This is a genomic window from Amycolatopsis sp. NPDC104819 (genome assembly GCF_055583145.1).
Genome location: NZ_JBVJON010000002.1, coordinates 1 through 57,671 on the forward strand (window position 1 = coordinate 1; position 57,671 = coordinate 57,671).

Sequence of the window (57,671 nt, forward strand, 5' to 3'; positions counted from 1 at the left end):
TACGGGCAGCCGTCCGGCTGGCAGGCCGACGGCGAAATGGTCCGCACGGCGTACACGTTGCGCGAGGAGGACGACGACTTCGGGCAGGCCGGCACGATGGTCCGCGAGGTCCTGGACGACGACGCCCGCGGGCGGCTGGTCGACAACGTCGTGGGGCACCTGCTCAACGGCGTGAGCGAGCCCGTGCTGGCGCGGGCGTTCGACTACTGGCGCAACGTCGACAAGGACGTCGGCGACCGGATCGAGTCGGGTGTCCGGGCCAAGCAGGACGAGAAGGACCCGAAGGCCGCCGACCAGGGCAACCCGGCGCGGTCGAGCATGCAGCACAAGGCCTGAGCTCATACCGCGCTGCCGGCCCTCGTATGTCGCCTCCGAGGGCCGGCTTCTGCTGCGAAGCTATCCGGTATCACTCAAGCGGTTCGGCCATTTGATTCCACGCAGACTGCGGCACAGCCGGCCCTGCGATGATCGGCAGCCTCCGATCGACCGCTAATGATATGACAGTCCTCCCCCGCCGAAACGCTCTCGTGCGCCGGGCCCTGCTCCGATCTGGCTTTGCCCGTTGACCGTGATGGGAGCCGTCGGCACCCGGGACCGACGCGAGTGGTGAACGCCGAAGGGCCCTGCAAGTCCGGGCGAGTTGTCGGCAGTGCCTCGCGAGCCGGGGCAGTGCAGTCCGGACTGCACTGCCTCAGCCTGGGAGCTCGGTGAACCGGCGCACCGTCGAGACGACGGGATCAGTACTTGACGGCGCCGAAGGGGCCTCCCGGTGTCACGGCACCTCGCCACAACGACACGGCATCGTCGGCGTCTTGCCGGGTGTCGGTCGTGCCGATGAAGTTGCAGTAGAACTTCTGCAGGCGCACCGTGCACCGCAGGTAGCCCTTGTAGGGTTGGTACGGCTCGACATCCTCCGGTACGGGCGCTTTGATGGGCCGGCCAGGCGTAGCGACCCAGTCGAAGATCGAGGGGTTCTCGTCGGCTTTCGGTTTCCAGTTCACGGAGGCGTAACTGGACATCGGAGGCGCGCAGAGCTCGGTCGCGACCACTTCGGTGTTCGCCAGCGTGGTCGACCACCGTACCTTGGCGGCGAAGCCGCAGTGGACGTCGCCAGAGAGAACGAGTGGGTTGAACCCCGGGTCCTTTAAGCGCCTCCGCTTCAGCGCGTTGGTGATTTCGGACCGCTCCGATGGGTAGAGCTTCCACTCTCCCCCCTCGAGCTTTCCGTCTCCGGGTCCCTTCCACACGCTCATCGGGCTGGTGCTGGCGAGTACGGTCCAGGTCGCGGTCGAGCTGTCGATGCGGGCCAAGGTGCGGGCGAGCTGGTCGGGGCCGAGCATCGAGGCGCCGGACCCGGCCGCGGACTCGGCCGCGCTCCGGTCCTGGTGGGTGTCCCACAGCAGCAGGTCCAGGTTCGCCCCCCAGCTCACGGTCAACTGGTCGATTTTCAGCCGCTTCTTGTCTTTGCCGGTGGGTGCGGCGGGTGGCGCCGCGCGCATCGGCATGTTCTCCCAATAGGTTTGCAGAGCGTTGTTCAACCGGGTGATGTGAACGTCGCCGTCGGCGGAAACCCCGAAGTTGTCCGGGTACTGGCGCGCCGTCGTGTCACCTGCGGTGTAGTTGTTGTAGACCTCGTGGTCGTCAGGCACGGCGATCATGGGGTAAGATCTGCGGACTCGCTGAATCGCATTGGTTGCGTCGAGGATGCTGGCGCTCTGGTTGTCGACCGGGTTCTGCCGTCCGAGGTACCACGACCATCGGGCCCGGAAGTCTTCCAGCTGGACGATCGAGGTGTTCTTTTCTCCGGCCGGTCGGGTGTTCCTGTGGCTTCCGGTGTAGATGTAGTCGCCCAGGTGCACGACGAAGTGCACCGGGTTCGTCAGTTGCGATGGGGTGCCGGAAATGGCGGCGAGGTGTTGATAGCCCCGCCAGTGCGAGTCACCGAAGAAGTCAGTCGCCGCGCTTTGGCAGTTCACCACCGCAAACGTCACGTCTCCTGGGTCATCGACTGGGCGCGGTGTCGTGCGTGTGGTGCCAACGTAGGTGCGGAAATCGGTTCCGGCCCGCCAAAAATAGTAGTAATAGGTCGAGTCCGGCTGCAGCGGGCGCCCGGCTGCGGCCTTCACGTCGAGGTGGATCGACCAGTTGTGCTCCGCCAGCGCGTCAACGGTCCCCACGGCGAAAAGGTCACCGCCGTCGAGGATAGTGTCCTTGTTGGTGCCGACCGCCCAGTTCACGGAGATGCGATCGGGCTTTCCGGCCATACCTCCGCCGATCTCCGCCGGAGCGGTGACCAGGCGAGTCCACAGAATGACCGAGTCCTGCAGGGGATCCCCCGAGGCAGTGTCGAGCGTGAACGGGCTCGACGCGAACACCGGGTCCGAGCCGGCAGCCGAGGCCGGTTCCGGACGCAAGAGAGAGCCCGTCACGGCCGTCGCCAAGCCAGCGCCGACCAGCGCGCCGAATTGACGACGATTTGGCCGTTTTCCGGTTGGCTCGGACCGGCTCGTCGCGCTTGTCGAGGACGTCGATGACGACATATATCCCTCCCAGTGTCGTCGAACACGAGCTTCCACCAGCAATAATTTAACTGTTCACCTGTTGTTCCGGTAGTGGAAAATTGACGTTTTGCTTCTCGTGCCATCCCATTACGATGCCGTCGACGCGGTCCAGATCGATCTTCGGTGGAACCTCGGCGAGGACCGATGCCACCTCCGGCCGCCCACTCCGACCGCGCCCGCCACCGACCGCTGGGCCGCATAGCCCGGCCGTGGCGAATCCTGTCCCGGTCCACGTGTAACTCACCCTCCAGGTCCGGGTAGCCAGTGAGCGTTGCGGCTGGTCAAGCAGTCAGTCCGCCGCGCCATCGACACCTGCGCGGAGGTTCCGGACGTCGCCGAGCATGACGCCCGGCATCAGACAGGTCATGGCAAGCGCTGGGCAGAGGCCTTGACAGCCAAGAGACTCGCAGACTCGGCTGTGGTCATCAGCGGGAGCTCGTCAGCCGTGACGGGCGCATCTGCCCGCGGCCGAGCCGTCGCCCGTTCCTGTCCGAAACCGGGTTGACACCCATACCCGGACTATCGCTCGAAACTATCATTTGCTTACTATCCGTCACTGTCAGATGGTGGCGGACGGCTCATCGGACAAGGCGCTTGATCCTGCCCGGGCCAGGGCCACGCCTCCAGCACGGTGAGCTCGGCGTCGGCGTGACATAGGCCGTTCGGCAGAATTGTCAGATCGCCGGTGGTGAAGAGGTGGAGACCGCCCGTGTGCTGCTGACTACTGCGACCTGCCTGGTCGACACCACCCACAGCCTGCTCCGGGTCCTGATCGGCCCGCCTGCGGCCGGGAAAAACACCTGGCGCGCGGCCGAACTGGCCGCCGGACGTCCCGCCTGCATACGGCTGCTGGCAGACCGGCTATGGCTGTTGCGGCGCTCGCAGCGCGCCGGGGTGTGGGCGGTGATCCTGGCTGCGCTGCAAACCCGGGCGGATACTGCCGGGGGTGATCACCTGGGACGTCAGCGTGGATTCCACGATCAACCGGGCTCACCAGCACGCAGCCGGCGCTCGCACCGACAGAGAACTGGCGCGCCGATGCCCGAACCGCTGGTGGTCACCCTTGCCGTCGACCGGGATACCCAGGACGCGTGGGACGAGCTGCGCTGGCGATGGTTCCCGCCCGAACGGCGGAAAGTGGGCGCGCACGTCACGCTTTTCCACGCGCTGCCGGGCGAGCACACCGACGCCGTCGTGGCCGACTGTGTTGAGATCGCGGCGGGCAGTTCGGGCTTTTCCCTCTCGATGAACGGGGCCTACTCGCTCGGCCGTGGCGTCGCCATCGCCATTTCCGCCCCCGAACTGACGTCCTTACACACGAAGCTGAAAGTCCGGTGGCGATCGTGGTTGACCGCGCAGGACGCGCAGCCGCTGAAACCACACGTCACCGTCCAGAACAAAGTCACGCCCGAAACGGCGAAAGACACCCTCGATGCTCTCCATCGGAACTTCGGGCCCACATCGGGGTCGGCGACCGGGCTCGCGGTGTGGCGCTACCTGGGCGGGCCGTGGCAGCCGGTCACCTCGGTGCGGTTCACCGGTCCCGTAAGACCGGCCACCACCTGATCATAGACGTGGACGAACGAACGGTGTTCATCCACTGTTGTGCGGTGATGCGGCACCGACCGGTTGCGTGGTGGCGGTACAGGCGATGTCGGCCGGGTTCGGTTCGCCCTGCGGTTGCTCCCTCATCGAGGTGGTATGCACGACAGACGGAGCGGTCAAGACCAGGCGTGGCGAGACCCGAGCGGGTTCGCCCCCGTGGTCGTGATGTCTGAGTCCCGCACAGGACTGCCGGGCGCGTCCTGGACGACCACCGGATAACCGATCATCCCTTGGGTGTGGCCACGGCCGGCGGGCATTCCGCGTCGTCGGGGTGCAGGTCGTCGCAGTGACCGAATTTTCGCGGACCGCTGGTGCAGACGTATATCGTTGCGGACGCTGGTGGCACACGGCGTAGCGCGAACCCGGCAGCGGCGTCCAGGTCGTGCGATGCTGGCGAAATGAGCGATCCGCGGCGCGACCTCGAACGGGCCCGGGCCCGGGACGGCCCCGGCGCCGACCACGCCCGGATCACTTTGAGCGACGGTGCCCCGGAAGGCCGGCTGCGGACCGTCATGCTCGCCTTGGGCATCGAGCGGGTACGGGGCAGCAGCACCTGTCTGGCGCGCCGGTGGCTGAGCCGGAGCGCACGGCGGACGGGCGCTTCATCGTCGTTGATGGCCGACGGTGGCGGGCCACCGATCCGGAGATCCCGGAGGACGACGCGGCCCGGTTGCGCAGCCTGCTGATGCGGGCCCGCCGGGACGTCGGCACGGCCCGCCGCGGCCAGGACATCGACGCGGAACGGGCCGCCCGTGCGCGCGTGCACACCGCCAAGGTGGCCCTCGGCGAGCGGGGCACGCCGTGGTGGGAGCAGGATTCCGAACAGCGGCGCCGTCGCTGGCAGGACGGCCTGCACGCGCTGACCTGAGCTACGCGGGAGCGAGGGCGTGCCGTTACTCGGCCGCTCCCTGCTGCACCGCCCGAACCGCGAAACCCAACGCGCACCTCAGCCACGACACCGGGCTTCCGCCGCGGCGACCCGCTTCCCCGGCGCCGACCGGCCCACGGCACGATCGACGACCCTCCTCAAGCAACGGAAGGTCGCAGTAGGCAGTTCGACAACGGCACCGGGCCAGGCACGGGCTTCCCGGTGCCATCCTTGTAACAGCTACCGCAGACACGGTTCCGGTTCCGGTGCGGATCGCTATCCTGCGCGAGGTTGAGCCACCAGCCGATCATCAGCGCGCAGATCGGTCATCACGATCGAGCCGACCCTCCCCACGCACCGCTCGGTGCGAGACAGCGCGGTATCCCCATGACTTCTCCATCCGATCCCGCCGCCGAAGCCCACCACCCGCTCGTCGGGCAACCGCACAGCGACACCGACGAGGGCACGGTGGCCGAGGCCGAAGCCGAAGCCGCCGAAATCAGCACCCCAGAGCAACCGCTGGGCACGGTCGGCAAACGCCTCGACCGCCGGTCTCCCTTCTTCATCGGCATGACCGCCGCCGCCGGCGTCGCCGTCACCTACGGCCTCATCCAGCTCCTCGCCGGCGCCGAACAGATCCTCGTCCTGGTCGGGCTCGCCCTGTTCCTGGCCATCGGCCTGGAGCCAGTGGTGTCGTGGCTCGTCACCCACCGCTTTCCGCGCTGGCTCGCCGTCACCGCCGTGTTCGTCACCGCGATCGCGACGCTGGGCGGCTTCCTCGCCGCCGCCATCCCCATCATCGTCGAACAAGCGACCTCACTGGCCGGGCAGGCGCCTGGCTACCTCCGCCAGCTCCAGGACCACACCACGTTCCTCGGCCGGCTCAACGACCGGTTCCACCTCCAGCAAGCGGTCGAATCGGCCTTCAGCTCCGGTGGCGGTCTCACCAGCGGCGTCCTGGGCGCCGGCAAGGCGGTCTTCGGTGTCGTCACCGACGCACTGGTCGTCGCCGTCCTGACGATCTACTTCGTCGCCGACCTGCCCCGGATCCGCACCACCATGTACCGGCTGATCCCCCACTCCCGCCGACCACGCGCCATCCTGATCGGTGACGACATCTTCGCCAAGGTCGGCGGCTACGTCCTGGGCAACCTCGCCGTCTCCGCCATCGCCGGCGTGCTCACCCTCGTCTGGCTGCTGATCTTCGGAGTGCCCTACGCAGCACTGCTGGCCATCGCCGTCGCCGTCCTGGACCTCATCCCGGTGGTCGGATCCGTGATCGGCGGCGTGCTGATCAGCCTGGTCGCACTCACGGTGTCACTACCGGTGTGCCTGGCCACCGTCGGATTTGCGCTCTTCTACCGGCTGGCCGAGGACTACCTGTTGGTCCCGAAGATCATCGGCACGGCACTCAAGGTCCCGGCACTGATCACTGTCGTGGCCGTCCTGATCGGCGGCGCCTTGCTGGGCGTCATCGGAGCCCTGGTCGCCATTCCCATCGCCGCGGCGATCCTCCTGTTGGTCAAAGAGGTGCTCTACCCTCGCCTCGACCAGGCATGACCCCTCGACGCTCGCAACAGGACGACTGCGCTCGGCGGACGTCCTGACCGGCCCGGTGCTCGCCCACGCTGTCACTGAACAGCGCGGATACCGGACCTGCCGGCCTTCGCCCGCAAGAACATCCCCAGTCACCCTGTCCGGGGAGGAACCGCTCTACTCCCATGTACGCCGCCCCGGCGGTTCCTGCCCGACCTGATCCACCGCATCCAGTCCGGCGCCATCGACCCCGGCCAGGTCTTCGACCTGCACCTGCCCCTCGACCAAGTCGCCGAGGGCTACCAGGCGATGGACGAACGTCGCGCCATCAAAACCCTGTTCCGCCCCTGACACCACCCCGGAAGGAACCACGACGGAACTCACCCCCATCAACGACACCGCTCAAGCCCGGCCGAGCGGATCACCGGCGACGTCACCCCGATCAAGACGCCCACCCCGCCCTCGCGTCTGGTCGCATCGCTGGTCCGCTTTACCCCCGGCACTCTCACCAACTGGCACTCCCACGCAGTCGGGCAGACCCTGCACGTCACCGAAGACATCGGCCTGGTCGTCAACCGCAACGGCCAAGTAATCCGCATGCGCGCCGGTGACACCGTCTGGACCCGCCCGCAGAAGAGCACCGGCACGGCGGCACAAACACCACCTGCCTGAGCCACCTCGCCCTGCTCGAAGGCCCCGAAGAAGGCGGCGACGGCACTACCTGGCTCGAACCCGTCACCGACGAGTAATACCAGACCGCGCACCAGGAGTAACCCGGCGTCAGCGAGAGGAAGGCTACGTGCTCCCCTTCAGAGCTCGCCGGACGACCTTTCGGCGCCGAGGAGTTCCCTCGGCGCCGCTCGACCAATGCTTGGGCAACCTAGGCTGTGCGCGAAGGCTCACACCGCCGCGATTGCCTGGCCGATCGGGAAGCGCACGCCGGTGAGGTCTTCGGAGACGGCCCAAAGGCGTTGCTGCACCGTCAAATCGTAGGAGTCAGGGCTGGAGGTGACCACCTTCGGGTGACCCCGCCGCTCGGCCAGACCGTCGGGCCCGTAGTACTGCCCGCCGAGAACGGCCGGGTCGGTGGCAGCGCGCAGGGTGGGCAGCGCACCGTCCGTCGCGGGCTGCGTGAGCACCGGCGCCAGCCACGTGATCAGCCGGCGGGCGACCGCCGGGGTGTTGCGGGCCAGGTCGGTGTTGGAAACACCGGGATGTGCAGCCACGGCGGTGGTCGTGCCGTGCGCGGCGAGCCGGCGCTGCAGCTCGTAGGTGAACATCAGGTTGGCGAGCTTCGACTGACCGTAGGCGGCAGCCCGGCCGTAGGACCGTTCCCACTGCAGGTCGTCGAAGTGGATGGCAGCCCGGATGCGGTGACCGGTGCTGCTGACCGTGACGATCCGGGAGCCGGGCACCGGCAGCAGCAGGTCCAGCAGCAGCCCGGTGAGCGCGAAGTGACCGAGGTGGTTGGTACCGAACTGCAGCTCGAAGCCGTCGCGGGTGGTCATCTTCGGGGTGTACATGACGCCGGCGTTGTTGATCAGCAGGTCGATCCGAGGGTAGGCGGTGCGCAGGCCAGCCGCGGCGGCACGCACCGAGTCCAGTGAGCTGAGGTCCAGTTCTCGCACGGCGACGTCGCCGTCGATCCGGTCGGCGGCCTGCTCGCCCTTGTCGGTGTCGCGTACGGCCAGCACGACCGTCGCCCCGCGCTCGGCGAGCCGCCGGGCGGTTTCGAAGCCCAGTCCGGTGTTGGCCCCGGTGATCACGGCCACCCGGCCGTCTTGGCGCGGGATCTGCTTTTCGTTCCACTGCATCGAAATCTCCTAATGTACCGCTGGTTACTTATGTCGGCGACGATAATGTACTGCCGGTACCATGTCAAGGTACTGGCAGTACATAAGCTAGGATCGGAGCTATGACGTTCCAGCGGGCGCGCACCGAAGAGCAGCGTGAGGTCCGGCGGCGGGCAATCCTGGAGACGGCCTCGGCGATGCTCGACGAGATGCCGGTGGCCGAGGTGACCCTGAACGAGCTGAGCCGGCGGGTCGGCCTGGCCAAGACTGCGGTGCTGCGCTACTTCGAGTCGCGCGAGGCGGTGCTGCTCGATCTGATCGACGACCGGACGGCGAGCTGGCTGGTCGCACTGGAGCAAGAGCTGGCCGACGGGATCGACCAGGGCCGGCCCGCGGTCGAACGCGCCGAGCAGGCGGCTGAGGTACTCAGCCGGTCGCTGGCCGCTCAGGTCGTACTCTGCGACCTCTACGGCGCCCAGGGCGGCGTGCTCGAGCACAACGTCTCGGTCGAGGTGGTCCGCCGGCACAAGCGGGCCTCGCTGGCCAACCTGGCGGTGATGGCCGGCCTCGTCCGGCGGCACCTGTTCGAGGTCGGCGACCACGCCGAACAGTTCTGCCTGACCGTGTTACTGGTGGCCGGCGCGCTGTCCGCCTACACCTCGCCACCAGCAAGCCTACTCGCCGTCTACGAGTCCGAACCAGAACTGGCGGTCCACCGCATCGACCTGCCGGCAGCCCTGCGGCTGGCAATCATCACCTCGCTCGTCGGCTTGCTGCCTCGCTACTGAGCCCGAACAGCGGCAACCACTGCTCAGCCGGGACGGCCACCGCGGAAACGCCGGTCGACAAGCGCCTGCGCGGCGTCTCATCGGTTTCACCGTCGGTGAGCATGTCTTCACGACACTACGGGCGGGTAGGAACTGCTCAGGTCGGTAATGACTCGTGCGAGAACTGTCCGGCTCAGACCCCGGCGGCTCTAAAAGGGAGGGTCGCCGGGGTCGCCCCGGCAGAGCGTCACCAGTCTGGCGCTGAACCTCAAGGCGACGCTCCCCCGCGAGCACGAGTCCGATCGTCGCGACCAAGGTCGACCGCGTGCCGGAAGCCGGATCACCCGCCACCACGGCGTGCTGACCCCGAGCGCTATCGGCCCACGGGTCGGTTGAGATCGGCAGGTATACATCGCAGCCTCGGCGTCTTCACCCTGGCCCGTTCGCCCTGGCCGTCGTCGGTCTGCGTCAGTCCCTTCGACCACCCGATCCCGCGGACTCCGCAGGCGCCGCGATCATGGCTCCGGACGCCGCCGCTCTCGTTACGGCGTAGGCAAACGCTCGCGACACAACACCGCGCTGCTCGAGCAGCTCCCGACCGGCACGGTCCTCCCTCACGACCGTGACTCGACCATCGGCAACGGCGATGTGCGGTCCACTCGAACCATCTCGGATGCGGCCGCCATCGCCGGGCGGACCTGGCGCCGGCGAGTTAGAGTCGGCGCTGTGCGAGTCCCGGTCATCATCGGCGCCATACTGGTGACAGTCGTGTTTACAGGCACGGGTTGTACCAGTCGGTCTGACGGAACCGCCACGCCGGTCGAATCCGGTTCGAGTCCGACCAGTTCGCCCGGCCCAGCACCCACGCCGACACGGGATCCCGGCGGTGCGGGCGTACTCGTCGGCGACTGCGTCACGGTCAACGGCGACCCGAAAACGGGCCACACCCTGGCTCAGAAAGTTGATTGCGGCGCGCCGGATGCGACCTACGAGGTCGGCTCCCGCAGCGGTGGCGGCACCGGATCCTGCCCCACGGAGTCCTACGACCGATACACACAGACCGGCCCCGACGGCGAGTTCCTGCTCTGCCTGATGATGAACGGTCAGAAGGGCGACTGCTTCACCGGATACTCCGTCCGGGACCAGCCCAAGGCCAAAGTGGACTGCACGTCCGCCGACGTCATCGTGTCGGCACGCCTCGACGGCCAAGTCGACGCCTCACTCTGCCCGCCGGACGCCGGGTGGCGGCTGACCTACCCAGAACCACCTCGCACCCTCTGCCTCACCAAGCGCTGACGAGCAGCCGCCGGCCGTGCTTGTTCCGTAGTCGAGAGTCGACCAGGCCAGTTCATCAGCCTCGTCGATGAATGACCTCGAAGTGACAGTGACCCGGACCTCTGGCTGTGGCTGCGCGCCAGGGAGCGCTCGTGCGCCGGGCCGCATGCTGTAAGGCTCACCGCTGCCGGCGAGCCACCCCGTGGCGTAGAGCAGCCTCAGCGCACACTCCGACAGCGGTGCCACATGACCGTCTGCGATGGGCCAGGCCGGCGCCCGGCAGAACGTCGCCCACATGGGATCGTGCCCGTGCTCGGCCCGGTACGTGCTCGGCCAGCCGATGATGTCGGGTTCGCGGCCGTCGATCAGCGCCGCGACCTCAGCCGTCTTGATCGGCATGCCGGTCTCCGCCACCGTCCGGCAGTCCTCTGCCGCTGCCGCGGGTTCCGGCGCCGGCGGCCGCGTTGCAAGCGTGACGAGCTCGGCGTCAAGCTGGGCATGGAGGCGGCTGGTGTCTGCGGCCTCGACCGAGGCGAGTCAGCCGCAGTCCAGCAGCTGCTGGACTGCCGCCGCGGTGACCGTCCCCGACTCGAACGCGCAAGCCGTCCGAATGCGATCGGGATCGAATTCGCCGTGCTCGTGCACGACGACTTCGTCCCCCAGCGCCAGGTCGGCGATGTCAGCCTCGAGCTCGACGCCGTCCGGTGTGCACACCCAGGTGCGGGTCTGGGCGCCGGTGAGCAGCTCCGAGATCGCCCGGCGGCTGCGCCGCAACGTCAGGTCCTGCAGGTACTCCCCGATGTTGAGCAGCCACAGCACGGTGCCCGCGCCGCGCCCGCCGGTCAGCGACCGCAGCGCGCCGCGCAGGAAGGGGTAGCCGGTGAAGATCGTGACGGCGGTCGCCGCGGTGCGGTTCGCCGGGCCGAGCACGGGTGGGCGGCGCAGGCCGTAGCGCCGGATCCCCAGCCGCACCAGTGCTGCTCCGCCGGCCGCGAGCCGCAGCAGGTCTCCGGTGCCGACCTCGGCCGAGCGCGGCACCCGGGTGACCGTGGCCCGGGATCCGTGTCCAGGCGTCCTCGATCGCGGCCACCAGCTCCGCGTGGTCGCGGCGGCGCCGGTCGTACCAGACCACGACGCTGCCGGTGCGGGGGTAGGCGTGCGCCTGACGCACTCCGGGGACCCGGTCGGCCGCGTCTTCCACGGCGACCGCGCGCGCCCGGCTGCCGCGCAAGGCGGCACCCAGGAACCGGGCCCGCCCCGCGGCGTCCGACACCAGCGTCAACGGCGCGGCCGGCACGGCGGTCAGTGCTCGTGCCCGTGGCCGGCCGATGTCCCCGGGACGGGCGCCTGCTCGCCGATGCGTTCCCGGGCCTCGCTCAGCACGTCCGCGGTCGCCAGGCGGACCTTCTCCGCGCCGGTCTCGGCGGCCCGGGCGCCCTTGAGGCCCTACGCCGTCACCGCGACCGTCGCCGATCGGAAACCACCCGACCGGGCGACCCGCTTGACGCCGTCGTACACCGCGGCGCCGGCAACTCCGGTCACCAGTACTCCTGCTGCCTTCGCGGCAAGTCCTCCCAGCATCACCAAGCCTCCTCAATCGTTCACCGGCATCGTGACGATGACTACCCGGCAACGGTTGTCACTACCGCACGTCGGACCGTGACTCACGCCGCACCAGCGTTCCATCAGGACATACGAATACAAATATGAATACCCGTTCGTGACCGTCCACTGTCTACAGTGCCGGGCCATGGGCCACGGCGACCGACACCCGGATTCCCGGCTCGACGCCGGGAATGTGGTGCCGGCGGCGGCGATCCTGCAGGCGCTCGCCGTTCCGGTTCGGCTGCTCATCGCCGCCGAGCTACGCCGCGGTCCGCGCACCGTGACCGTTTTGAGCGAAGTGCTCGAACTGCGGCAGCCGGCGGTTTCGCACCACTTGGGACTCTTGCGCGATGCCGGTCTGGTACGGGGAATTCGCAACGGTCACTGGGTCGTCTACGGGCTGCACAACGAGAAGGTCGCGGAGTTTCTCGACGCGATCGCGGACTTCGCCAAACACTCGCAGTCCAGAGAGGCTACCGGCCCTTGATGACAATGGTTATCATCACCGGATGACCCGGGCAAACTTGGACGACCTGCGTGGCGCGTTCGACGCGGCCGCGGCCGACTTCCTCGAACTCGGGCAGCACCTGTGGGATCCCATCGGAACGGCCACGGTCGAGGGAGCTGCTCCAGCCGCCGGCGAGCGTGTCTTCGACGCCTGCTGCGGCGCGGGCGCGTCCGCTCTTCCGGCGGCGCGGGCGGTCGGGACAGGCGGGCTCGTCGACGCCGCCGACCTGTCGGGCCCCATGGTCGACGTGCTGCGCCGGCGAGCGGCCGGACTCCCCCAGCTCCGCGGCCACCGAGCCGACGTGACCGCTTGGCCGGACGGCGGCTACGACGTGGTCCAGTGCACGCTGGGCGTCTTCTTCTTCCCGGACATGACGGCCGGCACCGAACACCTGGTCAGCCGCACTCGTCCCGGCGGGCGGGTGGCGGTCACCGTCTGGCGGGGCGACGCGATGGCGGCCGCCGGGCGGTACCTCGGCCGGGCCATCGCCGAAGTCCGGGATACCGAGCCCCCGGCACCACGACCACCGCACCTGATCGACCGGATCAACCAGCCCGCCGAATTCGCCGGCTGGCTGACCGGACGCGGCCTGTCCGACGTCGCCGTGACCGTGGCGGACCGGCGGCTGACGACGACCCCGGATCTCGCGTGGCTGGTCATCACCGGCTCCGGCTACCGCGGCGCCTTGGCGAACCTCACCGAGAACGTCGTGGTCCAGGTGCGCGACCGCTACCTCACCGCCCTGCGCGAGGACGACGTGACCGAATTCGACGCCACGACGTTGCTGGGCTTCGGAACCCGCACGACGCCCGGAAGTGACGGATGACTTCCGTCGAAGGCTTCATCCTCGCCTAATGCGGTGATCGGTGCTGCCCACCCGCGATCACCGGCGAGCTGAAGACCGCCGTGCGCCACTGTCCACGCGGGATTCTGCACCGCACCGGCTGCGTCCGCGGGCTGGCCGGGCTCGCCCTCTGCCGGTCGGAGCCCACGTCCGCCGGGCCCGGGCCGTGCGTCCTCGTCCAGCCCGGCTGAGCGACGGACTGCCCGCCGGCGAACCGCTCCCCGCCCACCTGCGGTTCACCCTGTCCGATCACGATGCTCAAATTTAAACTTAGCCTTACCTAACTAAGACAGTCTGTCTTAGACTGCCGAGCATGACCGCGACAGAGCTGGACCCCGGAGTTGACACCGCCCCGCGGCACGCCGACGAACCGTCGGCGGGCGAACGCGCCAAACAAGCGGCCGCCGCGCTGAAAGAGCTGCGGCAGCCGGTGATCTGGCGCATCCGGCTCGCGATGGTGCTCTCGGCCGTTGGTGCGCTCGCGTCGCTGGTGCCGTTCGTGGCGCTCGCCGAGCTGGGCACTCTGTTGACCACCGGCGGGCCGCTGGACCGCGGGGCCGTGCTCACCGTGGCCTGGCTGGTGGTCGCCGGCCTGGGCGCCCGCGGGCTGCTGATCGGCGTGGCACTCACGGTCACGCACTTCGCCGACGTCGACCTGCAGGCGATCCTGCGCCGGCGGATCGTGCGGCGGCTCTCCGGCGTGCCGCTGGGCTGGTTCTCCGAGAACTCCTCGGGCACGGTGCGCAAGGCGGCCCAGAACGACATCGCCGACCTGCACCACCTCGTCGCGCATCACTCGGTGGAGATGACCGCGGCGGTGGTCCTGCCCCTGGGCGGGCTCGGGTACCTGGTCTGGCTCGACTGGCGTCTCGCCCTGCTCGCGGTCGTGACGCTGCCGCTCTACGGCGCAGCCTACGCCTGGATGATGCGCGGCTACCAGGAGAAGATGGCGCGGATGAACGCGGCGATGGGCCGGATCAGCTCCGCCGTCGTCGAGTTCGTCACCGGGATCAGCGTGGTGAAGGCGTTCGGCCGCGCTCGCCGGGCACACGAGACCTACCACCGGGCGGCGGGTGAGTTCGGCCGGTTCTACGCCGACTGGGTGCGCCCGATGCTGCGGCTGGAGGCGATCAGCTCGATGTTCGTCTCCGCGCCGGTCGTCGGGCTGGTGAGCCTGCTGGGCGTGCTGTGGTTCACCGACGCGGGCTGGGTCACGCCGGTCGAGGCGATGACCGGGGTGCTCGTCGCCATGGTCATCCCGACGACCGTCATGGCCTTGGGCTTCGGCGGCGAAGAACGGCGCACCGCCGCGACCGCCGCGCTCCGGCTGCACGAGCTCCTGGCCACCCCCACCCTGGCCGTCCCGGCGAACCCGCGCACGCCCGACGGCAACCGGGTCGAGTTCGACGACGTGCGGTTCAGCTACGACGGCCGCACCGAAGTGCTCGAGGGCGTGTCGCTGGAGCTTCGCCCGGGCACGGTGACCGCGCTCGTCGGCCCGTCCGGTTCGGGCAAGTCGGCGCTGGCCACGCTGCTGCCGAGGTTCTTCGACGTGACCGGCGGGGCCGTCCGCATCGGCGGCGTGGACGTCCGCGACATCGGACCGGACGAGCTGTACCGGTGGGTCGGGTTCGTGCTGCAGGACGTCGCCCTCGTGCACGGCAGCATCGCCGACAACATCCGGCTCGGCCGGCCCGAAGCCACCGACGAGGACGTACGCGCCGCCGCGGCCGCGGCGCAGGTCCACCACCGGATCCTCGAGCTGCCCGAGGGCTACGACACCGTCGGCGCGCAGCTCTCCGGCGGCGAAGCCCAGCGCGTCGCGATCGCCCGCGCGCTGCTCGCCGACACCCCGGTGCTCATCCTCGACGAGGCCACCGCCCACGCCGACCCCGAATCGGAGGCGGCCGTGCAGGACGCGCTCTCGGAGCTGGCGCGGGGCCGGACGCTACTGGTGATCGCCCACCGGCTCGCGACGATCACCGCCGCCGACCGGATCGTCGTGCTCGACCGCGGGACCGTCACCGAGCAGGGCACCCACCCCGAACTCCTGGCCCGAGACGGCGCATACGCCCGGCTGTGGGCCGCCCAAGCAAGCGAAGGGAAGTGACCGGCGTGAACCTGCGTCCGCTGCTGCGTGACCTCGAAGCCATCCTCGGCCCGGAGAACCGCCGGGCCCTGCGGGTCTACCTCGGGTGGGTCACGGCGTTCGGCGTGCTGCAAGGGATCGCGGCCGCGCTGCTGGTGCCGGTGCTGCGGGACCTGCTCGGCGGCGACCTCGGCGCCGCGCTGTCCTGGCTCGGCGTGCTGGCCGCAGCCGTCGTCGTGACCTGCGTGGCCAACTACGTGCAGGCGATGAAGGGGTTCGCGGTCGCGATCATCGTGCTGGAGACCATGCACGAGCGGGTCGGCGACCACGTCGGTGCCCTGCCCGTCGGGTGGTTCACCACCGAAAAGGTCGGCCGGCTGTCGCGGATCGTCACCAGCGGCACGATGATGGTGGGCGGCCTGTTCGCGCACCTGCTGACCCCGCTGGTGACCGGCGCGGTCACCCCGGCGACGATCGCGCTCGCGACGTTCTTCTTCGACTGGCGGCTCGCGGTCGCGATGCTCGTCACCACGCCCCTGCTGTCGCTGGTGTTCGCCTGGTCCGGACGGCTCGTCGGCCAGGGCGACGAACTGGCCGACGCGGCCGCGGTGACCGCCGCGAACCGCGTCGTCGAATTCGCGCGCCACCAGCGCACGCTGCGGGCGTTCGGCCGCGGCGCACGGGGACACGCGCCGCTCGACGACGCGATCACCGAGCAGCACCGCGTCGGCCACAAGGCGATGTGGCTGTCGGTGCCGGGCATCCTGGCGGGCGGCTTCGCGACGCAGCTGGCGTTCACGGTGCTCATCGTCGTCGGGGTGCTGCTCGCGCTGGGCGGTGCGACCGACGCGATCGTGCTCGTCGCCGTGCTGGCCCTGGCCGCCCGGTTCACCGGGCCGCTGGCCGAGCTGTCCGCGCTGGCGGGCGCGGTCCGCATGGCGCACAACGACGTCCGCCGGATCGCCGCCGTGCTGGAGGAGACTCCCCTGGCCGAGCCGGACACGACGGCCGCGCTGCCGCGGCCGGGGGAAATCGAGCTGTCGGGCGTCCGATTCGGGTACACCGCGGAGCGGCCCGTACTCGACGACGTCTCGTTCACCGTCGCGCCCCGGACGATGACGGCGCTCGTCGGCGCGTCCGGCTCCGGGAAGACGACGGTGACCCGGCTGATCGCCCGCTTCTGGGACACCGACGCCGGGGTCGTCCGGGTGGGCGGCGCGGACGTGCGCGAGCAGCGCACCGAAGACCTGATGGCCCAGATCGCCATGGTGTTCCAGGACGTCTACCTCTTCGACGACACCCTGGAGGCCAACATCCGCGCGGGCCGCCCCGACGCGACCGACGCCGACGTGCGCGACGCCGCCCAGCTGGCCGGCGTGGACGAGATCGTCGCGCGGCTCCCGCACGGGTTCGCCACCCGGGTCGGCGAAGGCGGCACCGCGCTGTCCGGCGGGGAGCGCCAGCGCGTCTCGATCGCCCGCGCCATCGTCAAGAACGCACCCATCGTGCTGCTCGACGAGGCGACCGCCGCGCTCGACGCCGAGAACGAACGGTACGTGCGGACCGCGCTGCGGACCCTGATGACCCGCTCGACGCTGCTGGTGATCGCCCACCGGCTGCCGACCGTGGTCGCCGCCGACCAGATCGTCGTGCTCGACGGCGGCGGCGTCGCCGAGCGCGGCACGCACGAACAACTGCTGGCCGCCGATGGCCGGTACGCGGCGTTCTGGGCCGAACGCGACCGGGCGAAGGGGTGGCGGCTGACGGCCGGATAGCGTCGTGACCATGACCGCACCGCGGCGACTCGGCCGCAAACCCGGCCCGGCGCCGACCCTCAGTCGCGACGATGTAGCGCGCGCGGCGCTGGCCGAGGGCGTGCTGACCACGTCGATGCCCGCCGTGGCGCGCCGGCTCGGAGTGAGCCATTCGACGCTCTACCGGTACGTCCACGACCGCGACGACCTCGCGCTCGCCGCCCTCGACCTCGCCGTCCGCGAGTTCGAGTGGCCGGCGGCGGACCGCCCGTGGCGCGCCCTGCTGGAAGCCTTCGCCGACGCGCTGTGGCGGTTCCTGGAAACCCACCCCGGCATGGCGGAGACCATCCAGCAGGCACCCGGCCTGCCCCCGCGGGTCACCGAGCTGGCCGGCACCTACGGGAGGCGGCTGCGCGACGAGGGGCTGAGCGCGCGGGACGCCGTGCTCGCGGTCGACTTCGTCGCCGATCTCACGGTGGCCACCGAGATCGCCATGCGCGGCCTCACCCGCACGTTCGACACACCCCGCGGCAAGCGCAGCCTGCGCGAGCTGTACCTGGAGTCCTTCGCGGCGCTGGCCGACGCGGACGTCCTGGACGAGTCGGCGCTGCACGGCCGCGGGTGGCTCACCGAGAAGATCGCCGTCCTGCTGGACGGGCTCGCCGCGCGCATCGGCGGCCCGGTCACGACGCCGGAACCGCGGCCGCCCGCGGACCGGGAACCCGGCCGGGCCGCGATCGTGGCCCAGGGCCGGGAACTGGCCCGCGAGCACGGGCTGGGCGCGGTCACCGTGCACGCCGTCGCCGACCGGCTGCGAGCCCGGATTCCCGCGGTGTACCGGGAAATCGGCGACCGCGACGGCCTCATCGTCGCCATGCTCGACGCCGTCGCCGAGGACATCGTCGTGCCGGCCCCGATCGACGAACCCCGGGACGAGCTCGTCGCGCTGGCCCTGGCCGTGCACGACGCGCTGCACGCCGACCCCTGGGCCGTGCCCGCGCTCGCGGTCGACGGGCTGGCCGGACCGCTTATCCTTCCTTTGCTGGAGCGGGTTTTCACCGCGTTGCACACGGCCGGGGTGCCCGACCCGGCGATCGCCGCCGCGTCCAGGACGATCTGGGACCACGTGTTCGGCGCGACCCTCGCCACCATCCAGCCCGAAACCTTCGCAGTCCGGCTGATGCACAGCGCGGACTCCCCGACCATCAGGCGGGTCGTCCGGGCCACCGAACCGCGGCCCGATCGGGCGTGCGAAGACCTGACACTGCTCGTCGACGCACTGCTCCGCCGCCACGGCGGTAGCCCGGCTCCGCAATGATTCAGGACCATGTCGCTCGGCGCACGACCCGCAGATCCTTCCGAACTCAACACCAGGTGGTGCTGGCTCCTGCCGGAACAACGGCGACAAAGCGATTCGCCGGACTCGGTCCGCACCACTTCGACTTCACCGTCGAGCAGGAAAGGCAGGTGTCTGGAACGTTGTCTTGAGTTGAGGTGACCAATGACGGCCTGTCCCACTGACAGGTGAAGGCCTCCGGATGTGCAAGTGAACTGGCCAAGACCAGCCGGGTCGTAGCGCTGCCGCTACACCTCGCTTTTGCCGAAGCGCTTCGGCAACAGGGCGAGCAGCTGCGCGGATAGGTACGCAATCAGCCACGTTGTGCGGTGTGCAGGCCGGGCGCCGGACGGCCCAGCGACAGCGGTCGTGCGCCGCGGAGCCCCTGCAGTGCGCTGATCGACGGAGAAAAGCGGTGCGGGCAAACCGGCCGATCAGGTTCTCTCACCTCCGATCAGGCCACGCCGGATAGCTTCTCTGACCAAGCCCGGCCGCCTCCGCTGGCCCGTCTTGTCCCGAATCCGGTCAAGGTAACCCCGCACCGTCCGCACCCCGATCCCCAGGACCACCGCGATGTCCACGTCCCGCTCGCCCGCCGACACCAGCCGCAACACCTGCTCCTCTCGCGGCGTCAGCTCGACCTCGGCCGACATGGCCGGCTGGCTGGCGTTGTCGGTCATGATCATCCCCGCAACCACGGCCGACACGTACGCTCCACCACCCGCGACCGTCTTGACCGCGACCAGCAGTTCGCCGGCATCAACGTCCTTGGACAGAAAACCCCGAGCGCCCGCCCCGAGCGCACCAAGCACACATTCCGGATCGGCGTGCGCAGACACCACAAGCACGCGATGACCCAGCTCGCACATCTCCAGCACTGCAGACGTCCCGGACACTCCCGGCAGACTCAGATCAAGCAGGACCACGCTGCCGGGCGGCTGCCGAAACGCGTGGAACCGCGCGACCGAACCGACAACCGCCCCCAGCTCCACAAACCCGGATTCGGCCAATACACGCTCGACCGACGCACGATACAGCGGATGATCCTCGATGACCGCGACCCGCACCCGCTCCGTAGCCTGATCGTTTGCCGATGAACGATCGTCGGTCTTGCCCACAGTTTCCTCCCCGCGAAACCACCGGCAGTTGCATCTGATCGGGGCATACCAGGACCGGTAGCCGAGTCGGCCCGGCGGCGCCGGCATCGACCACCACGTTCCGAGTTCATACTTTCTGGACGCGCGCCGTCATGATTTTGCTACACCCTGGCCGGGTGATCTTTTCGGTCACCACCACCCCGGACGGCGCCAAGCGTGGCTCCCCACGTGGGTGTCTCCGGTGCGAGCCCGGTCAGCAGCCCGGTGACGGCCTTGGTGTCACCCTCGGGCAATGGCCGCAGATCCGGTCGCGGTGAGCTCCTGCTGCATGCTCGATGACGACGTTCCGAGACCTGATCAGATGTGTTACGCAGCAGGACCTCATCGCAGGGATCGCAGCACGAGTGCCCTGATCTGTGGTTCGATCTTGACCGGGGTATGCGCCATCACGACGACACCGAGTTCTTCGCCCGGATCCGCCCACCATGTGGTGCCGGCCACGCCTGGCCATGTCACTTCGCCCACCGAACCCGGGGTGGGCGATCCGCCGATGCGCCGCCGTACTGCGAGCCCGATACCGAAACCGTGTCCTGGGTTCCAGCCAGGCTTCTCCAGGCGGCTGGTGTCCGTGCCCGGGGCAAGCTGGTCGGCCAGCATGTACTCCACGGTCTTGCGGCCCAGCAGCGGTTTTCCCTTGGCCAGCAACATCTGGACGAACCGCAGGTAGTCACCCGCGGTACTCACCAGCCCCGCGCCGCCGGAGTGGAACCGCGCGATCGACAGGTCGGGCAGCACATGCGGCGCGAACGGGCGGGCGAACCGGTCCCGATGCCCATCAGGAACACCGAAAGTGGTGTCCGGCATCCCCAGCGGCGTGCACACCTCGTCCTGCAGGAAGTCGCCCAGCGAAGTGCCCACCACGGACTCGATGATCAATCCCGTGAGGTCCAGTCCCCAGCCGTAGTGCCACATCGTGCCCGGTTCGTGCAGCAGCGGCAGACTGCTCAACCTGCCGATGAACTCCGCGCCGGTCAGGTCCGTCATCCCATCGCCGACCGCCTCTGCGTAGAGCTTGTGCACCGGCGAGTCACCGAGCAACCCTTCAGGCATACCCGCTGTGTGCCGGAGCAGGTCGAGCACTGTCGGTTGCACCGGCTGCCCGGCGAACTGCGGGAGATACGTGCTGATCGGCTCGTCCAGCACGAGCTGACCCCGTTCGACCAGCAGCAACGCGCCGGCCGCCGTGATCGGCTTGCTCATCGACGCGATCCAGAACAGCGCGTCCGTCGTCATCGGAACACCGCGGGCTTTGTCCCGATAGCCGAAAGCTTCGAAGAAGATCACCTGCCCGCGGTGCGCGATCCCCATGACCGCGCCCGGCAGCCGGTCGGCCGCTACCTCGGCCTCGATGAACTCCGCCAGCATCTCCATGGTCGACATCATCGCATCGCCTCGACCGTCGGCTCATCGACATGCGAGGAGTCGGACGAGGCAGAGTCTCACCTGACTTCACCCACCTTCGTCACCGTCGCTGAGTCGCCGCGGCGAAGTTCGCCAACTTCTGCGAGCCGCCTTGTCAGCATGTAATTTCGCTGGTTTGCGTCGGCGTGGGCCGCGGCAGGAGCGGATCGCCGGGATCGCCATCACCAGGGGCTTGAGGGCGTAGGAGTCGTTGGTGTTGGCCGCGGACACCGTCACCGACAGGGGCGGCACGGACCGGTCGGACAGGACGTGGACCTTCGAGCCGCTCTTGCCACGGTCGACCGGGTTCGGCCCGGTCATGGATCCCCCTTTTTCGCTCTGACGGACGCTCCGTCACAGACCGCACGAGACCAGTCGATCATCCCGTGGAGGTTCCGTGAGGATCAGCGCTGGTACGCCGCGATGAACGGCCTTGGGTCGAACCGCAGCCGGCTGCGGCCGACGGAGTGGATCAGGTTCTGCCAGAACCGGTCGAACGTCAGCGGCGCACGGACTGACTCGAGCATCTCGTGGATCTCCGGGCGGGCCAGCGCCAGCCGGGCCGCCGCGATCTCCTCCGAGTAGATCACCTCGTCGCCGGCGGCCGAAAGCTCCGCCGGGGACCCGGCCCCGGCGTCGGCGACGGTCCACGCCGGCGCCAGCTCCTTCTGGTGCCCCGCGGGCATGCCCTCGATCACGCTGGTGTGCGCGGCGAGCGGGCCGGCCAGGCCGAGGTCGTCGACGAGGACTTCGTCCCGTGGCAGAAGCAGGCCCGGAAAGCCAAGCGCGCCAGGCGTCGAGACCACAGTGTGAGTCGCCGGGTAGGCCACCCACGTCAGGTTCACCGACACCGCGACGGACGGGCCCGGGATGTGTGCGCGGGCCGCGAGGATGTCCTGCACGTACCCAGGCAGGTACTGGGCGTCTTCGGCGGCGATCGGGTGCTCGTGGCGCGTGGAGTCGACCCAGAACACCCGGGCGTCGCTGATGCCGTACGCGCCGATCTTGTGCTGTGCGGCCGACTCCGGACGCAGGCCGACGGCGCTGGTGACGGTCCAGGCCAGGACAGCCAGCAGGAGCGCGCCCGTCCACCTGGTCAGCGGGACGACCATGACCGGCAGGAGCAGGCAGGTGAGCACGGGCAGGAGCATCCGGGCGTGCATGTAGTCGCCACCAACACGCGTGACGTACAGCCCGAGCAGGATCCCGGCGGCCACCGGCGCGAGGGCGGCGACCAGCGTCCGGCGCTCCAGGCGCCGCAGGACGACCACAGCGGCGACGAGCAGCAGCGCGACCGGGATCAGCAGCCAGTAGGCGGCGAACAGGTCGACGAGGTAGAACCATCCGCGGTCCCAGCGGGCCTGGGTCGCCTCCTTGGCCAGCGCCGTGTTGGGCGTGATCAGGCCGTAGTAGCCCATCCGGAACACCTGGTAGGCCACCGGGAGCAGGCCGGCGAGCCCGAGCCAGCCGAGCGCGCGGCGCCGCCCCGGCCAGGTCACGCCCAGCAGCGCGGCGAACGTGATCGCGGAGACGAGGGCGAACTCGGGACGCACCAGCGGGCCGCAGCCGAGCAGCAACAGGGTCGGCCAGGTGCGGACCGGGGCGCCGGTCGTGTGGCGCACCAGCTGCCACCACACGAGGCCCAGCCAGAGCGTGACGAGCCCGGTTTCCAGGCCCGACGTCGCGAAGTCCCAGAAGGGCGGCAACGCCAGGAACACCAGGCCGCCGGCCGGCACGACTCGCCGGGCCGGGAACAGGCGCCGGGCCCCGTCCAGGCCGAAGAACAGCCCGCCGACGGCGGACACCAGCCCGAGGACGACCGCCACCCATTCCAGCCGGAGCCACGGCTGGAGGCCGCCGAGCGCCAGGAGGTACGTCCACAGCGTGCTGGTGTTGGCCTCGACCCGTTCCCCCGCGTTGAACACCGGGCCGTTTCCATGGAGGAGGTTCTCCACGGTGCGCAGGGCGATCAGGCCGTCGTCGCAGACCCACCGGCGTTGCCAGGCGAGGAAAGCGAAGATCGCGAGCACGAGAGCGGTCGACCACCAGCGGGAAAATCCCTTGCTTCGTAGTCTTTCCAGCGGTCTCGGCGTCGTTTCGGCAGCGGCAAGCGAGGTCATCGAGCGATTCCGTCCCCAAATCCATAAAAAAGCGCACGGCTAGAGCGAAATCGTCCACACCTTGCGCCACAGAGATTAACTCGAACGAGTGAACGCCAGGTCAGGGGCAGAAAATGAAATAGTTCCTGCCTGTCGCTCAGCGCCTCGCCCGCCCCGACGGGGTCGAACCCCCGCCGCCCTGGGTGCATCGCGAGCGGATCCTCTACGACCGCCATCAATGGAATCGGCACCGCACCCCAGGCCTGGCGCCCGGGTGGTCGCACTGGCCGTGAAGGCGGTACTCACCGCTGCCGCTGGTGCATTTGCCGTTCCCGTAACGACCCTTGTTGCCCGAGGTCCACGTGGTGCAACCGACCGGGCCGCCTGAGCTGTGCCACTGGCGGCCACGACGAACCCTGCTGCAAGCGTGGCGGTGCTGAGAAGCATCGCGATCCTCTTCACTCGTCGCACTCCTCCTGTATCAGAGTTGGACCTGTCGGCCCCTTCACGCCCCGGCAGCAACGCCGGTTTAGTCGCCCGCCGGGATAACCGGCCTGGCCTGCGACGGCTCGCCACGGAGTCTCGATGGCCGTGTCAGGCGATAGCGGCGGCCGTGACCGGCCGTGAGCAATGAAACTCACGACCATCACGCAGCAATGCCCGGATCACATCAACCAGCCGACGAGCCAACGCGATCAACGTCTGATGCGCCGCTTTCCCTCACCACGTTTGTGCAGGTAGAGCGCCCACGACGGACCATCAGGACGCCTGATCGCCGACCATGCCGCCAGGTAGAACACCTCGCTGCAGACCACGGTGATACCGCTTCGGATGGTGCAGATTGCTCCGCACCCGCCCCGAATCACGCGGCACCGGCGCGAGACCGGTATGAGCGGCCAGATGCCCCGAACTCCGGAACGCGGCCCGCAGGTCCCGGCCAGCAGCCGAGCCCCTGGGACCGGACCGAACGTCGCCGCTGAGTTCGCGGCTCCCGCGGAGCTGAGGGCCTGAAGGGGAGTTGCGAAAGAACCTTTGTCGGCCGGATGACGAGGCGGCGCCGAAGCGTAAGCGCTGACCCAACACCCGCCGCACGATAGAAGCCGGCACCGGCTCCTCCTCGGTCCGAGCCGTGATGTAGCGGTTACGACCGTGGTCGCGACAGCACGGGTATGACCGAGTTCGAGCGGGCGGCGCTGGCCGGCGACGCGTTCGTGCTCACGCTGCGGGCGTGGGGCGTCCAGATCGACCTCGCGCCCTTCGCCGAGGGCCTGGACGTCGCCGTGATGATGCACCGCCGGCACGAAGGCCGGCGTGTGCACGCGATGCCGACCCTCGCCGAGGAGATCATCGCCGCCGACCAGCAGCTGCATGCCGCCGAGCAGGAGCTGCTCGAGTAGCATCGGCAGCCAGCCTCGATTCATGAACTGCACGGCAGATACAACGCCCGATCGATCAGCGCATGCCCGCCAGCACCGGCATCGGCCAGGGACGTGCCGATCTGGCGGTTCTCGATCCGCCCGGCGGTTCCGGAGTACTGCCGTTACACCCCGGCCGACCGGACTCCTTACTTCAGGAACCCGGTGTCGTCCACGATCAGCACCCCACCCGGCCCACCGAGATGCTCAGCAACGTAGTCCCGCACCTCGTCGCGGACTCCGTCGATGTCCCAGTCCGTCCACCGCAGCAACCGCTGCATGCCGTCCGGGAAACCTCACCGGCCTGCTCGGCCAGGGTCCAGCCGTTCTTCCGCTCCAACCCCGCAACCAGCCCGGACTTGTTACTCCCGCGGCTCCGACCGCCTGAACCAGCCCGCGACCCGCTCATGCACACGAGCCAACGCCACATCGACCACCACCAGGATGATCTACCACACACCACCCGAGTGTCGTTGCAACACCGACGCATTGCCCAAAAAGCGACCGTGTCCGGTGCGCCGATTACCCGAAGTCGTAGTCAAAAGTACTTCCGCTGACGTTTGGCCGCCGCAGCGCATAGATGGCTTTCGCGTCGTGCCCAACCCGGAACACGGACGCACCTCCTGTCACACCTTCGAGTGCTTTACATAACGTGACAGAACACGTTCCGGCGTTTCAGATCCCAGAGCGAGGAGCGTGTTCGCGCACTCGGCTCACCCGGCTCGACAGCCCCCGCACGGGTACTCCACATCCTCCGAGACCGCATTTTCCCCATACTCGGAGAAAGGATCCCGAAAGGCAGGACCACGATGACAGCGACAGCCCTCGACAAGACCGCCGGGCGGCGACCTTGGGTGCTGCTGGTCGGGCGAGGCAGCATCTCGCTCCTCTTCGGACTCTGCGCGATCACCGCGTCCGGCACGACGGTTCTGCTCCTCGTCATGCTCTACGGAGCGTATTCCGCCCTCGACGGCCTCATCGGTGTGGTGCTCGCACTGATTCCCGGTGATCCGACCCGCCGCGCAGTCTCCGGCGCGCTCGGCGTTCTCGACCTCGCCATCGGAGTCGTGATCCTCCTATGGCCCGCAACCTCGGTTGCCGTCCTGGCCGCGCTGGTGGGAGCTGCCCTGATCGCGTCGGGCCTGGCCGAACTGGCCGCGGCCACACTGTGGCGAAAGACTCTGGCCGGGACGTCACTGCTGGCGGCCGCGGGAATCGCCAGCGCACTCGCCGGGGTAGTCGTTCTGGCCCGGCCGGTCACGGCCGCGCGGACATTCGCCGTGCTGCTCGGGGCATTCGCCGTCGTCCACGGACTGGTGCTCCTGACCCACCTGGTCCGCCCGAAGAATATCTGAATTCGTCACGAGAAAGGATCCGGTATGCACCACAGCAGCGGGAACTACGAGGCGTTCGCGCGACCACGCAAGCCCGACGGTGTGGACCGCAAAACCGCGTGGTTCGTCGGTGCCGGTCTCGCGTCCCTGGCCGGAGCGGCTTTCCTCATCCGCGACGGCGCGATGTCCGGAGACCGGATCACCGTGTTCGAGCGGCTCCGGCTCCCGGGCGGCGCTCTCGACGGAATCAAGGAGCCCGAAAAGGGGTTCGTGGTGCGCGGCGGACGTGAGATGGAGAACCACTTCGAGTGCCTCTGGGACCTCTTCCGATCGATCCCGTCCCTGGAGGTCGAGGGCGCCAGCGTCCTGGACGAGTTCTACTGGCTCAACAAGGACGACCCCAACCGGTCGCTGCAGCGTGCCACCGTGAACCGGGGCGAAGACGCGCACACCGACGGGATGTTCACCTTGAGCGACCCCGCCCAGAAGGAGATCGTCAAGCTGTTCCTCGCCGGCCGAGCCGAAGTCGAAGGCAAACGCATCGACGAAGTCTTCGGCGCCGACTTCCTGGCCAGCAACTTCTGGTTGTACTGGCGGACGATGTTCGCGTTCGAAGAATGGCACAGTGCCCTGGAGATGAAGCTGTACCTGCACCGCTTCATCCACCACATCGGCGGGCTCCCGGACTTCTCGGCGCTGAAGTTCACCAAGTACAACCAGTACGAGTCCCTCGTCCTGCCCCTCTACACCTGGCTACTGGAGCAGGGAGTGGTGTTCCACTTCGACACCGAGGTCCTCGACGTCGACTTCGACCTTACCGACGGACGCAAACAGGCAACCCGCGTGCACTGGCGACGCGGCGGCGAGCGCGGGGACACCGGTCTCGGGCCGGACGACCTGCTGTTCATGACCATCGGCTCGCTCACCGAGAACTCCGACAACGGCGACCACCACACGCCGGCGCGGCTCGACGACGGCCCGGCCCCCGCCTGGGACTTCTGGCGGCGCATCGCCGCCAAGCACCCCGACTTCGGCCGGCCCGACGTCTTCGGCTCCCACATCCCGCAGACGAAGTGGGAATCGGCGACCGTCACCACCCTCGACCCGCGCATCCCGGAGTACATCCAGAAGATCTGCCGGCGCGACCCGTTCAGCGGCCGGGTCGTCACCGGCGGCATCGTCACCGTCCAGGACTCTCGGTGGCTGATGAGCTGGACGGTCAACCGCCAGCCGCACTTCAAGCAGCAGAAGCCCGGTGAGGTCGTCGTCTGGCTGTACTCGTTGTTCGTGGACAAGCCCGGCGACTACGTCGGCAAGCCGATGCAGGAGTGCACCGGCGAGGAAATCACGCAGGAGTGGCTCTACCACCTCGGCGTGCCCGTCGAGGACATTCCCGAACTCGCCGCGACCGGCGCCAAGTGTGTTCCGGTGATGATGCCGTACGTGACGTCCTTTTTCATGCCGCGCCGTGCTGGGGATCGCCCTGACGTCGTCCCGCCGGGCTCGGTCAACTTCGCGTTCATCGGCCAGTTCGCCGAAAGTGGCCGCGACTGCATCTTCACCACCGAGTACTCCGTCCGAACGCCGATGGAAGCGGTCTACACCCTGCTCGACATCGAACGTGCCGTCCCGGAGGTCTTCGGCTCGACCTACGACGTCCGCGCCCTGCTCGCCGCGACCGGCCGGCTGCGCGACGGAGCGGAACTGCACCTGCCCGGGCCGCGTGGCGTGCGCTCCGGTCTGCTGCGCAAACTGGACACCACGGAGATCGGGGCGCTACTCACCGACGCCGGCCTGCTACCGCCCATCGGCGACGACCCGGCTGCGCGCCGCACCTGATCCCGCGGCCGGGCGCGGGATTCGACCGCGCCCCGGCCGCGTCAGCGACGACTCCGCCGCTGTGCGGTGAGCAGCAGCGCCACTCCGGCACCGAGCAGCCCGAGCACGCCGATCGCTTGTCCGCCGAACCCGCTGACGCCGGTGTCGGCGAGGCGTCCGGGATCCGTGCTGTCCGGTCCGCCACCGCCGGGACCCGGTCCGGGCGTTCCGCCGGGGGTGGTGGTGCCCCCGTCCGGATCGGGCGGCGGCACCGCGCTCGAGGTGGACGACGGAGTGGTGGTCGTGGTGGTGGAACTCGTAGCCGAGGTCGTGGACGACGTCGTCGTCGACGTACTGGGGGACGTCGGGGTCGTCGACGTGGTGGGCGTGGTGGACGTGCTCGGCGTTGTCGGGGTCGACGGCGCGCTCGACGTGGTCGAACTCGTAGTCGACGTGCTCGGTGTGGACGACGTCGTCGGGGTCGGCGATCCGCACTGCACCTCGACGTCGCCGAGCCGCAGCGACGTCACCGGACCGTCGTACACCCGGCGCCCGCCGGTGTCGTTCAGCGAGGCGCTGACTTCGATGTCGAGCCACGCCCGGGCGTAGTCCTGACGGATCTGGGACGCAGGGTCCTCATGGGGCGTCACCACCACCGTCACGCTGCTGGGACCGATCTCGGGGACCCCCAGGTCGGTTCCGGTGACGCTCAACTGGTTGCGTCCGGTCCGCACGGTGTGGCCGAGCGCCGAGATGACTCCGCTGTTGGTGCGGTTGTAGGCCAGCGCCCACGGCCCGATCGGTGGCTGGACGCATTCGGCGTAGGAGTCCAGCGACGCCACCGAACCCACGGTGCGGGGTTCGACGCCGATGAGCGACTTGCCCTTGAACTTCACCTCGAGCGCGGTCAGCTGCGCTTGCGCGGTGTTCTTGACCGTGCCGCTGGAGGTCCGCGTTTCCTTGGTGGCGATGCTGATCCTGCGCAGCATCCCGTCGGGATCGCTGAAGTCCCCGTTGTCCACATCACCAACCGAAGACGACACTGCCCTTCCGTACCGGCCGGTGTATGCGGCCAAGCCCAGGGCGTCGACCCGCGTATTGGTCAACCGGACGAGCGTCGCTTCGGCGGGCGTGTCCGCACGAGCAGGTCGCGTGGCGGCCTGACCGGCCGACCCGGTCACCATCAACGCGACGGCTCCGGTGACGAGAACCGATCCGGACAAAGCCTGAGGCCAACGTAGAGAACGCACTGATTCAATGAAGCACACGTACTCCCTATCATCGGGCGGCAGCGGCCGACGGCGGGCGATGACCAGCCATTGGGGTGAAGCAAGATCAGCTTCTGTCGACCATCGGCCCTTCGATCACCCGCGGGTGGAGGACCTGCCCGCCCCGCTCGCCGGTGAGCTCCCCGTGTTCCCTCGCGACCGTCCCGTTCACCAGCACCGCCGACGTCCCGGTGGCCGGCTGCCGGGGATCGTCGTAGGTAGCGCGGTCGGCGACGGTGGCCGGATCCAAGACCGCGACGTCGGCGGCCGCCCCCGGCGCCAGCACACCCCGGCCGCTCAGCCCCGCCCGTCGAGCAGGCAGTGAAGTCGCCTTGCGCACGGCTTCTTCGAGCGGAAACAGCTTCTCCTCACGGGTGTAGCGGCCGAGAAGACGGGCGAACGTGCCGAAGCTGCGGGGATGTGGCTTGCCGGCCCCCGCGACGTCGAGCACCCAGCCGTCGCTGGCCACTGCCGACAGCGGTGATCCCAGCACGGCGCGGACGTCGTCCTCGGCCATGGCGTGGTTGACGATCGCGACGTCGCCGTGGGCCGAGAGCACCCGCAGCACGACCTCGGCCGGGTCCAGCCCGCGCTCGCCGCCGATGGCCGAGACCGACTTTCCGGCGGAGCCGGTGAACGGCCCGGGGCCGAGTTCGGCCAGTACCAGGCCTTCCGGGTCGATGTCCCGGCCGAAACGGTCGCGAAGGCCACGTGCGACGGCCGCGCGCTCCTCCCCCGAGGCCAGGCGCCGCCGGAGAGCCGGGGCGCCGCCCTCCAGCGCCCACGACGGCAGCCGGGTCGCCAGGGACGTACTGGACGCGGTGTACGGGTAGACGTCGCACGCCACGTCCTGGCCACCCGCGTGCGCCGAGGTGATGAGGTCGAGAGCGCGGCGCGCGAGTCCGTGGTTCGCCGGGCCCATGCTTTTGAGATGGGACACCTGCAGCCGGGCGCCGGCCAGGCGAGCCGTCTCGAGCGCCTCGGCGACGGCCTCGCAGACCCGATCCGTCTCGTCGCGCACGTGAGTCGAATAGAGCAAGCGGTGGCGCGCGGCGTGCCTGACGAGCGCGACCACCTCGTCCGTGCGGGCGAACAGTCCGGGCGGATAGATCAATCCCGTCGAAAACCCGACGACACCCGCGGCCGCCGACCGGTCGATCCACGTCCGCATCTCGGCGAGTTCACCTTCGGTCGGCGCGCGGTCCTCGGCACCGAGCACCGCCGTACGGAGCTGGTTGTGTCCCAGTTGCAGCGCGAGGTTCACCCCGGGCCGGGTCGAGACCACCATGTCGCGGTACCCGGCGGCGTCGTTCCAGTCAGCGCCCGCGGCCACGTCGCCGTACCCGGCGAAGACACCGGAATCGCGGTTGCGTTCGGTGATCGGGAAGGGCGAATGCCCGCAGTTGCCGCCGACGAGCGTCGTGACTCCCTGCGCGAGGGCCGAGACCGCGGCGGGCGAGGACGGCAGCGTGAAGTCGGCGTGCGAATGCAGGTCGATCAAGCCGGGAGCGACGACGTGCCCTGACGCGTCGAGAACTCGCTTTCCGGTGAGCGGCCCGGCGGATATCGTCGTGATGACGCCATCGTCCACCGCGATGTCGGCCGGTCGGCCCGCGGCGCCGGTTCCGTCCACGACCACACCGCCGGAGATGACGAGTTCATGCACCACTGCCGTCCTTCACGTTCGCCGTGATCAGCGGGGCTGAGCTGGATCCGGGTTTCCGGTCGGAGGTCGAACGCCGGCATCCGGACAGCGGCGTGTGGTTGCGGCAGCTGCCGGCGTTGTGCCGCTCGGTGTCCCGGCAGTGGGGCACGACCCGGGACGGACCGCTCCGGTACGGCCGGACCAGCATCGTCGTTCCCGTCGTGCGGCGCGGCGATCCCGCGGTCCTGAAGCTGGTCAGCCCCGCTGGAGACGTCGACGCGGAAGCAACCGCGCTGGCAGCGTTCGCCGAGCGCGATGTGGTGGACCTCCTCGCTGTGTCGTCGCGGCATCGTGCTCTTCTCCTCGAACGGCTCGACGGCCCGGCCCTGACCGACCTCGAAGATCCTCGCGAAGCTTCGGCCGTCGCCGGCGCGGTCGCGCGCAGCCTGGGCTCGGCCCCCGCACCCGCCGGCGCTCCCGCGCTGCCGGTTTTGGCCACCAAGTGGATGAGTACGTTGAAAGTCCAGCACCAGCAAGCCAAGGACGACGGCACTTCCGTACCCGAAGACCACTTCGACGCCGCAGTCGCCGCGATAGACCGGCTCGCGATCGGCACCGGGACCACACTCACCCACGGCGATCTCAGCTTCGACAACATCATGCGATCCGGAACAGGGCGTTGGGTGGCCGTGGACCCGGTCCTTCTGCGCGGCCCCGTGACGTACGAGGCGCACACGGTCACCAGAAGCCTCCTGACCCGCATCCTCGGTTCACCGCGTCCCAGCCGGATGCTGCGCGACACCACCGAGCGTTTCTGCGAGGCGGCGCAGGTCGACTGCGAAGCAGCGCAAGCCTTGTCGCTGGCGAGGTCGATATCGTCGTACTACTGGGAATCCCGCCACGGCGGGCGGCCGGCGGACGTCGCCGAGCTTCGCCGCCTGTCCGCGCTGCTCGGTGCTCTGTTCTAGCGCGGCAGGGTCTCCTGCCACTCGCTGAGGTATTCACGCAGCAGCAGGTCCAGGCAGTGGCCGATCCGGAGGTAGTCCAGGTCCTCCAGGTTGGCGAGGGAAACGCGGACCGACCACTCCGGACCGTCGAAGCCCCCTCCGTTGAGCAGGACCACCGAGCTCTGCTCCGCGAGGCGGAACAGGAAGTCGATCGGCTCGTACGCCGACTGGAGGTGCCGGGCGAAGTCCGCGCCGTATTGCCGCTCGGCTTCGGCCAGGATGTCGAGTTCGATGTAGTACGAGGCTCGCTGCGGGTCGTCGGCGATCTTCATCCGGGATCCTTCCAGCAGGAGTCGCAGCCGCCGGTCGACGACCTCGCGGACCTGGTGCTTGTAGGCCTGCCCGGACTCGGACAGCGCGTAGAGGGAGAACAGCGTCATCTGGACCTGCTGGGGTGTGCTCAGGCCCGCGGTGTGGTTGAGCGCGACCCGCCGGGAGTCCGCGACGAGCCGGTCGATGAACCGGATCTTGTCCGGCTCCAGGGTGAGCGTGCCGTAGCGGGTACGCAGACGCTGTTTCTCCGGGTCCGGGAGGTTCGCGATCTGCTCGTCGAAGATGTTGTCGTCGTGCAGGGCGATGACACCGGTTCGCCAACCGGTTGCCCCGTAGTGTTTGGAGTAGGAGTAGACGAGCAGCGTGTTGCGCGGCAGATCGGCCGCGATAGTGCGGAAGCCCTCGACGAAGGTGCCGTAGACGTCGTCGGTGACGATCATCAGGTTCGGGTTGCGGGTGGCCACGACCTGCTTGATCTCTTCGTGCACCGCGTGGGACAGGGCCAGCGACGGCGGGTTGCTCGGGTTGACCAGGCACACCATCCGGATCGCCGGGTCGGCCAGTTTCGCGATCTCGCGCGAGGGGTAGCGCCACTCGCGAACGCCGGTGTCGCTGAACTTGCTGGCCTCGATCAGCACCGGTTCGAGCCCGTAGGTGTCCAGCACCGGGATTTCGATGTACGGGGTGAAGATCGGCACCATCAGCGCGACCTTGTCGCCGCGCTTGAGCAGTCCGTTGGCCATCAGCGAGTCGAAGATGTAGCACATCGCGGCGGTGCCGCCCTCGGTGGCGAACACGCTCATGCTCTGCCCACCGGGTTTCTCGCCCGCGAAGATCTCCTGCCGGAGGTACTCCTCGACGACCCGCTCGCAGCAGCGCAGCATCCGGTCCGGCACCGGGTAGTTGTCCGCGGTGATCCCGTCGGCGAGTTCGTGCACCCAGCTGTCCGCGTCGAACCCGAACCGCTGCACACCGACCTCGACCGCCTCGCGGAGCTCGGTCATGCCCGGCAGCCCGGGATGGGCGTGGGCGTAGGCGGCGAACCGCCCGGCGATCCCTTCTTTCGCCGGCATTCCGGCGAGGTCGCCGTCGGTCCACACGCGACGGCTCTCGGTCATCGCGAACGCGCCCAGCGCGTAGAAGGCTTCTCGGGGGGCGGCGGCTATCCAGTTCGGGTTGCCCCGGCCCGCGTTGAGCATCAACTTGTTCGCCCGTTCCTTCTGCGCCGGCAACTCGGCGAGCCGTTGCTGGGCCAGGGCGATGAAACGCTCCTTCAGTTCGAAGGGGCTCAGCTGGCCGTACTGGCGAAGTTCTTCGCGGGTGTGGGAGGTCTGGGTCATGGTGGGCTGCCTCTCTGTCCGTCAGTGCTGGAGGATGACGATCACCGCGCCCCAGACGGTGAGCAGGACGTTGCCCACGGCGTAGGGGATCGTGTAACCGAGGGTGGGGATCTGGTTGCGGGCGGACTCGTTGATCGCCCCGATCGCGGCGGTCGTCGTCTGCGCGCCGGCGAGGACGCCGAGCAGGATGGGCAGGCGCATCTTGAGGATCCACCAGCCGACGGCGAACCCGATCAGCAGCGGGAGAACCGTGGCCACGGCGCCGAGGCCGAGCAGTCCCCAGCCGGCCTGGGCCAGCCCGCTCGAGAAACCCGGTCCGGCGTTGATGCCGACCACCGCGACGAACAGGCACAGACCGAAGGTGTCCATGAACCACTGCGCGCCGGGCGGCACGTTGCCGAACGTCGGGTACTTGCCGCGCAGCCAGCCGAACACCAGGCCCATGATGAGCGCGCCGCCCGACGTGGACAGGCTGATCGGGACCCCGCCCAGCGTCAGCGCCGGAATCCCGATGCACCCACCCAGGAACACGCCCAGGGAAATCCAGGCCATGTCCGTGGCGAAGCTCGTCCGGACCGGGGTGCCGATGCTGCGGGCGGCGGGTTCGACCAGCCGTTTGGGACCGGACAGGACGACGGTGTCCCCGCGTTCGACCGTGGTCGCGAGCCGGAACGGGAACTCCGCGCCGGAGCGGTAGAGCTTGTCGACGTAGACGCCGGCCATGAACGGTTCGCGGCGGAGCCCGCTGATGCTCTTGCCCAGCTGCCCCCGGTTGTGCGCCACCACGTGCAAGTACTCGGTCTCGTAGCCCAGCAGGTCGACGTCGTCGGTCTCCGGGCCGATCTCGTCGGCCGGGTCGAAGCCGATCAAGTCGCCGCGCAGAGCGCTGATCGCGAGGACGTCGCCGATGGCGAGGACGATTTCCTGGGACTGTTCCAGCAGAGCGCCGTCCCGGCGGACCCGGGTGATGTAGACCCGCCTGCCCCGTTCGGCCTGTCCCTGCTCGAATTCGGCGATCGTCCGGCCGGCCTCGGCGGGATTGGCCAAGGTGTGGGCGCGGAGCACGATCTCGTAGTAGCCCTCGCCGAGGTCGGGGTCCTCGGAGTGGACGTCCATCTCCTTGGCCAGCTCGGCGCTCTCGGCGGCCAGGTCCTTGCGCACGAGCCGCGGCATGAGGTTGGCCAGCAGCAGCGCGCAGAGGATGGTGCCGAGCGGGTAGGTGACCGCGTAGCCGATGGCGACCAGGTTCGACTGCTCCGTCACCTGCCCCGCGGACAGGCCCGGCAGGTTCGCGATCGCGTCGCCGGCCACGCCGATCACGGCCGACTGCGTGAGCGCCCCGCCCAGCAGCCCCGCGGACAGACCGGGGCCGTAGCCCAGGAGCGCGGCGAACGCCCAGCAGATCAGCAACCCGGACCCGCAGACCACGAGCGCGATGAGCACCTGGGGCAGCCCGTCGGAGCGCAGCCCGCGGAAGAATTGCGGGCCGACGCGGTAGCCGAGGGCGAAGAGGAAGAGGATGAAGAACAGCGACTTGACCGTGCTGTTCACTTCGACGTGGAACACCCAGCCGAAAGCGAGGCCGGAGATCAGGCAGCCGGTGACCGCACCGAGTGCGATGGCCCGGTAGTGCAGCTTGCCGATGAGGAAACCGAACGCCACGGCCAAGAACACGAGGAGCTCGGGATAGTGCTCGAATATCTTCGCGCGCAAGAAATCCACGTTCTTCAGCGTCCGTGATCGGTGTCGGAATTGCTACCAGGAACGATCTTGATTACCGGATGTGGTGACGGGCGGAGCACGGCGGCGCCCACCTGGACTCCCACCGCGATCGCGATGATCGTCAGGATCGCGGTCAGCAGGTCGCCCAGCCCGAATGAGCCGTGCGCACCGACCAGTTCGGAAACGCTGCGGAGGCCGACGGCGCCGGGGACGAGCAGCCAGAAGGCCGGCAGGAAGGTGACTTGCGCCGGTGGCCCGCCGCGGCGCGCCGCGAGGTCCGCGACCACGATCGCCACCACGCCTCCGGCGAAGCCGCTCAGCACGCCGAGGCCCGTCAGCCCGGCCGCGGTCTGCACGCCCCACGCCAGGTACAGCGCCGTCAGCATCCAGCCGAGCGACCCGGCCGGTGCCGACGAATACAGGTACTGGCCGATCCCGAACACCACTACCCCGGCGATCGGCGCCCACCAGCCGAACGCTCCCGGCCGGCCGGGAGCACCGCTCGTTCCACCGGCCAACTGCGTCCCGGCGAAGATGCCGAAAGCCAGCAACAGCAGGACATAGCAACCCGAGACCATCCGGCTGCTGCCGCCGACCAGCGATCCCGCCGCGATTTCGATGGCCCCGATCGTGAGTGCCGCGCCGGGCAGGAAGGTGACCAGGGGCGGGATCAGCAACTGCGTCGCACTCGGCGCGGGAACCAGGTGACCGAACCGGTACACCAGCACGGTCACGACCAGCGCCGCCACTGCGGGCAGCACCTGCGCCAGCACCCGTGAACGCTCCCCGAAGACGCGCAGCACCCCGACGACCGTGCCGAGGATCAGGTAGGCGAGCAACGCGCCCACGTTCGCGTTGAGGACCAGGCCGAGGCCCGCACTGAGCACCGCGTGCCCCGCGAGCCGCAGCCATCCCGGGATCCTCGGCGGCGTGTCGAGAACCTCTTCCAGCCGCCGGATTCCCTCCTCCGGCGGCATTCTCGTGGTCCGCGCCCGCTCCAGCAGCGCCTGGACGCCGCTGATCTGGTCCAGCCGGAGCACCGACTGGTCGGTGGGCGCGAAGTCCACTGTGGCCGTGTGGCCCGCGCCGACGCGCACGAAAACGCCGGTCGGCAACACGAAGACGTGCGCGCCCTCGGCACCGTAGGCCGCCGCGAGCCGCTCGACGCGCACCGTCACCTGGTCGGCCGACTCCCCCGCCCGGCACAACGCGACCCCGAACCGGCGGAGCAGATCGACCAGCAGTTCCTGCGGGGGCGGCGGCCCATCGGCTTGGACCGGAACCGGTGGACGGGCGAACCAGTGCGAGAGCCCGGCGGTCGTGCGCCGCCACCCGCGGGGAACCGCCACGACGGTCAGGCGCCGATCAGCCCGACGACGACCGGACCGGTCAGCGGCAGGAGGATGCTGGAGAGGGCGTAGGTGATCGTGTAACCGATGAGCGGCACAGAATTGCCCGCGGTCGCTGTGACCGACGAGATCGCCGGGGTACTGCACTGCTGGCCCGCGATGGCACCCATCAGGATGGGCGGCTCGATCTTCAACAGCCGATGCCCGACGTAGAGCGACAAGAGCGCGGGCACCAGCACCATCACAATGCCCGCGATGGGCAGCAAGACGCCGTAGCGGGCCAGCATCGGCCCGGCCTGGGGCGCCGCGGCCAGCCCGGTGGCGGCGATGAACGTGGCGAGACCGAGGTCCTTCATGACGGCCACGGCGGCGGACGGGATGTTGCCGATCGCCTTGTGCCGGGAGCGGAACCACCCGAACACCAGACCGGCCACCAGCGCGCCGCCGCCAGTGCCGAGGGAGAGCGGGACGTCGCCGGCGTGCACGGTGAGCTTCCCGATCAGCATGCCCGCGGTGACGCCGAGGCCGAGGTAGACGAAGTCGGTGCCGAGGCCGCGCGGGACCGCGTAGCCGATGCTCTTGCCGGCCCGGTCCAGGTCCGCCGGTGCGCCGACGACGTCGAGCGAGTCACCCCGGCGCAGCGTGGTCGCGTCGTGGGCGGGGAGGCGTTTGTCCCCGCGCAGCAGGCCGGTGACGAACACGCCGTGCGTCGGCGCGGTGTGCTGCGCGCGCAGCTCGCCGAGCGAGGTGTGGTCCAGCTCTTTCGCCGTCACCACAATTTCCCGGTTCTCCAGGGTGAGCGGGTCGCCACCGTCGGAGGCTCGCTCGTCGCCGAGCACCACCCCGGCCTCGACCAGGCCTTGGCGGTCCCCCACGACGAGCACGGTGTCGCCCGGAGCGAGCCGGAGGTCCGGGCCGAGCGCCTGCGGGCGGCCGTCCCGGACCACGCGTTCGACCGCGGTGCGGCCCGGCAGCGCGGCTTCGACCTCGGCCACGCTGCGACCGGCGGCCGGGCCGATCCGGTAACTGCGCCCGACGATCCCGGGCATGGCCGGCAACTGCCCGTCCTCGGTGCCGCCCCCGCCCATGCGGGCGAGCAGGTCGGCGGCCGACTTGCGCAGGTTGATCCGCAGCAGCGCGGGCCCGAGCCCGCTGGTGAACAGGACGATGGTCACCAGCCCGAACAGGTAACAGACCGTGTAGGCGGTGGCGACCTGCCCCTGCTGCGCGACGACCTCGTTCGCCGGCAGCCCCAGCTTGCCGATGGCCTCCGACGCGGTGCCGACCACGGCCGACTCGGTGGCCGCGCCGGCGAGAATGCCGGACGCGACCCCGACGTCGAGGTGCAGGGCCCCGGCCACAGCCAGCACGAGCACCAGCACGGTCGCGGTCTCGATGAACGACAGCACACCGATCTTGAGACCGGAGCGGGTGAAGTTACCGAAGAACTGCGGTCCACCCGAATAGCCCAGAGCGAAAATGAACAGCGCGAACGCGATGTTCTTCACCTCGTTGCTCACCGTGACCCCGAGCAGGCCGACCACCATCGCGACGATCAGGGTGCCGCAGATCCCACCGAGCTGGATCGGCCCGATCCGCAGCTTGCCCACGGTGTAGCCCAGCGCGAGGCACACGAAGAGCGCGATCTCCGGGGTCTGCTGAAGCAGCGACCTGGCCCAGTCCATCTCGATGGCCTTTCACTCGTTCGGGTCGGCCTCACGGCTCACCGGGCGGTCAGAGACGGACGGTCGCCCGCGAAGGCTGAGCGGATCGGGCGACGGGCACTTCCGGGCCGTGCAGAGCTTCTCGCAGTGCCGAGATCACCAACGCTCGGGCCAGCTCGGTGGCCTGGCAGTCGCGAAGGCTGTCGAGCATCAGGAAGTCGTGGACCATGCCCAGCACGCGCACCGCGCTCACGGTGACCCCGGCGGCCCGCAGCCGCGCCGCGTACGCTTCACCCTCGTCGCGCAGGACGTCGGCTTCGTCGGTGATCACCAGCGTGGGCGGCAGGCCGCGCAGCTGCTCGTCGGTGGCCCGCAGCGGCGAGGCGTAGGGCTCGGCCCGCTGACGCTCGTCGGTGGTGTACTGGTCCCAGAACCACTGCATGCCCTCGCGGGTCAGGTAGTAGCCCTCGGCGAACTGCCGGTAGGACGGGGTGTCGAAGTGCGCGTCGGTCACCGGGTAGAGCAGCACCTGGGCGGCGACGTCGATGTCGCCGCGGTCCTTGGCCATCAGCGCGAACACCGCGGACATGTTCCCGCCGACCGAGTCGCCGCAGACCGCGAGCCGTGAGCCGTCGAGGCCGTGCTCGGCGCCGTGGGCGGAGACCCACTTGCCCACGGCGTAGTTCTGCTCGATCGCCGTCGGGTATTTCGCATCCGGCGAGCGGTCGTAGACGGGGAACACCACCGCCGCCCCCGCACCCACGGCCAGTTCGCGCACCAGCCGGTCGTGGGTGTTCTCGTCGCCGAACACCCAGCCGGCGCCGTGGATGTACAGGATCACCGGCAGGTCCCCAGGTGCACCCCGGGGCCGCAGTACCCGCGCCTTGACCGCGCCACCGGCGTGCGGCACCCCCACCCACTCTTCGTCGATGTCGGGTTTCGCCACGCCCTCGCCCGTCTGCAGCCCGGCCAGGATGTCGCGGCCCTGCTCGGGGGGCACTTCGTAGATGCGTGGATGAGCCACGGTCGCGTCGGCGAGTTCCTGCGCCGCCGGCTCCAACACCGGGGACGGCGATTCGCTGTCAGGCATCGTGGGATCCTCAATCTGCCGATGACTACTCAAGGTGACAATCAGGTCACTCTGATCCATGATGCCTGCCTCACCCAGAATTGGGAGACCTGCCGATGATCAACACCCGATCAGTGGACGTCCGCGGCGGCGTCGGCCGGCGACCGCAGCCAGGCGCGGGCGGCGGCGCACAGGGCGGCTACCCCCACGTCGAGGGTGGGTGTCGGCAGCGGAGCGAATTCCGGTGAATGGTTGGCCGGCAGTGACAGCACCCGTTCCCGTAGTTCGTCCAGAGTGGACGCTCCGGCGAACGCCGAGGGATCCGCGCCACCCAGCAGCCAGTACACCAGCGGGGCACCCGAGGCCGTGGCGAAGACGCCGACGTCTTCGCTGCCGGTCACCGGCCCGCCGTCGACGACCCTGGCGGCGACCGCGGCCAGCGCGGGCCGGACCCGTTCGGCCGCAGCCGGATCGTTGACCACCGCCGGGAAACTCGTCTCCACCCGGACTTCCGGAGCCGTCGGTGCATCGGCGGCGCAGGCTTCCGCCTCGGCGATGCGTTTCACCGCAGCCAAAGTCCGGCGCCGGACTGCGGCGTCGTAGGTCCGGACGCTGAGCAGCAGCTCGGCCGCGTCCGGGATGACGTTGGCGACGGTGCCCGCGTGCACGGCACCAACGGTCACCACGACCGCGTCGCTCGCGGCGGTTTCCCGCGAGACGATCGCCTGCAGCCGGTTGATGACGTTGGCGGCCATCACCACCGGGTCGACGGCGGCTTCAGGACGTGAGCCGTGGCCACCGCGGCCGTGCAGGGTGATCCGGATCGTGTCGGACGCGGCGAACGCGGGTCCCGGTCGGAGCGAGACGGTACCGGCCGGCAACGGAGCGACGTGCTGTCCCAAAACCACGTCCGGACGGCCGAACCGTTCGAAGAGCCCGTCGGCGACCACCGCTTCGGCGCCGCCACCGACCTCCTCCGCGGGCTGGAACACCGCCAGCACGGTCCCCGACCACGACGACCGGTCCGCCGCCAGCGCCCGCGCGGCCCCGACCAGGCAGGTGACGTGCACGTCGTGCCCGCAGGCGTGAGCCACCGGCACGCCGTCGACGACGACCTCGCTGGCGTAGGGCAGCCCGGTCTTCTCCCGCACCGGAAGGGCGTCCATGTCCGCGCGCAGCAACACGGTGGGCCCGGGCCCGTTGCGGAGCACTCCGACTACACCTGTCCCACCGAAACCGGTGGCGGTGTCGAACCCGGCGGCGCGCACCTCCCGCTCGACCACCGACGAAGTCCGATGTTCGGCGAAACCGAGTTCCGGGTTGCGGTGCAGATCGCGATAGAGCTCGACGAGGTCCATGACCGGCATCGTGCCCGCAGAACTTTTGCTCCGCAGGGAAATCCGGTCGCCTCGGGACGGCGGCCCGGGACGCGGGCGCAGGCCGAACGGCCCCGCTCACACCTTGGCGTGAACTCGGCCGCCAGGGCATTGCCCCGGGCACAGTGGATCTTGACGATGGCGGAGGACCGCGTGGCCACCCGCCGCCCGGCACATCACCGACGGAGAGGGACATCCGGCTCATGAGTGTGCTGATCGCCATCACCTACCCCGACCGGTCGCGAGCGTCGTCTTGCCAGCGCGTCGGCGGCGCGGCCCGGATCGCCGTCCCGGTAGCCCGGCAGTGGGTCCTGGCCCAGCCAGGGCGCGTTGCGGTCCTCGGCGAGCAAGTCGGCGATGTGGCACAGCCGCCAGGCCAGCGTGGTGAACTGCCGTGCGTCGCCGGGGTCGGCCGGACCGTCCGAACGCCACTCGCCGTGCGGCATCGGACGCAAGGTGCGGCAGTCCGGCACCGGCTCCCAGAGGTACTCGGCGTCGGTGAGGTCGGCCATCCGGCCGCGGAAGCGTTGCCAGGCGAAGCCGGACAGCTCGATCAGGTCGTCGCGAGACGAGGTCATGGCCGGGATGGTAGCCCGGGTCGCCGGCGGCAGTTGCGTGTCAGGTTGTGGAAGCCGACCTGCGCCAGCCCGAGTGTCGCTTGCGCACTGGCGCGGATCCACGTGTCGAGCGAGCCGATCCCCGACTCCCGCGCGGCCAGGTACTGGTCCGGGGTGTAGGCGATCGCCCCGATCTGGTCGCGCAGCGCGTCGCCAGCTGCGTCAGTTCGAGCAGTTCCTCCACCCGCAGCCCCGGTGTGGCACAGTGTCTCGATCGCGGCCCACGCCCAGAACTCCCGCCGCAGAGCCGAGGGGCGGCTGACCCGCCACGTGGCAGACGCGGCACCTACCGCCAGGTGGCCGGCCGCTGCTCGTGCAACTTAACTCCGAGTTTGTCGATCTCCTGGGCGAAGGTGCTGCCTTCCGGTGGGACGCCGGTCAGTGACCAGGCCACCGAGTTGCCGCCGTATCCGTCGATCTGCGCATCGGCCAGGACACGCCCGACCATGGCCGACAGCTGGTGGTTTTGCCCTCCACGTCATGGCAGTGCTCGCGGAAGGTGGCCCCCATCTCCGGGGTCCGCTCCTGCCGCGGAAAATGCGGCTCGTCGGCCAGCTTTTCGGTCATGTAGTCCTCGTCCAGTACGATGCGGTGCAGCTCGGTGGATTTGTCGGTCGGATGCGACCGCGTTTCTCCGCGACAACCGACCGCACTCTGTTCGGCGGGGAGACCTATGTTCGTAAGGTCCGGCCGCACCCGATCCCCGGCTCACGGGGCCCGCACACTGCGTCGGTCCTCGATTCCTGCTGCTGTCTTTGGCTGTAGCGAAGACGTAGACCCAAGTGGCGCCGTTGCTGGCTGTTGCGGGATCTCCACGTTGCCATTCGGTGGACCACCAACGAGCAGATGATCCACCGAGAGAACGTGTTCCAGATCTGCGTGCGGATCGATCATGGCGTTGGTGACCGAATGTCCTGTAATGCCGAAGTGCGGACACGCCTTCGGCCGTCAGGACGAAGCTGATTTCGGCAGACCGCCTGCGACGCGTGGGATAACCCGATCACAACTTCTCGCGGCCGGCGATTTGAGAACCCGCACAGCTCGAGTTCCAGCCGAGCTCCGACCCGGCCGCCTGTGGTTTACCGCTTCCGGCGGTAAAATGCAGCGACGATCGGAACGGCCAAGATCCCCAGCGACAACACCACGAGGATCGCGATGCCCAAGATGTCGCCGCTGGGCAGCAAGGGCCGGATCAGGAACCGGTAAACAACCAGCCAGATCGCCAAGACCACCGCTTGCGCCAGAAAACCACGCCAGTGGGGCCTTCTCCGTACGACCACAGCCAAATCACTCCCCCCTCGGACTGCGGTAAGCATCTCACAAATCCAACTCACGACGATGGTTCTCATGCCGACCAGCGCGTTGACACGGGAACCCCAACACCTCCCCGTCGAGGCGTGAATTTCCCGGACCCGGCCCGGCTCGAACGGGCAGCCACCCCCACCATGCGGCGGGGCAGGACGCACCCTTGCAGACCGGGCTCGAACCGGAGTACTTTCGATACGAAACAGTAGCGTAGCTTAAGTGAGGTAGGCGATGGGTACGTCGGAGATCAGCGGCACGACTCGGCCCTCAGCGACGGGACGGCCACGGGATTCCCGCCGTGACCTGGCCATTCTCGACGCGACACTCGTGCTGCTGACCAAGGTGGGATACGAGCAGCTCTCGATCGAGGCGGTGGCTGGGCGTTCCGGGGCGGCCAAGACGACGATCTACCGCCGGTACCCCGACAAGGCCGCGCTTGTCGCCGCCGCAGTCGAGCACCGCGCGCCCGCCGAGCCCCCACAGCTTGCGGGAGTGGATCTCCGGGAGGACGTCCACTCGCTCGCGGCATGGCTCGCCCGGAGCATCTCCGAACAGGACGTAGGCCTGCTCGGGGCAGTCTTCACCGGCATGCGCAACAACACGCGGCTCGCCCAGGCGATGCGGCGGATTCTGCAGCGGGACCAGACCGCGATGACGGACGGACTCGAGCAGCTGGCACCCGGGGTGGCAACGCTCTTCGCCGAGGTCGCTCCGGCGCTGATCGTGCATCGCGTCGTGGTTGTAGGCGAGCCGTGTGACGCCGCCTTCGTCGAGCATCTCGTCGACGACGTCCTCCTACCACTCCTGCGCCGCACCTGAGCGTCCTCTCACGCCGATCCGAACCAACTCGCAAACCTGGGAGACACGATGAAAGCAGTGCGCTACGACCGTTTTTCGGGCATCGACGGGATTTACCTCGCGGACGTTCCCGAGCCCGCGGCCGGCCCGGGCGAAGTCGTCGTGCGGGTCGAGGCCGGTGCGCTCAACCCCGGGGCGCTGCCGGCGCTGCACGGCAGTGCGTACACGCCGGGCCGCGATCTCGCCGGTGACGTCGTAGCGGTCGGCGCCGACGTGCCCGGTTTCGCCGTCGGGGACGCGGTGCTGGGCAGGCTCCAGAGCTGGGACGCGCACGCTCCGTTCGTCGCCATCCCCGCAGACCAGCTGGTCGGGAAGCCACGAGCCCTCTCCTGGGACGTCGCTGGTTCGCTCTACACCACCCCGATGGCCGGCCTCGGCGCCATCCGGGCGGTCGAACCCCGGCCGGGCGAGACCATCGTGATCTCGGGCGCGTCGGGCGGCGTCGGATTCACCGCTGCCCAGCTCGCACTCCGTGCCGGAGCGAGGGTGATCGGCCTGACCAGCGACGCACATTTCCACCTGCTCCGGCACCACGGCATCGAGCCTGTCCGATACGGCGACGGCGAACAGGAACAGATCCTCGCCACGACCGACCGAGCCGATGCCTTCATCGACACCGTCGGTGGCAGCTACCTCGACCTCGCCCTCAGCCTCGGCGTTCGGGAAGACCGCATCAACACCGTCGTCGACTATCGCGGAGCGAAAGAGAAAGGCGTCAAGTCTCTTGGGACGACAGATGCCGGCGGTCTTCCGGCGCTGGCCGGACTGGCCGCCCTCGCCGCGACCGGTGACCTGCACATCCCCATCGCCGCAACATTCCCACTGACCGCCGTGCGCGACGCCTACCAGGCTTTGGCCGACCGCACGACCCACGGGCGCATCGTGCTGCACCCCCAAGATCTCGCCTGAGCCACCCCCGTCCAACGTCCGATCATGCCGATGAGCGGCCGTCCGAGTTCCGCATCTGCCCGCACGACCAGGCTTGGCGACGGAGTGCCTACGAGCCAGTAGACCTGCAAGAACGTAGCAATGACCGCATAGCGACACCGGGGTCGATACACGGATAGCGACAGTCGCCGCCCATCAACACCGCACCAGCGAGCAGCAAGCGGGCGTCGCCGCGTACGGCCTGGCCTTACTGGCGCTCGCGCGTGAGGCGGAGGTTTGTCCGGCCGACCCGGCACGACTCGTACTCGACGCCGGCTGCAGGCGGCATCTTCGCCGGGTGCGCGGTCGAGCCCGGCGCGTACCGGCTCTCGCGCCGCGCGGCCAGCGAGGCGGTCGTCGGCAGTCCCCTGGCAGGAGGAAAAGCAACCCTCGCCGCGGTCATCCGAAACCAGGCCGGTCATCGCCGGGATCTGCTCCTCCGCTCGAAGTCAACACCTTCGGCAGACGACGAACAGATTGCCCGCGGTGCCTAGTGTGCGGGGGAATTGCCCCAGTCGGCTTTTCCGACGATTCGAGGTGGAGGTTCGTGATGAAGTTCTTGCGTTCGGCGCTTTCCGCCCTTGCTGCGGTGGCAGCCCTTGTTGCGGTTGCCGTTCCGGCGTCCGCCGCGGCGGGATCCGATTCCCCCGCGCTTGCACGGCAGCTCGCCGCGCAGGGTGGGAAGGCCAGCTCGGACGGACGGTGGATGCGCATGCCGGGCGGGGTCGACGTGTCTCTGTCGACGATGTCGCTCGGTGACTGCCCGAGCGGCTGGGTGTGCCTGTGGAAGGACGGGGGGTACAGCGGGCGGATGCTGAAGTGGAGTGACGGCGGGACCCGAGTTGCACACTTGAGCGACTACGGATTCAACGACCAGATGTCGTCCTGGGCAAACCGCGGTTCGCACCTGGCGCGCTGGTGGACCGACGCCGACTACAACGGCACTCACCACGACATGGCCGCAGGCAGCTCCCAGGCCCATGGTGGCGACGACGTCGCCAGCTCCTTTGCGATCTACTGACGGGTCAGCGGGGAGCGGCCGCTGCGCCGCTCCCCGTGGCCGTGCTCGGACGCACACCCAGCGGGTCGGGAATGCTCACCAGGGTGGCACCGACCTCGGTCAGGACGTGGCGGACACCGCGCCCGACTCGGACGCTGCGGATCAGTCCCGCGTTGCGGAGCACCGTGAGGTGCTCGCTGACCGACGACGGCGCCAGTGCGGTGCGCTCGGCCAGGTGGGCCGAAGAGCCCGGCCATTCCAGCGCGGTCAGCAACCGAGCGCGTGCTCGGCCCAGCAGCCCGGTGAGCGGATCGGCCGACGTCGACAGGTTCGGCGCCTGGACCGATGAGAGCGGGTACACCAGCACCGGCCGGACCCCGGGCTCCACCAGCGCGGCCGGTTGCTCCCGGCAGAAATAGGACGGGACGAGGGTGATCCCGCGGCCTCCCAAGTCCAGTTCGCAATGGGGAGCACGCACGTGCAGGGCAGGTGGCCGCCAGCGCAGGTGAGCGGCAGGGAAGGTGCGAAAGAGGCCCGCCGGTCCACCGGCCTGCAGAGCACGCCGGCGCGCGGCCGCGTCAGCCCGCGCGGCGGCGACGATACCGGCTCCCAGCGGACGGATCAGTGCCGTGTAGTACTCGGCCAGCGAACCCGCCAAATAGCGGCGAGCCGCCGGTGTGCCATCGCACAGGTCGTGGCGCAGCCTGCTGGACACTCCCGGCGTCCTACGAAATTGCGCACGCATCATCTCGCGCGGCGTCGTCGCGACTGATCTGATCCCATGCCCCACGGAATGCGTTTCCGTCACCGGAGTCAGGAAATCGGGAAAGTATTCCGCTTCCGGGCACAGAAGCCCCAGCTGGGCAGCGGCCTCGCTCAATCGGTCGTCCGACTTCCGTTGCTGATCGGCAAACCGCCGCCAGTGCCCGAAATCGTCAGGTACGTGCTGCCGGTGCAGGACGTGCAGACTCAGCGCCATCTCCCACAGCGGGTCCGGCTTGCTGGCCACGCTAATTTTGACCAGGTCGGCAGACGAAAATCGGATGATCATGACGCCCCCCTACGGCAACCGTCATAATAGCGGCGATACCGAGGCGGATCAACGGAGTAACAAATGCGCAGGACTGAAGCCCCTTGCCGATCTTCGCCACATGGCGGGCCGGTCGGGCGATGCCTCCCGATCCGCCTTCTCCGGGCAACCGGCGGCCTATGCCGGGGAACGCCCTGGCACCTACTACTGCCACCCCAAAACCGCTCCAGCTCCGCCGCGGCTTGACAACCACATAGGAGAACTCCCGACTGGATCGGGCGTCGAGCCAGGCTCCGCCCTATCGTTCGGGACGGGAACGGGGCATCCTCTTCTGCCGCCAACCTGTCGTTCCGGGCCCCGCCAGCACCCGGAGAAGCTGATCCCGCGGTTCCTCGGCCTGCTGCTGACCGGACAGCAGGTGACCGTCCACGGCCGCGGCCGGCACATCCGCAACTGGCTGCACGTCCAGGACAACTGCCGCGCCATCGAGCAGGTCCTGCGCGCCGGCGTCCCGGGCGAGACCTACAACATCGGCGGCGGCACCGACCTGACGACCATCGAGCTGACCAAGCTGCTGCTGCAGGCCACCGGCCGCGGCGCCGACGCGATCAGCTACGTCCCGGATCGGCCGGCCAACGACATCCGCTACAGCATGAGCTGGGACAAGCTCGCCGCCCTCGGCTTCGCCCCCACCCGCGAGCTGGAAGCCGGGCTGGCCGAGACGGTCGCCTGGTACCGCCGGCACCCCGAACGCCTGGCAGCCACCGCTGCGGCCGCGCTGGACGGGGTGCCCGCGTGAGCATCGTGACCAGCCCGAGCGGACCCGGCGCCAACGCCCACCCGTTCCTGCACGGCACCGAGCTCGCCGCCATCGGCCGGGTCCTGGAGACCGGCCAGTACGGGCACGGACCAGAGAACCGGGTCGGCTAGGTGAGCCCTTCGACAGCGCGCATCATCTTCACCGACATGACGCTGGAGCGGCAGCGATTGTGGAGGCATGTCACCTCTACACCGCCGACAGGACCGGCCGCCCGAAGCAGGTCCACGGGCACAGCCAGGGCTTCAGCGATGGTACCGAGGTACTCCGTCGTCAGCGGTAGAAGACCTTTTTCGACCTCCGAGACGAAGCCCTGCGAGACCCCGGCCGCGTGGGCCAGATCAAGCTGAGCCCAACGCCGGGCTTCGCGCACTGTGCGTACCATGCGCGCAATCGCTGCCGTATCGCTCATCGGACCTCACCCTCAGCAGCCCCCGCCAACGGAAGCGACGCCCTGTAGTCACGGCAGCATCTTCCGGGAAGTCAAGCGGGCACCCGGCGGCGTCACCCGAAGAGGTGCCTCCATCCAGAGCAGTCAGGCCTCCTGCGTCTGGTCGCGGCTATGATTCTGCGCATGGCGTCACCACTTTGGGGATCACTCCCGCGTATCGTCGAGAAAGCAACCGCTTAGTAGGCTCGCGGGCACGTGCCCGCTTTCTCAACGACGAGGAGGTCCCCCGTGACCGATTCCCCTTCCCGTGTCGCCGTGGTCACCGGTGCCGGCCGCGGCATCGGCGCCGCCGTCGCGGCGCGGCTGGCCGCCGACGGGTTCGCCGTCGGCCTGCTGGACCTGGACGAGGCCGGCGTCAAGCAGGGCGCCGAGGCGATCATCGCCGCCGGGGGCAAGGCCGTCGGCGTCCCGCTGGACGTCAGTGACGCCGAGCAGGTCGAGTCGGCCGTCGCCCGGGTCGCCGACGAGCTCGGCCCGCCGGTCGTGCTGGTCAACAACGCCGGCATCACCCGCGACAACCTGATCTTCAAGATGACCGAGCAGGACTGGGACTCCGTGCTCGGCGTGCACCTCAAGGGCTCGTTCCTGATGACCCGCGCGGTGCAGAAGCACATGACCGAGCAGAAGTGGGGCCGGATCGTCAACCTGTCCAGCACCTCGGCGCTCGGCAACCGCGGGCAGGTCAACTACTCCGCGGCCAAGGCCGGCATGCAGGGCTTCACCAAGACCCTCGCGATCGAGCTGGGCAAGTTCAACGTCACCGCGAACGCCATCGCGCCGGGCTTCATCGCCACCGACATGACGGCGGCGACGGCCGAGCGGATCGGCATGTCGTTCGAGGACTTCAAGGCGGCGGCCGCGTCGCAGATCCCGGTGCAGCGCGTCGGCACGCCCGACGACATCGCCCACCTGACCTCGTTCCTGGTCAGCGAGGGCGCCGGGTTCGTCTCGGGTCAGGTCATCTACGTCGCCGGCGGACCGAAGGACTGAGGCCGATGCGCGAATTCGAGAACCTCGACGCCTTCGCCGCGGCGGTCGGCGAGCACCTCGGCTACAGCGAGTGGCACACGATCACCCAGGACCGGGTGAACAAGTTCGCCGACGCCACCGACGACCACCAGTGGATCCACGTCGACGAGGCGATGGCGGCCGCGGGCCCGTTCGGCGGCACCATCGCCCACGGCTTCCTGACGCTTTCGCTGCTCTCGGCGTTCGGCCCGAAGATCTACAAGGTCAACGGGATCCGGATGGGCATCAACTACGGCCTCAACAAGGTCCGCTTCCCGCAGCCGGTGAAGGTCGGCTCGAAGGTGCGCGCCGGGGCCGAGCTCGTCGAGATCACCGACATCGAGGGCGGCAAGCAGGCGGTCTCGAAGTGGACGGTCGAGATCGACGGCGAGGCCAAGCCCGCGTGCGTGGCCGAATGGGTCACCCGATTCCTCGCGTGACCCGTAGCTTTCACGTGAAAGCTACGCTTTGCGCTGCAAAGCGGCGCTTTCACGTGAAAGCGCCGCATCGAGGGGCCCCTGTACGACATACCGACTAGTCGGTATGCTCCCCGGACGAAGCTTGAGGAGGCTGGATGAACCCGCCAGGACTCGACCTCGGCCGGCTGCGCGCCCACCTGGACGCGCAGCGGCCCGGGATGGTCGCCGGGGAGCTGACCGCGGACGTCGTCGAGGGCGGCCGGTCGAACCTCACCTATGTGGTCGGCGACGGCCGGTCGCGCTGGGTGGTGCGCCGCCCGCCGCTCGGGCACGTGCTGCCCACCGCGCACGACATGACGCGCGAGTTCCGGGTGATCTCGGGCCTGCGCGACACCGCCGTCCCGGTGCCCGAAGCGCTGCTGCTGTGTGAAGACGCCGACGTCGTCGGCGCGCAGTTCTACGTCATGAGCTTCGTCGACGGCACGCCCTACCGGACCGCGGACCAGCTCGCGCGGCTCGGCGCGCAGCGCACCCGGGCCATCGCCGACGCGCTGGTCGACACGCTCGTCGACCTGCACGCCGTCGACCCGGCCGCCGTCGGGCTGGGCGACTTCGGCCGGCCGGAGGGCTTCCTGGAGCGGCAGCTGCGGCGCTGGAAGAAGCAGCTCGACGGCTCCCGCAGCCGCGACCTGGACGGCATCGAGGAGCTGCACGACCGGCTCGCCGCGGCGGTGCCCGTCTCGGGGCAGCCGTCGATCATCCACGGCGACTACCGCCTGGACAACGTCCTCGTCGACGGCGACGACAAGATCTCCGCGGTCCTCGACTGGGAGATGTCGACGCTGGGCGACCCGCTGACCGACCTCGCGCTGCTGGTGGCCTACGCCGAGCGCGACAAGGTGTCGCTGCAGTTCGTCTCGAACGCCAGCTCGGCCCCGGGCTACCCGACCACCGACCAGGTCATCGCGCGCTACGCCGAGCGCTCGGGGCGCGACGTCTCGCAGCTCGGCTGGTACGTCAGCTTCGCGTTCTTCAAGCTGGCCGTGATCCTGGAAGGCATCTACTACCGCTACACGCAGGGCAAGACGGTCGGCGCGGGCTTCGAGGGCGTCGGGGCCGGCGTCCCGCTGCTCATCACGCACGGCAACGAGATTCTCAAAGAGGAGAAGTAAATGGACTTCGCGTTCGACGAGAAGACCGAGGAGCTGCGCGGGAAGCTCCTCGAGTTCATGGACTCGCACATCTACCCCGCCGAGCCGGTGTTCGAGCAGCAGCTCGCCGAACGCGACGACCCGTGGGCGATCCCGCCGGTCATGGACGAGCTCAAGGCCGAGGCCCGCAAGCGCGGCCTGTGGAACTTCTTCCTCCCCGGCGAGCACGGCGCGGGCCTGACGAACCTGCAGTACGCGCCGCTGGCCGAGATCACCGGCCGCAGCATCCGGCTGGCGCCGACCGCGGTCAACTGCGCCGCGCCCGACACCGGGAACATGGAAGTGCTCTCCATGTTCGGCAGCGACGAGCAGCAGAAGCAGTGGCTGGACCCGTTGCTGAACGGCGAGATCCGCTCCGCCTTCGCGATGACCGAGCCGGACGTCGCCTCCTCCGACGCCCGCAACATCGAGACCAGCATCCGCCGAGACGGCGACGAGTACGTGATCAACGGCCGCAAGTGGTACATCTCCGGCGCGATGAACCCCGCGTGCAAGATCTTCATCGTGATGGGCAAGACCGACCCGGACGGTCCGCCGCACAAGCAGCAGAGCATGATTCTCGTCCCCCGCGACACGCCGGGCCTGACGGTCAAGCGCGGCATGCACGTCTTCGGCTACGACGACAGCGACCACGGCGGCCACGCCGAGGTGCTGTTCGAGAACGTCCGCGTGCCGGTCGAGAACCTGGTCGCCGGTGAGGGTGACGGCTTCGCCATCGCCCAGGCGCGGCTGGGCCCGGGCCGGATCCACCACTGCATGCGGGCCATCGGCATGGCCGAACGGGCGCTTGAACTCATGTGCCGCCGCGCGATCTCGCGCGAGGCGTTCGGCAAGCCGATCGCGCAGCAGGGTGTCGTTCAGGACTGGATCGCCGAGTCGCGGGTGCGCATCGAGCAGCAGCGGCTGCTGGTGCTCAAGACCGCGTGGCTGATGGACACCGTCGGCAACCAGGGCGCGCACACCGAGATCCAGGCGATCAAGATCTCGACCCCGTCCGCGGTCGAGTGGATCCTCGACAAGGCCGTGCAGGTGCACGGCGCGGGCGGCGTCAGCCAGGACTTCCCGCTCGCCGCGATGTGGGCGGGCAACCGCACGCTGCGCCTGGCCGACGGGCCGGACGAGGTCCACAAGCGGTCCCTGGCCCGCCGTGAACTGAAGAAGTACCTCTCGGAGGGCGCGAAGTGACTGTCACCGCCGAAGACCTTTCGCGCCAGGCGCGCGAGTTCCTGGCCGCGCACGACCCGGCCACGACCGACCGCATGGACTTCCTGCGCGCCCGGTTCGACGCCGGGCTCGCCTGGATCCACTTCCCCGCCGGGCTCGGCGGGCAGGACGCGCCGCGCGCCCTGCAGTCCGCTGTGGACAGTGTGTTCACCGAAGCCGGCGCGCCGGACAACGACCCGCGCCGGATCGGCATCGGCCTCGGCATGGCCGCCCCGACCATCCTCGCCTTCGGCACCCCGGAGCAGCGCGAGCGCTTCCTGCGTCCACTGTGGACCGGTGACGAGGTGTGGTGCCAGCTGTTCAGCGAACCGGGCGCCGGCTCCGACCTCGCCGCGCTGGGCACCCGCGCCGTGCGCGACGGCGACGACTGGGTCGTCACCGGCCAGAAGGTGTGGACGTCGGGCGCGCACGAGTCGCAGTGGGCGATCCTGGTCACCCGCACCGACCCGGACGTCCCGAAGCACCAGGGCATGACGTACTTCCTGTGCGACATGACCGCACCCGGCGTCGAGGTCCGGCCGCTGCGCCAGATCACCGGCGAGGCCGAGTTCAACGAGGTCTTCCTGACCGAGGTCCGGATCCCGGACACGCAGCGGCTCGGCGCCGTCGGCGAGGGCTGGAAGGTCGCGCAGACGACGTTGATGAACGAGCGCGTCGCGATCGGCGGGCACGTCCTGCCGCGCGAAGGCGGGCTGATCGGGATCGTCGCCAAGACGTGGCGCGAACGTCCCGAACTGCGCACGCCGGAGCTGCGGGACCGGCTGGTGCAGCGCTGGGTCGAGGCGGAGACGTTGCGGCTGGCGGGAACGCGCCTGCGTCAGCAGCTCACCGCGGGCGCGCCCGGTCCGGAGGGGTCGGCCATGAAGGTCGCGTTCTCGGAGCTGAACCAGGCGCTGACCGGCCTGGAGGTCGAGCTGCTCGGCGAAGAGGGCCTGGCCTACGACGACTGGTCGTTCCGGCGCCCGGCGATCGTCGACTTCCTCGGCCGCGAGGCCGGCTACCGCTACCTGCGCGCGAAGGGGAACTCCATCGAGGGCGGCACCTCGGAGGTCCTGCGCAACATCATCGCCGAGCGCGTGCTGGGTCTCCCGTCGGAGCCGCGCGTCGACAAGGACGTCGCCTGGAAGGACCTCCCCCGATGACCGACCTGCTCTATTCCGACGTCGAGGAAGACCTCCGGGCTTCGGTCCGCGACCTGCTTTCCGCCAAGGCCGACGCTGCGGCGCTGCTGGCCCGCGTCGAGACGGGCGAGGGCTACGACCTGAAGCTGTGGCGCACGCTGGCCGACGAGGTCGGCGTGGCCGGGCTGGCGGTGCCCGAGGACCTCGGCGGGCACGGCGCGTCGGCCCGCGAAGTGGCCGTCGTGGCCGAGGAGCTGGGCCGCAGCGTGGCGCCGGTGCCGTTCCTCGGCAGTGTGGTCCTGGCGACGACGGCGCTGGTCCGGGCGTCCGCCGGTGACTTCGTCCGCCGGCTCGCGTCCGGCTCGGCGATCGGCGCGCTGGCCGTGCCGCTGTCGACGGCGCCCGGCGCGGGTTTCCCGTCGTCGGTGACGGCGTCCGAGTCCGGCGCGTTGAGCGGCCGGGTCGGCACGGTCGCCGACGCGTCGGTGGCGGACCTGCTGGTCGTCCCGGCCGCGGGCCCGGAGGGCCCGGCGCTGTACGTGGTCTCGGCGGCCGACGCGACGGTGACGGAGCTGGTGTCGTTCGACCTCACGCGCCGGGTGGCCGACGTGGTGCTCGATAACGCGCCGGCAGTGCTCGTGGCCTCGGGCCCGGACGCGGCCGCGGCCCTGGAGGACGCGCTGCTGTTCGGGGCGGGAATCCTGGCGTCGGAGCAGACGGGCGTCGCCGAGTGGGCGCTCACGGAGACGGTGCGGTACCTGAAGGGCCGGTACCAGTTCGGCCGCCCGGTCGGCGGGTTCCAGTCCCTCAAGCACCGGCTGGCGAACCTGTACACGGACCTGGTGCTCGCCCGGGCGGCCGCCCGCAACGCGGCGGACGCTTTGGCCTCGGGTACGGACGTCCCGATCGCGGTGGCGGTGGCGCAGGCCCGCAACGCGCCGATCGCGGTTCACGCGACGGAGGAGGCGATCCAGCTCCACGGCGGCATCGGGATGACGTGGGAGCACCCGGCGCACCTGTATTTGAAGCGGGCGAAGGCGGACGAGCTGGCGCTGGGGACGCCGGGCAAACACCGGGCCCGGCTGGCAGACCTGGTCAACCTGCCCGCTTAGCCCTGGCAACCAGCGCCCCAATGTGGCCTTCGGTGCGTTCAACGCACCGAAGGCCACATTGGGGCGCTCGGTCAGGTGGACAGCAGGCGGCGGACGGCGGCCAGGGCTGGTGCCGCTCCGGCCGCTGCCAGGAGATTCTCCGCCTCGCGCCAGCATTCCCGGGCCGCCTGCGGACTCCTCGCACGAGCCCGGCCCAGCGTGAGCAACGCCTGCGCCTCACCCAGACGATGCCCCGCTTCCCCGAACCCGACGACCGCCGCGGCCGCCAACGTCTCCGCCTCCTCCGACTGCCCAGCCGCCAGTGCCGCTTCGGCCAGACTCGTGCGGGCCTGCTCGGCCAGCAGCCGGAACCCTCCCTCTTCCGCAGCGCGCAGCGCGGTCTCCGCGTCGGCCGCCGTGCCGTCCGCAGTGGACATCCCGATCAGCGTTGTCAGCTCACCACGGAGATAGCAGATCTTCTCCGCCAGCGCATGCGCCCGGCCGTAGTCCGCCCGCGCTGCGGCCGCGTCGCCCGCCTGGCGGTGGAGGTCGCCGTGCGCGCAGAGTGCGTCCACCTCGAACCGCTGGTTGCCCGCCTCGCGCGCCACGGTCACCGCGAGCCGCACCGCCGGCCACGCCCGCGCGACGTCGCCCGATACCCGGTGGACCGCCGCCAGCCGGACCAGTGCGTCGGCCTCGTCGTCGCGGGAACCGAGCTCCCGCAACGCGTCCAGGGCTTCGGTCAGCACCACGAGCGCGCGGGACAGGTCGCCGGTGACGCGGTAGCCGTACCCGAGGTTGCACCGCGCGATCGCCGCCGCGTGGGGTGAGCCGAGCTCGTGGCACAGCTCCAGCGCCTGCTCGTTGTGCCGGATGCCCTCGGCGAGCCTGCCGTGTTCGATGAGCACGGCGCCCAGGTTGATCAGCCCGTTCGCGGCCCGGATCGTCGTGCCGTGCCGCCGGGCGCCGGCCAGCGCCGCCGTGAAGTGCTCGATCGCGCGGTCGAGCCGGCCCAGGTCGAGGTGCACCACGCCGAGCGCGTGCAACACCGAGTCGGCGCCGTCGCGGGCGCCGGCGACCCGGTAGGACTCCTGGGCGGCCTCCAGCTCGACCAGCGCCGCCGGGTAGTCGCCGCGGCTCCACGCCAGCGCGCCCAGGCTGTGCCGCATCGCGCCCGCCGCATGCTCGTTCCCGGCCCGCCGCGCCGCGGTCAGCCCCGCGGTCGCGGCCGCCTGCCACTCCGCGTCGAGCCGGTGGGAGTGGAAGAACCCGCGCAGCAGGTCCGCCGCCCGCCAGGCGAACGGCCCGGTCGCCTGCCGGATCGCCGCCAGCAGGTTCGCGTGCTCGGCCAGCAGCCAGCGGCGGGCTTCGGCCGGTTCGACGGCTTCGGCGGCGCCGGGCGGGCCGGACAGCCGCTGCAGGTCCGGGTAGAGCGCGGCCGCCGCCCGGGCCCCGGTGCGCAGGTAGTGCTCGAGGAGCCGGTCGAGGGCCGCCGCCCGGTCGGCCTCCGCGAGGTCGTCGCCGGCACGGGCGACGGCGTACCCGCGCAGCAGGTCGTGCAGCCCGAACCGGTCGTCACCCCGGGACTGCACCAGGTGGCTCGTGGCCAGCTCCCGCAGCAGCGAGCCGGCCCGGACCTCGTCGGCGCCGGCCAGCGCCGCCGCGCTCGGCACGTCGAAGTCGGCGCCGGGCACCAGCCCGAGCAGGCGGAAGAACCCCGCCGCGGCCGGGGAAACGGCGTCGAACGAGAGGTCGAAGGCCCGGCGCACGCCCCACTGCTCGGCGCCGGGCACCGCGAGCCGGGTCACCAGGTCGGGCCCGGCCAGCTCGGCGAGGTACCCGCGCACCGACCGGTCCGGCCAGAGCGCCAGGTTCGCCGCGACGATCCGCAGCGCCAGGGGCAGCCCGGCGCACAGCCGCACGAGCTCGCGCGCCGCGTCCTCTTCCGCATGCACCCGGTCCGCGCCGACGACCGCGGCCAGCAGCGCCAGCGAGTCGTCCGGGGGCAGCTCGGCCAGCTCGACGCGCCGGGTGTCCACCGTGGCGGTGAGGCCGCCGAGCCGGTCGCGGCTGGTGATCAGCACCGCGCAGCCGGGACTGCCGGGCAGCAGCGCGCGGACCTGCTCCGGCCCGGCCACGTTGTCCAGCACGATCAGCACCCGCCGGTCGGCCAGCACGGACCGGTACAGCGCCGCGGCGTCCGCGGCCTCGGCGGGGACCTGGCCCGGCCGGACGCCGAGCGCGTGCGAAAACCGGGTCAGCACCTCGACGTCGGACAGCGCCGGGACCGTCGAACTGCCCTGGAGGTCGACGAAGAGCTGGCCGTCCGGGAAGTGCCGGGCCGCCCGGTGCGCCCAGTGCACGGCGGCCGTCGTCTTGCCGACGCCGGCCGGTCCGACGAGCAGCGCGATCGGCGGGTGCGTGGCGGCCGGCCGGTCCGGGCCCAGCACGGCGTCCAAAGTGGACAGCAAGGCGGCTCGCCCGGCCAACGCCCCGACGTCCGGCGGGAGCTGGCGCGGCCGGAACCGCGGCCGCGCGGCGGCCGGCGCACCGGCCAGCACCGCCTGGTGGGCGTTGCGCAGCCGCTCGCCGGGGCCGATCCCCAGTTCGTCGGCGAACCTCCGGTGCACCCGGCGGTACACCTCGAGCGCGTCGGCGCGGCGCCCCGAGCCGTGCAGCGCTTCGAGGTACAACGCCCAGAACGCCTCTTGCCAGGGGTGCTCGCCGGTCAGCCGGCCCAGCTCGGCGGTGACCTCGGTGTGCCGGCCGAGCTCCAGGCTCACCTCGAAGAAGCGTTCCTGAGCCGACAGCCGCTCTTCGGCGGGCCCGGCGTCGACGCGGCTCAGGATGTCCGCCGGGAGGTCGGCGAGCAGCGGGCCGCGCCAGCAGGCGAGAGCCTCGGCGAGCAGCGCGCGCTCGGCCTCGGGCGTGGCCTCCGCGCGGGCGTCGGCCAGCAGCCGGCGGAAGCGCAGCAGGTCGTGGCCCTCGGGCCGGGCGTGCAGCAGGTACCCGGTCGGCCCGGTCTCGACGACGCCGTCGCCGAGCAGCCGCCGGAGCCGGACGGTGTGCACCTGGATGCTCTTGCGGGCGGTTTCCGGCGGATCCCCGCCCCAGAGCAGGTCGATGAGCCGGTCGAACGACACGGTCGTGTTCGCCCGCAGCGCCAGCACGGCGAGCAGCGCCCGCACCTTCGGCCCGTTGACCGGCACGGGCACGCCGTCCCGCCGGACCCGCAACGGTCCGAGCACCCCGAACTCGAGCACCTCTCCGCACCCCCCGCTGACCGGGCAAACCGGTCATTCCCGGTCGTGAGGGTAGCGGGAAACGATCAGCCGGGCGGAACGGGCCGCACCACCGGCGGGGCGAGCAGCGAGCCGAACACGGGCTCGGGGTCGACGACCAGCAGGCCACGGTCGTCGAGCGCGTCCGAGCAGGCGACGACCCGGGCGCTCACCCGGTTGACGAACCGCGAGCCGACACACGCGGCGCTGCCGAAGCCGTAGGGCAGGTAGCGGGACTTGTACCCCTCGGGCGGCGAGTCCCACCGCTGCGGGCGGTACTCCCCCGGCTCCGCCCAGAAGCCCGGGTCGCGGTGCAGCAGGTAGGTGCACAGGTAGAGCCGGTCACCCGGGACCAGGTCGACGCCGCCCAGCTCGGCCGGCTCGGTGACGGTGCGGGCGAGCTGCCAGGCGACCGGCCACAGCCGCAGCGCCTCGCGGACGCGGTGGTCGGCGGCCGCCGCGCTCTCCCGCGGCCGCAGGACGGTGCCCGCCGGCGTGCCGGGGCGCCAGCCGCGGTCGAGCAGGACGGTCCAGACGGCCACCAGGGACGCGGCCCGGCAGACCGCGCCGACCAGGCCGTGCAGGGCGAGCGCGACGTCGTCCGACGCGCCGAGCGTCGCCCGGAGCGCCTCGGGGACCGCGGCGCTGTTGCCCGCCGCCCAGCGGTGCAGGGCGGCGTCGGCCCGGCTGTGCGCGAGGCGGCCACGCAGCCGCCGCAGTGTCGAGCCGGCCCGGTCGAGCCCGTCGGACGCGGCCAGCGCGTCACGCAACGCCTGGTGCTTGAGGCCGGGGAAGAGCTGGTCGCCGAACAACCGCAGGTAGCTGCCGGCGAG

At 69.9% G+C, this 57,671-nt stretch carries 49 protein-coding genes and 3 pseudogenes (1 of these 52 running past the window's edge); 26 read left to right on the top strand and 26 right to left on the bottom strand.

The genetic code is table 11. The features are described 5' to 3' along the window. On the top strand, nucleotides 1-336 hold a 336-nt coding region (locus tag ACZ63E_RS04875), incomplete at its 5' end, for a catalase-related domain-containing protein (protein ID WP_465334379.1). Nucleotides 337-737: 401 nt separating this feature from the next. Here ACZ63E_RS04875 and ACZ63E_RS04880 read toward each other — a convergent pair. Further along, the gene (locus tag ACZ63E_RS04880) at nucleotides 738-2,540 is read right to left on the bottom strand and encodes an alkaline phosphatase D family protein (RefSeq protein ID WP_465334380.1); all 1,803 of its coding nucleotides are present in this window, start codon (nucleotides 2,538-2,540) and stop codon (nucleotides 738-740) included. Between the two features lie 717 nt (nucleotides 2,541-3,257). Here ACZ63E_RS04880 and ACZ63E_RS04885 point away from each other — a divergent pair. The 3 genes from ACZ63E_RS04885 (at nucleotide 3,258) to ACZ63E_RS04895 (ending at nucleotide 6,594) form a co-directional block, all read left to right on the top strand. Further along, nucleotides 3,258-4,127: a 2'-5' RNA ligase family protein gene (locus tag ACZ63E_RS04885; protein WP_465334382.1), complete on the top strand. Its 870-nt coding sequence runs from the start codon at nucleotides 3,258-3,260 to the stop codon at nucleotides 4,125-4,127. A gap of 607 nt (nucleotides 4,128-4,734) precedes the next feature. Continuing rightward, nucleotides 4,735-5,034, top strand: a complete 300-nt coding sequence (locus ACZ63E_RS04890) for a hypothetical protein (RefSeq protein WP_465334384.1) — start codon at nucleotides 4,735-4,737, stop codon at nucleotides 5,032-5,034. A gap of 387 nt (nucleotides 5,035-5,421) precedes the next feature. Then, a complete protein-coding gene (locus tag ACZ63E_RS04895) occupies nucleotides 5,422-6,594 on the top strand; it encodes an AI-2E family transporter (protein ID WP_465334385.1) in 1,173 nt (390 codons plus the stop codon). A gap of 153 nt (nucleotides 6,595-6,747) precedes the next feature. Here the strand turns inward: ACZ63E_RS04895 and ACZ63E_RS04900 are convergent, their stop codons facing one another. Continuing rightward, nucleotides 6,748-6,954 (bottom strand): hypothetical protein, encoded by a 207-nt coding sequence (locus tag ACZ63E_RS04900; protein ID WP_465334387.1) that lies wholly within the window; start codon nucleotides 6,952-6,954, stop codon nucleotides 6,748-6,750. A gap of 515 nt (nucleotides 6,955-7,469) precedes the next feature. Next, nucleotides 7,470-8,384: an SDR family NAD(P)-dependent oxidoreductase gene (locus ACZ63E_RS04905; RefSeq protein ID WP_465334388.1), complete on the bottom strand. Its 915-nt coding sequence runs from the start codon at nucleotides 8,382-8,384 to the stop codon at nucleotides 7,470-7,472. Between the two features lie 101 nt (nucleotides 8,385-8,485). On the opposite strand from ACZ63E_RS04905, the gene ACZ63E_RS04910 reads away from it, so the two are divergent. Together ACZ63E_RS04910 and ACZ63E_RS04915 are read left to right on the top strand one after the other, a co-directional pair. Further along, nucleotides 8,486-9,151, top strand: a complete 666-nt coding sequence (locus tag ACZ63E_RS04910) for a TetR/AcrR family transcriptional regulator (RefSeq protein WP_465334389.1) — start codon at nucleotides 8,486-8,488, stop codon at nucleotides 9,149-9,151. 705 nt (nucleotides 9,152-9,856) lie between these two features. Next, nucleotides 9,857-10,426 carry an LppU/SCO3897 family protein gene (locus ACZ63E_RS04915; protein WP_465334390.1) on the top strand — a complete coding sequence of 190 codons (570 nt, stop codon included), beginning with the start codon at nucleotides 9,857-9,859 and terminating at the stop codon, nucleotides 10,424-10,426. Nucleotides 10,427-10,942: 516 nt separating this feature from the next. Here ACZ63E_RS04915 and ACZ63E_RS04920 read toward each other — a convergent pair. Together ACZ63E_RS04920 and ACZ63E_RS04925 are read right to left on the bottom strand one after the other, a co-directional pair. After that, nucleotides 10,943-11,443: a hypothetical protein gene (locus ACZ63E_RS04920; RefSeq protein ID WP_465334391.1), complete on the bottom strand. Its 501-nt coding sequence runs from the start codon at nucleotides 11,441-11,443 to the stop codon at nucleotides 10,943-10,945. Nucleotides 11,444-11,707: 264 nt separating this feature from the next. Further along, nucleotides 11,708-11,986: pseudogene (locus ACZ63E_RS04925) on the bottom strand (DUF1490 family protein). Nucleotides 11,987-12,155: 169 nt separating this feature from the next. Between ACZ63E_RS04925 and ACZ63E_RS04930 the strand changes: the two are divergent. From ACZ63E_RS04930 to ACZ63E_RS04950, 5 genes are all read left to right on the top strand, one after another. After that, nucleotides 12,156-12,497 (top strand): ArsR/SmtB family transcription factor, encoded by a 342-nt coding sequence (locus tag ACZ63E_RS04930; RefSeq protein ID WP_465334393.1) that lies wholly within the window; start codon nucleotides 12,156-12,158, stop codon nucleotides 12,495-12,497. Between the two features lie 22 nt (nucleotides 12,498-12,519). Next, nucleotides 12,520-13,344, top strand: coding sequence for a class I SAM-dependent methyltransferase (locus tag ACZ63E_RS04935; protein ID WP_465334395.1), 825 nt, complete (start codon nucleotides 12,520-12,522; stop codon nucleotides 13,342-13,344). Nucleotides 13,345-13,675: 331 nt separating this feature from the next. Then, nucleotides 13,676-15,472, top strand: coding sequence for an ABC transporter ATP-binding protein (locus tag ACZ63E_RS04940; RefSeq protein WP_465334396.1), 1,797 nt, complete (start codon nucleotides 13,676-13,678; stop codon nucleotides 15,470-15,472). Nucleotides 15,473-15,477: 5 nt separating this feature from the next. Continuing rightward, nucleotides 15,478-17,226, top strand: coding sequence for an ABC transporter ATP-binding protein (locus ACZ63E_RS04945; RefSeq protein WP_465334397.1), 1,749 nt, complete (start codon nucleotides 15,478-15,480; stop codon nucleotides 17,224-17,226). A gap of 10 nt (nucleotides 17,227-17,236) precedes the next feature. Beyond that, entirely contained in the window at nucleotides 17,237-18,523 is a 1,287-nt protein-coding gene (locus ACZ63E_RS04950) for a TetR family transcriptional regulator (protein WP_465334399.1), read from the top strand. A gap of 452 nt (nucleotides 18,524-18,975) precedes the next feature. Here the strand turns inward: ACZ63E_RS04950 and ACZ63E_RS04955 are convergent, their stop codons facing one another. The 5 genes and pseudogenes from ACZ63E_RS04955 to ACZ63E_RS04975 form a co-directional block, all read right to left on the bottom strand. Next, a complete protein-coding gene (locus ACZ63E_RS04955; protein ID WP_465334400.1) occupies nucleotides 18,976-19,659 on the bottom strand; it encodes a response regulator in 684 nt (227 codons plus the stop codon). Nucleotides 19,660-20,019: 360 nt separating this feature from the next. Next, on the bottom strand, nucleotides 20,020-21,069 hold the full coding sequence (locus ACZ63E_RS04960) for a serine hydrolase domain-containing protein (RefSeq protein ID WP_465334402.1): 1,050 nt from the start codon (nucleotides 21,067-21,069) through the stop codon (nucleotides 20,020-20,022). 138 nt (nucleotides 21,070-21,207) lie between these two features. After that, nucleotides 21,208-21,485, bottom strand: a pseudogene (locus tag ACZ63E_RS04965) (transposase); the annotation flags it as partial. Between the two features lie 18 nt (nucleotides 21,486-21,503). Then, complete coding sequence (locus tag ACZ63E_RS04970; RefSeq protein ID WP_465334403.1) at nucleotides 21,504-23,129, bottom strand: arabinofuranosyltransferase AftB family protein; 1,626 nt, start codon at nucleotides 23,127-23,129, stop codon at nucleotides 21,504-21,506. 828 nt (nucleotides 23,130-23,957) lie between these two features. Beyond that, on the bottom strand, nucleotides 23,958-24,305 hold the full coding sequence (locus ACZ63E_RS04975; RefSeq protein ID WP_465334405.1) for a transposase: 348 nt from the start codon (nucleotides 24,303-24,305) through the stop codon (nucleotides 23,958-23,960). A 62-nt stretch (nucleotides 24,306-24,367) separates the two neighbouring features. On the opposite strand from ACZ63E_RS04975, the gene ACZ63E_RS04980 reads away from it, so the two are divergent. Then, entirely contained in the window at nucleotides 24,368-24,595 is a 228-nt protein-coding gene (locus ACZ63E_RS04980; protein WP_465334406.1) for a hypothetical protein, read from the top strand. A 32-nt stretch (nucleotides 24,596-24,627) separates the two neighbouring features. Here the strand turns inward: ACZ63E_RS04980 and ACZ63E_RS04985 are convergent. Continuing rightward, nucleotides 24,628-25,026, bottom strand: a pseudogene (locus ACZ63E_RS04985) (transposase); the annotation flags it as partial. Between the two features lie 396 nt (nucleotides 25,027-25,422). On the opposite strand from ACZ63E_RS04985, the gene ACZ63E_RS04990 reads away from it, so the two are divergent. Beyond that, a complete protein-coding gene (locus ACZ63E_RS04990) occupies nucleotides 25,423-25,968 on the top strand; it encodes an HdeD family acid-resistance protein (protein WP_465334407.1) in 546 nt (181 codons plus the stop codon). Nucleotides 25,969-25,992: 24 nt separating this feature from the next. Continuing rightward, nucleotides 25,993-27,786, top strand: a complete 1,794-nt coding sequence (locus ACZ63E_RS04995) for an oleate hydratase (RefSeq protein WP_465334409.1) — start codon at nucleotides 25,993-25,995, stop codon at nucleotides 27,784-27,786. A gap of 41 nt (nucleotides 27,787-27,827) precedes the next feature. Here ACZ63E_RS04995 and ACZ63E_RS05000 read toward each other — a convergent pair whose 3' ends face one another. After that, nucleotides 27,828-28,988, bottom strand: coding sequence for a hypothetical protein (locus ACZ63E_RS05000; protein ID WP_465334411.1), 1,161 nt, complete (start codon nucleotides 28,986-28,988; stop codon nucleotides 27,828-27,830). Between the two features lie 112 nt (nucleotides 28,989-29,100). After that, the gene (locus ACZ63E_RS05005) at nucleotides 29,101-30,699 is read right to left on the bottom strand and encodes an N-acyl-D-amino-acid deacylase family protein (protein WP_465334412.1); all 1,599 of its coding nucleotides are present in this window, start codon (nucleotides 30,697-30,699) and stop codon (nucleotides 29,101-29,103) included. A gap of 23 nt (nucleotides 30,700-30,722) precedes the next feature. Between ACZ63E_RS05005 and ACZ63E_RS05010 the strand changes: the two genes are divergently transcribed. After that, the gene (locus ACZ63E_RS05010; protein WP_465334414.1) at nucleotides 30,723-31,646 is read left to right on the top strand and encodes an aminoglycoside phosphotransferase family protein; all 924 of its coding nucleotides are present in this window, start codon (nucleotides 30,723-30,725) and stop codon (nucleotides 31,644-31,646) included. Here ACZ63E_RS05010 and ACZ63E_RS05015 read toward each other — a convergent pair. From ACZ63E_RS05015 to ACZ63E_RS05055, 9 genes are all read right to left on the bottom strand, one after another. Next, nucleotides 31,643-33,298, bottom strand: coding sequence for a bifunctional aspartate transaminase/aspartate 4-decarboxylase (locus ACZ63E_RS05015; RefSeq protein ID WP_465334415.1), 1,656 nt, complete (start codon nucleotides 33,296-33,298; stop codon nucleotides 31,643-31,645). The two genes, ACZ63E_RS05010 and ACZ63E_RS05015, sit on opposite strands and share 4 nt — an antisense overlap. A gap of 21 nt (nucleotides 33,299-33,319) precedes the next feature. Continuing rightward, nucleotides 33,320-35,020, bottom strand: a complete 1,701-nt coding sequence (locus ACZ63E_RS05020; RefSeq protein ID WP_465334416.1) for an aspartate:alanine exchanger family transporter — start codon at nucleotides 35,018-35,020, stop codon at nucleotides 33,320-33,322. A 5-nt stretch (nucleotides 35,021-35,025) separates the two neighbouring features. Then, nucleotides 35,026-36,369, bottom strand: coding sequence for a threonine/serine exporter family protein (locus ACZ63E_RS05025; RefSeq protein WP_465334418.1), 1,344 nt, complete (start codon nucleotides 36,367-36,369; stop codon nucleotides 35,026-35,028). Between the two features lie 5 nt (nucleotides 36,370-36,374). Continuing rightward, entirely contained in the window at nucleotides 36,375-38,054 is a 1,680-nt protein-coding gene (aspT, locus tag ACZ63E_RS05030) for an aspartate-alanine antiporter (protein ID WP_465334419.1), read from the bottom strand. A gap of 49 nt (nucleotides 38,055-38,103) precedes the next feature. Further along, the gene (locus ACZ63E_RS05035; protein ID WP_465334420.1) at nucleotides 38,104-39,123 is read right to left on the bottom strand and encodes an alpha/beta hydrolase; all 1,020 of its coding nucleotides are present in this window, start codon (nucleotides 39,121-39,123) and stop codon (nucleotides 38,104-38,106) included. Between the two features lie 110 nt (nucleotides 39,124-39,233). Beyond that, entirely contained in the window at nucleotides 39,234-40,460 is a 1,227-nt protein-coding gene (locus ACZ63E_RS05040) for an amidohydrolase (RefSeq protein WP_465334421.1), read from the bottom strand. 194 nt (nucleotides 40,461-40,654) lie between these two features. Beyond that, nucleotides 40,655-41,056: a DinB family protein gene (locus tag ACZ63E_RS05045; RefSeq protein WP_465334423.1), complete on the bottom strand. Its 402-nt coding sequence runs from the start codon at nucleotides 41,054-41,056 to the stop codon at nucleotides 40,655-40,657. Nucleotides 41,057-41,381: 325 nt separating this feature from the next. Further along, nucleotides 41,382-41,543, bottom strand: coding sequence for a hypothetical protein (locus ACZ63E_RS05050; protein ID WP_465334425.1), 162 nt, complete (start codon nucleotides 41,541-41,543; stop codon nucleotides 41,382-41,384). Nucleotides 41,544-42,174: 631 nt separating this feature from the next. Continuing rightward, nucleotides 42,175-42,321: a hypothetical protein gene (locus ACZ63E_RS05055; protein ID WP_465334427.1), complete on the bottom strand. Its 147-nt coding sequence runs from the start codon at nucleotides 42,319-42,321 to the stop codon at nucleotides 42,175-42,177. A 310-nt stretch (nucleotides 42,322-42,631) separates the two neighbouring features. Between ACZ63E_RS05055 and ACZ63E_RS05060 the strand changes: the two genes are divergently transcribed. From ACZ63E_RS05060 to ACZ63E_RS05070, 3 genes are all read left to right on the top strand, one after another. After that, complete coding sequence (locus ACZ63E_RS05060; protein WP_465334429.1) at nucleotides 42,632-43,219, top strand: TetR/AcrR family transcriptional regulator; 588 nt, start codon at nucleotides 42,632-42,634, stop codon at nucleotides 43,217-43,219. A 48-nt stretch (nucleotides 43,220-43,267) separates the two neighbouring features. Beyond that, the gene (locus ACZ63E_RS05065; RefSeq protein ID WP_465334431.1) at nucleotides 43,268-44,167 is read left to right on the top strand and encodes an NADP-dependent oxidoreductase; all 900 of its coding nucleotides are present in this window, start codon (nucleotides 43,268-43,270) and stop codon (nucleotides 44,165-44,167) included. 568 nt (nucleotides 44,168-44,735) lie between these two features. Further along, nucleotides 44,736-45,206, top strand: a complete 471-nt coding sequence (locus ACZ63E_RS05070) for a peptidase inhibitor family I36 protein (RefSeq protein ID WP_465335493.1) — start codon at nucleotides 44,736-44,738, stop codon at nucleotides 45,204-45,206. Nucleotides 45,207-45,210: 4 nt separating this feature from the next. On the opposite strand, the gene ACZ63E_RS05075 is transcribed toward ACZ63E_RS05070, so the two are convergent. Continuing rightward, complete coding sequence (locus ACZ63E_RS05075) at nucleotides 45,211-46,236, bottom strand: ArsR/SmtB family transcription factor (protein WP_465334433.1); 1,026 nt, start codon at nucleotides 46,234-46,236, stop codon at nucleotides 45,211-45,213. Nucleotides 46,237-46,336: 100 nt separating this feature from the next. Between ACZ63E_RS05075 and ACZ63E_RS05080 the strand changes: the two genes are divergently transcribed. Further along, complete coding sequence (locus ACZ63E_RS05080) at nucleotides 46,337-47,014, top strand: NAD-dependent epimerase/dehydratase family protein (protein WP_465335494.1); 678 nt, start codon at nucleotides 46,337-46,339, stop codon at nucleotides 47,012-47,014. Continuing rightward, nucleotides 47,011-47,145, top strand: a complete 135-nt coding sequence (locus tag ACZ63E_RS05085) for a hypothetical protein (RefSeq protein WP_465334435.1) — start codon at nucleotides 47,011-47,013, stop codon at nucleotides 47,143-47,145. The genes ACZ63E_RS05080 and ACZ63E_RS05085 overlap by 4 nt, the downstream gene beginning before the upstream one ends. Here ACZ63E_RS05085 and ACZ63E_RS05090 read toward each other — a convergent pair. Next, the gene (locus ACZ63E_RS05090; protein WP_465334437.1) at nucleotides 47,142-47,444 is read right to left on the bottom strand and encodes a helix-turn-helix domain-containing protein; all 303 of its coding nucleotides are present in this window, start codon (nucleotides 47,442-47,444) and stop codon (nucleotides 47,142-47,144) included. The two genes, ACZ63E_RS05085 and ACZ63E_RS05090, sit on opposite strands and share 4 nt — an antisense overlap. Before the next feature lie 267 nt (nucleotides 47,445-47,711). Between ACZ63E_RS05090 and fabG the strand changes: the two genes are divergently transcribed. The 6 genes from fabG to ACZ63E_RS05120 all read left to right on the top strand — a co-directional run bounded on the left by fabG (nucleotide 47,712) and on the right by ACZ63E_RS05120 (nucleotide 53,578). Next, the gene (gene fabG / locus ACZ63E_RS05095) at nucleotides 47,712-48,473 is read left to right on the top strand and encodes a 3-oxoacyl-ACP reductase FabG (RefSeq protein ID WP_465312073.1); all 762 of its coding nucleotides are present in this window, start codon (nucleotides 47,712-47,714) and stop codon (nucleotides 48,471-48,473) included. 5 nt (nucleotides 48,474-48,478) lie between these two features. After that, complete coding sequence (locus ACZ63E_RS05100) at nucleotides 48,479-48,931, top strand: MaoC family dehydratase (RefSeq protein ID WP_465312074.1); 453 nt, start codon at nucleotides 48,479-48,481, stop codon at nucleotides 48,929-48,931. 134 nt (nucleotides 48,932-49,065) lie between these two features. Then, nucleotides 49,066-50,082, top strand: coding sequence for a phosphotransferase family protein (locus ACZ63E_RS05105; RefSeq protein WP_465334439.1), 1,017 nt, complete (start codon nucleotides 49,066-49,068; stop codon nucleotides 50,080-50,082). Then, entirely contained in the window at nucleotides 50,083-51,306 is a 1,224-nt protein-coding gene (locus ACZ63E_RS05110) for an acyl-CoA dehydrogenase family protein (protein ID WP_465334441.1), read from the top strand. Next, nucleotides 51,303-52,487 (top strand): acyl-CoA dehydrogenase family protein, encoded by a 1,185-nt coding sequence (locus tag ACZ63E_RS05115; protein ID WP_465334443.1) that lies wholly within the window; start codon nucleotides 51,303-51,305, stop codon nucleotides 52,485-52,487. Before ACZ63E_RS05110 ends, ACZ63E_RS05115 begins: the two co-directional genes overlap by 4 nt. Next, nucleotides 52,484-53,578: an acyl-CoA dehydrogenase family protein gene (locus ACZ63E_RS05120; RefSeq protein WP_465334445.1), complete on the top strand. Its 1,095-nt coding sequence runs from the start codon at nucleotides 52,484-52,486 to the stop codon at nucleotides 53,576-53,578. The genes ACZ63E_RS05115 and ACZ63E_RS05120 overlap by 4 nt, the downstream gene beginning before the upstream one ends. Before the next feature lie 71 nt (nucleotides 53,579-53,649). On the opposite strand, the gene ACZ63E_RS05125 is transcribed toward ACZ63E_RS05120, so the two are convergent. Beyond that, nucleotides 53,650-56,820, bottom strand: a complete 3,171-nt coding sequence (locus ACZ63E_RS05125; RefSeq protein WP_465334446.1) for an AfsR/SARP family transcriptional regulator — start codon at nucleotides 56,818-56,820, stop codon at nucleotides 53,650-53,652. A gap of 65 nt (nucleotides 56,821-56,885) precedes the next feature. After that, nucleotides 56,886-57,671: the 3' portion of a cytochrome P450 gene (locus ACZ63E_RS05130; protein ID WP_465334448.1), read on the bottom strand. Its footprint extends 324 nt past the window's final position; only the last 786 of its 1,110 coding nucleotides appear in the window; the start codon falls outside the window, past its right edge; the stop codon is at nucleotides 56,886-56,888.

Coding starts and splice junctions, on each gene's coding strand:
- ACZ63E_RS05070 (WP_465335493.1), top strand. CDS start 44,736: ATGAAGTTCTTGCGTTCGGCGCTTTCCGCCCTTGCTGCGGTGGCAGCC.
- ACZ63E_RS05110 (WP_465334441.1), top strand. CDS start 50,083: ATGGACTTCGCGTTCGACGAGAAGACCGAGGAGCTGCGCGGGAAGCTC.
- aspT (WP_465334419.1), bottom strand. CDS start 38,054: ATGGACTGGGCCAGGTCGCTGCTTCAGCAGACCCCGGAGATCGCGCTC.
- ACZ63E_RS05060 (WP_465334429.1), top strand. CDS start 42,632: ATGGGTACGTCGGAGATCAGCGGCACGACTCGGCCCTCAGCGACGGGA.
- ACZ63E_RS05090 (WP_465334437.1), bottom strand. CDS start 47,444: ATGAGCGATACGGCAGCGATTGCGCGCATGGTACGCACAGTGCGCGAA.
- ACZ63E_RS04990 (WP_465334407.1), top strand. CDS start 25,423: ATGACAGCGACAGCCCTCGACAAGACCGCCGGGCGGCGACCTTGGGTG.
- ACZ63E_RS04950 (WP_465334399.1), top strand. CDS start 17,237: ATGACCGCACCGCGGCGACTCGGCCGCAAACCCGGCCCGGCGCCGACC.
- ACZ63E_RS05065 (WP_465334431.1), top strand. CDS start 43,268: ATGAAAGCAGTGCGCTACGACCGTTTTTCGGGCATCGACGGGATTTAC.
- ACZ63E_RS05080 (WP_465335494.1), top strand. CDS start 46,337: ATGGCGGGCCGGTCGGGCGATGCCTCCCGATCCGCCTTCTCCGGGCAA.
- ACZ63E_RS05100 (WP_465312074.1), top strand. CDS start 48,479: ATGCGCGAATTCGAGAACCTCGACGCCTTCGCCGCGGCGGTCGGCGAG.
- ACZ63E_RS05045 (WP_465334423.1), bottom strand. CDS start 41,056: ATGACCTCGTCTCGCGACGACCTGATCGAGCTGTCCGGCTTCGCCTGG.
- ACZ63E_RS05050 (WP_465334425.1), bottom strand. CDS start 41,543: ATGGTCGGGCGTGTCCTGGCCGATGCGCAGATCGACGGATACGGCGGC.
- ACZ63E_RS04995 (WP_465334409.1), top strand. CDS start 25,993: ATGCACCACAGCAGCGGGAACTACGAGGCGTTCGCGCGACCACGCAAG.
- ACZ63E_RS04930 (WP_465334393.1), top strand. CDS start 12,156: ATGGGCCACGGCGACCGACACCCGGATTCCCGGCTCGACGCCGGGAAT.
- ACZ63E_RS04935 (WP_465334395.1), top strand. CDS start 12,520: ATGACCCGGGCAAACTTGGACGACCTGCGTGGCGCGTTCGACGCGGCC.
- ACZ63E_RS04940 (WP_465334396.1), top strand. CDS start 13,676: ATGACCGCGACAGAGCTGGACCCCGGAGTTGACACCGCCCCGCGGCAC.
- ACZ63E_RS05040 (WP_465334421.1), bottom strand. CDS start 40,460: ATGGACCTCGTCGAGCTCTATCGCGATCTGCACCGCAACCCGGAACTC.
- ACZ63E_RS04905 (WP_465334388.1), bottom strand. CDS start 8,384: ATGCAGTGGAACGAAAAGCAGATCCCGCGCCAAGACGGCCGGGTGGCC.
- ACZ63E_RS05105 (WP_465334439.1), top strand. CDS start 49,066: ATGAACCCGCCAGGACTCGACCTCGGCCGGCTGCGCGCCCACCTGGAC.
- ACZ63E_RS05015 (WP_465334415.1), bottom strand. CDS start 33,298: ATGACCCAGACCTCCCACACCCGCGAAGAACTTCGCCAGTACGGCCAG.
- ACZ63E_RS05035 (WP_465334420.1), bottom strand. CDS start 39,123: ATGCCTGACAGCGAATCGCCGTCCCCGGTGTTGGAGCCGGCGGCGCAG.
- ACZ63E_RS04980 (WP_465334406.1), top strand. CDS start 24,368: ATGACCGAGTTCGAGCGGGCGGCGCTGGCCGGCGACGCGTTCGTGCTC.
- ACZ63E_RS05120 (WP_465334445.1), top strand. CDS start 52,484: ATGACCGACCTGCTCTATTCCGACGTCGAGGAAGACCTCCGGGCTTCG.
- ACZ63E_RS04895 (WP_465334385.1), top strand. CDS start 5,422: ATGACTTCTCCATCCGATCCCGCCGCCGAAGCCCACCACCCGCTCGTC.
- ACZ63E_RS05075 (WP_465334433.1), bottom strand. CDS start 46,236: ATGATCATCCGATTTTCGTCTGCCGACCTGGTCAAAATTAGCGTGGCC.
- ACZ63E_RS04960 (WP_465334402.1), bottom strand. CDS start 21,069: ATGGAGATGCTGGCGGAGTTCATCGAGGCCGAGGTAGCGGCCGACCGG.
- ACZ63E_RS04910 (WP_465334389.1), top strand. CDS start 8,486: ATGACGTTCCAGCGGGCGCGCACCGAAGAGCAGCGTGAGGTCCGGCGG.
- ACZ63E_RS04880 (WP_465334380.1), bottom strand. CDS start 2,540: ATGTCGTCATCGACGTCCTCGACAAGCGCGACGAGCCGGTCCGAGCCA.